The sequence below is a fragment of the Grimontia indica genome (assembly GCF_000333895.2).
Taxonomy (GTDB): domain Bacteria; phylum Pseudomonadota; class Gammaproteobacteria; order Enterobacterales; family Vibrionaceae; genus Enterovibrio; species Enterovibrio indicus.
The window spans coordinates 1-57,671 of sequence record NZ_ANFM02000025.1; the positions used below are offsets into that span (position 1 = coordinate 1).

Genomic DNA, 57,671 nt, shown 5'->3' on the forward strand with positions numbered 1-57,671 from the left:
TTCGATAAGTAGTTATTCTACAATCAAATTTTTCAACGCAGTTATCGAGCATTTTAACAAGCTAGGATGAGCAGATATTTACTACGATTGGTATTGGGACACCACAAACAAAAATGCCGCTGGATTCAGCGGCATTTTTTATCGATTTTAGACTTATTTGCCTAGCGCTTCTTTATAGTGCACGCGACACACCGACACGTATCTGTCGTTACCACCAATCACGACTTGATCGCCATCAGCAATAGCATTGCCTTGTGCGTCGGTGCGGATCACCATATTCGCTTTGCGGCCACAGTGACAAATGGTCTTTAGCTCTACCAGTTTGTCTGCCCATGCCAGCAGGTATTTCGCTCCTTCAAACAGCTCACCACGGAAGTCGGTACGCAGACCATAACAAAGCACAGGAATGCACAGTTTATCGACCACTTCGGTGATTTGATAAACCTGCTTTTCTGTCAGGAACTGGCATTCATCAATCAGAAGACAATCGACCTTATTGTTGGCGTTGATATCGCAAACAGCTGCGTAGATATCGTCTTTCGGCGAGTAAAGTTGGGCTTCTGCCTGAAGACCAATTCGAGAGCTGACTTTACCCACACCGTAGCGGTCATCAATTGCAGCGGTAAAAATCAGCGGGTTCATGCCGCGTTCCTGATAGTTAAACGAAGACTGCAAAAGCGTGGTGGATTTACCTGCATTCATCGCAGAGTAATAGAAGTACAGCTGGGCCATGGAATTCTCCCGAAATTAAGACTGACGAATGCTACCGAAAAATGGAGAACGGTAAAAGCGGCGCAAAGCGCGTTACAAGAAAAAAGCCCCCGAAATCGGAGGCTCAGAGAGTAGTTTATGCCAGCTTGCCCGGTCGACGTGACATCCAGCCAAACACCGCACATACCACGACGAATACACACATACCTGCCAGCAGGGAAATGCCCAGTGAATCCGTGAAACCCAGCACCAAATAAGACACAGCTGCAATCAGTGCTCCAGCCAAAGCGTAGGGTAACTGAGTCGCTACGTGGTCGATGTGGCCACAGCGCGCGCCGGTAGAAGACAGAATAGTAGTATCTGAAATCGGTGAACAGTGATCACCAAATACCGCACCCGCCAGAACGGCTGACAGCATCGGCAGCATCAGCGCGATATCTGTTGCGCCTGCAAGGTCACCCGCGATTGGCAGCATGATACCGAAGGTACCCCAAGATGTGCCGGTGGAGAAAGCCATCGCCGCTGACAACAGGAACAACAGCACTGGGAGCAATTGAACTGGCAGGTTGCCCTGAATGAGGGTCGACAGGAATTTGCCGGTCGCCATGTCACCGATGACACTACCGATTGACCATGCAAAGAACAGGATCAGGATGGCACCAAACATAGATTTCGCACCAATCCAAGTGGTACGGGCGATATCAGAAACCGCCAAGCCTTGTTTCGCCACAGTGATCAGCGCTGATAGCAAGCCCATCGCGCCACCATATAGCAGCGACATGCCTACATCTGTGTTCTCAAATGCACCCAGCACAGAGAACGCTTTACCGTCGGCTTCCAGCGCCTGTGCACCTGAATAAACCATCCAAGACATGGTCGCCACGATAAGGACGATAATTGGCACAACCAAATCAGACACTCGGCCTTTTTCGCTTTCTTCAATGCCAAGTTCGTCATCGATTGGCTCATGACCACTTTCTTCATCACCCAGACGACTGCCGGTTGATGCTTGGTATTCAAAGCGACGCATCGGACCCACATCCATCTGGAACCAAGCCACAGCAAAGACCAATAGCAGTGCGAAAACGGCATAGAAGTTCATTGGGATCATGTGTGCGAATGCGCTTAGCGGGCTGTAATCAGTGACCCCTTGACTGACCAAAATGCCGCCAATCACAGTAATGATGTAAGCACCCCAGCTTGAAGCAGGCATAATCACGCACATTGGCGCTGCAGTTGAGTCGAGGATATAAGCCAGTTTCGCACGGGAGACGTGGAAACGGTCCGTTACTGGACGACTGATGGCACCGACAGCCAGGCTGTTGAAGTAATCATCAACAAAGATAAATACGCCCAGAAATGCTGCCAGCAGTTTCGCGCCGCGTTTACTTTTCACGCGGCTCTGTGCCCATTCTGCAAATGCACGTGTACCACCAGAAAGCGTCAACAATGCCGTGATTGCACCCAACAACAGAAGAAAGGCAACAATGCTCATGTTCCATGAGTTAATGCTGCCATCTGAAATAAACAGTCCCTTAATCAGGTTGCCAAGATAAGAGGCTGTGCCGGAAACGGAAAAATCGTTGAGCAAAAATGCACCGGACAGAATACCCAGACCCAAAGAGAGCAAAACGCGGCGTGTGACAATAGCCAGTCCCAACGCCAAAATGGCGGGGAGCAAAGAAAGAGAAGAAGAAGAAAAATCGACTAAATTCATGATCTCTGTATCAACCTATTCGGTTGGAGATCTACTGCAGAAATGGAAAACCAGACTGAACGAAGACAACGGTTATACACATCGTTAAATCCTACAGTAGCGCTCCATAGTTAAATCCCAATACTATGGCAGTGTTGTGCCTGTTCGGTCACAACCCCAGCAGAGTCCCCAGATAAGCGACATTCTGCTTCGGCGCTATCTCCTTTCATTTGTCCTCACAGGCATCACCCTAAGACAAACTACTGATAAACCGCGCACCTCTACGTGTATCAACTCAAACCTTTTTATACGATTGACGGTTTTTGCACCGGTAAACATATACAAAGTAAGCCCGTTTGAGCATAAAGCTAGCGTATTTTATGTGACATTGGTCTATTTGCAATACAAAGATAAAAAGTTTTACACACCAAGCTCAACATGGTTACAAACTGGATACATTTTACGATTTGGTTATTCTTTCCGCACATAAACTCACACAAGTATGACGGATTTATTGTACAGCCTACCGATTAAGGAGGGGTTTTCTATGAAATCAAAGGGCAGATTAATATTAAATTTGCACTTTAATTAAAATAGATATCTAATAAGCGGGAAACTTATTTATTAAATATTGCAAAGAATTATTTATTCTTGCTACTCTTAGTGAAGCAATAAATATTACATAACGAGAGAATAGGATTGGCATAATGTCTGATGCACTGAAAGTATTGTTAAACCTGCGCAGCCTGCGTGCCGTTGCGCGTGAACTTACTCTGGAACAACTACAAGAAGCGCTGGAAAAACTACAAGCAGTAGTTAGCGAGCGTGAAGAAGCCGAAGCAGAAGCACGTGAAGCGGAAAAAGAGCGCGTTGAGAAGCTTGAGAAATATCGTGAAATGCTGATCAAAGACGGTATTGATCCAGAAGAACTTCTGGCAACGCTTGGCGGTACTAAGCCAAAATCTAAGCGTGCAGCACGCCCAGCGAAATACAAATACACTGACGTAGACGGTTCAGAAAAAACTTGGACTGGTCAGGGTCGTACACCAAAAGTTATCAAAGACGCTATTGAAGCTGGTGGTAAAGTAGAAGACTTCCTGATCTAATTGGATCACATCTAATACTACGATAGAAAACTATCATTACGAAAAGGAGCAGTTTGCTCCTTTTTTTGTGCCTGAGGTAAAACGACGCCTCTCAAGACACCAAGACCAGATACAAAAAAGCGCGCATAGCGCGCGCGTTCCTATTTACTACTTATCTCAGCCAAATTTAATACGATCAGCTAAGTGGCTCACCGCTAACGCAAAGTAGTGAGAACGGTTCCACTTCATCAAGCTTTGATAATTGCCATAAACCAAATAGCTTCGGCCATATTCATCATCAGGTTGAATTAGCCACGCTTTAATGTCGACATTGGGCAGCGAAGCATTATTCATACGTCGTACGCCAAGTGCTTGCCATTCAGCCAAAGTTTTTGCTTTATCCTGACTCAAACCTGACAAATCGTTGTCGAGGTTTTTTGGAATGATAACTTGGCGTCCCCAGGTATATTCATCATTCCATCCCGCATTCTTTAAATAGTTAGCGGAAGAAGCGAACACGTCAGGCTTAGAATTCCAGATATCTTTTTTGCCGTCATTATTGCCATCAGCTGCAAAGGCATTAAAAGAGCTTGGCATAAACTGACACTGTCCCATAGCGCCAGCCCAAGAGCCTTTAAATTCATCGATGCCTATATGACCTTGCTGTAAAATAGAGAGGGCTTCAAAAACCTCATTGCGGAAAAAGGCTTCACGGCGACCGTCATAGGCCATGGTTGATAGCGCTTCAATCACGTTGAAGTTACCAGTGAACTTACCGAAGTTACTTTCTACACCCCATAAGGCGACAAGAAACCTCGGTTGAACACCGTATATTTCACCGATACGCTTTAAATCATCGTAGTGCTTGTTATATAGATCACGCGCTTGCGCTACTTTCCAATCTGGCACTGCGCGCGGAATATACTCGTCCAGTGTTAAACGTTTTTCTGGCTGATTACGATCAGCTTTTACCGCTCGCTCACGGTAATTCAGATTACTGAATGCCTGTTCAATCAGTGTGGCGTCATAACCTCTTTCCACACTTTCTTTCTTCAAACCCTCAACGTAGCTGTCAAAACTCTGCTTCTCAGCCATCGCTGGTGCAGACAAAGATAACGCAGCCCCAATGAGGATCGAGATTAATCCCTTACGCATAGCGCTCCTTTATAATTTGGTGTTTTTTTGTCGAATGTGCTGCAGCGCCGCATCTGGTGCAGGTGGAAGCTGCAGATAAAATCCATCATTTTTAAGGTTTTCACGTACTTTATTGATATCGGCAATTGCCAACTTTTCGCGCTTGTCTAAGTTGACCATCATAACGAACTGCGGGTTCCCGAAAGTTTGTAACAATTGTTCAGGCACGTCTGAAAAATCATCCTTACGGCTTACGTAAAGATAGGTCGATTCCTTTTTCGTGCTCTTATAAATTGCGCAATACACCTTGTACCTCTCACTATTCATGTCAGTTTGCAGCAAACGTTTTTTGCGCTGTTCCCAATTTAGAGAAATGGCTTAGAAAATCGCAATGAAATCGGCGATTAAAGCAGCACAGTCAGCGTTGATGCTTGCCGCAAAGATGCCATGAATATACCATGCAGAACACTGTCTGATAATGCACGAAACCCGCTTTCTTCCTCCTGAAAATGGCACACAAATAAAATTTGTCCGCCACCGGAAAAATTGGGTGACGAAAATCCACGTTAGTGTTGTCAAATCCAACAATACCGTGCCAGCTGGATAACTACCCGAATGACAAAAAATGCTGAACTCAAAGGCAGTTCGTTTACTCTTTCTGTGCTCCATTTAATGGACGATGATTTGGATGGCGCAATGCAAGTGCTGTCTGACAAAGTGAGCCAGGCACCCGCTTTTTTCGACGGTGCTCCTGTTGTTGTCGACATCTCCCGACTTCACTCCCAGCCTGACTTCTTCCAGCTGAAAGCCACCATCGAAAAGACTGGCATGCTGGTTGTTGGAGTCACAGGTTGCAAGCAAAATCAGGTACGTGAAGCCGCAAAACTCGCTGGATTGGCGGTCATGAACCCCGCCAAACAAGCCGTACGCGTTAACGACCCTATTCAAATCCCAACAAAAGTCATCACCACGCCGATTCGCTCCGGCCAGCAGGTTTATGCCAAGAATGCTGATTTGGTCGTGCTGAACCATGTCAGCGCTGGTGCGGAAATTATTGCTGATGGCAGTATTCATATTTACGGCGTGCTCCGCGGACGTGCCATTGCTGGCGCAAGCGGACAAAAAGAAGCCCACATTTTTTGCCAGAACCTGCAATCCGAGCTGCTTTCCATTGCAGGCACATACTGGCTCAGCGAAACCATCCCGGAGCAGTACGCTGCCCGTCCGGTGAAAGTCTCGCTGCAAGACGACTCATTGAACATTGAACACCTCACACTCTAACTTTCCAAAGGACTGAGGAATGACTCGAATTATCGTAATCACTTCTGGCAAAGGCGGCGTGGGTAAAACCACCTCAAGCGCTGCCATTGCTACCGGCCTTGCGCTGTCGGGGAAGAAAACCGCTGTTATCGACTTTGATATTGGTCTGCGTAACCTTGATCTCATCATGGGCTGTGAACGTCGCGTGGTTTATGACTTTGTTAACGTCATCAACGGCGAGGCCAACCTCCATCAGGCACTGATCAAAGACAAACGCGTTGAAAACCTGTTTGTCCTGCCTGCTTCCCAAACCCGCGATAAAGATGCCCTAACCAAAGAAGGCGTGGCCCGCGTGTTGGAAGATATGAAGGCGATGGATTTCGACTTCATCATCTGTGACTCTCCAGCAGGTATCGAAGCTGGCGCACTGATGGCGCTTTACTTTGCCGATGAAGCCATCGTCACGACTAATCCTGAAGTCTCGTCTGTTCGTGACTCAGACCGTATTCTGGGCATCCTGGATTCTAAATCTCGCCGCGCTGAGAACGGCGAAGAGCCAGTGAAAACTCACCTGCTGCTGACCCGCTACAACCCAGCGCGTGTTGCACGTGGTGAGATGCTGAGCGTCGCAGACGTCGAAGAAATCCTGCGCATACCGCTACTGAGTGTTATCCCAGAAAGCCCTTCGGTGTTGCACGCGTCGAATAAAGGTGAGCCAGTGATTCTGGATCAGGAGTCTGATGCAGGTCTGGCATACAGCGACGCCATCACCCGTCTGCTGGGTAACGAGTGTCCTTTCCGCTTCCTGGAGGAAGAGAAGAAAGGCTTTTTGAAGCGACTGTTCGGAGGGTAATTCATGGCACTGCTGGAGTTTTTCCGTCCAAAGAAGAAGACGTCCGCATCGCTTGCTAAAGAGCGTCTGCAGATCATCGTTGCAGAACGCCGCAGCGCAGGGAGTGCTGAGCCAACGTACTTACCCCAGCTGAAGCAAGACATCCTTGAGGTTATCCGCAAGTACGTGGATATCTCCCCTGAGCAGGTATCTGTAGCTCTTGAACAACGCGATGACGATTTGTCTGTTCTCGAGCTCAACGTTACTCTGCCGGAAGACAAGTAACCGACATAGTTACTGATCGTTATAAGTGAAAAAACCGGCGAAATCGCCGGTTTTTCTTATTTTAGCACTCGGACTATTTATCCAAAACTGCCAACACTTTTTCTTCCAGAAATGGCTTACGCCAACCCGAGAGAATATCCGGTGCTTTTTCGGGGTTCCGGTCATTCATCCACGCCCATTTAAGCACTTGGTGAATTTGTTTTTTCGACCCGATGAATTCTGGCACCATGCCCAGCTGCTCGGCGACTGCGTTGGTTTGTTCTTTGATGTTTTTCACTGCCTGTTTGTAGCCCGGCATGTCGACAAGACGCTGAATCTCTTCAGGATAATGAGCAACAGGCGTTTTGTCCGCCTCCTGCGCCATGCGAATCAGGCGGCTGCCATGGCGTTCAATCTCAAATCGGTCAAAGCCTTCATCCGCCATTTTGTCTAAAGAGCGGATGTTAAAACGCGCCATTTTCCAAAGGTGCAGTTCTTTCACCACGAAGTTCAACGCCAAATCCCGGCGCTGCGCTTCTCTTAATCGCCAGCTCGCAAGCTTTTGCAGCACAGCCAGTTGTTTCGGGCGCAGTTGCCAGGCATTTTTAATATCAAGGTAGGCTTTTTCAGGATCCGGGGTTTTGCCACGTTTGCTTACCATCAGCGCACATTCTTGCTTCACCGCCTCTTCCCAGCCTTCTTCGGTGATGCGTTTCGCCAGCAGATTATAGAGTGGTAACAGGTAGTAAACGTCGGCAGCAGCGTACTCGAGTTGCTTTTCACTTAGCGGGCGAGCACACCAATCCGTTCTGGCCTCACCTTTATCCAAGGTCACCTCAAGATACTCTTCCACTAGCGCTGCAAAGCCCGTCGACAAACCGTGACCCAAGAATGCTGCCATGATTTGGGTATCGACCATTGGCGTTGGCATCACGCCCGCATAATGATGGAACACTTCAAGATCTTCACTACACGCATGCAGTACTTTCACCACCGACTCATCCGTCAGTAGCGCCCAAAGCGGCGACATGTCTTCAAGTTCAATCGGGTCAATCAGGGACAGCGTGTCGCCATCATAAAGCTGAATAAGACCTAGGCGCGGATAGAGTGTGCGGGTACGAACGAATTCGGTATCCAGCATCACTGCTGGTACTTGGCGTGCTCTCTCACACACACGTTCGAGTTGGGATAGCTCAGTTACAATGTCAAAATTCACGCTGTCATCCACATTTAGGTTCCGGGTTCAATCTTTGAGCCCAGAAAACAAACATGCCGGCCTGAGCCAGCATGTTTTCAAAGGCATAGGTAGTATTATACCCAAGCTACCTGAAGATACAGGATTCAGCGAGATTGACTGGCGTTGTGATCGCGGCGTCCCTTTGCCGGTGTAGACACCTCCATCAAAAAGGGACAACAAAGAGCACGACGTCAGTCAACTCGCCCGGAGGGAGGACCTCAATGCGCCCACTTCTTCGTTAAATCCCACGAAAATAGAATGACTATTACACGCGAGATTTGCCTCGAATTGAGCGCATTGATGACCTCTGAATTCATGCATCTTCAGGTTGCTTGGGTATTCATTGTACGCGCTTAAGCGAGTCGACGCATGTCTGATTATGCTTCTGCGCTTTTGGCATCCTGCTCTTCACGAAGAGCACGGCGCAAAATCTTACCGACGTTGGTTTTCGGCAGATCTTCGCGGAATTCGATCACCTTAGGCACTTTGTAACCCGTAAGGTGTTCACGACAATGCGCAAGTAACTCGTCTTTCGTCAGGCTTGGATCACGTTTCACCACACAGATCTTCACGATCTCACCAGAGGTTTCGTGTGGCTGTCCGATTGCCGCAACTTCCAACACTTTACCGTGCAGTGCGACAACATCTTCGATTTCGTTTGGATAAACGTTGAAGCCAGACACCAGAATCATGTCTTTCTTACGGTCAACAATGTGCAGGAAACCGTCGTCGTCGAATTTGACGATGTCGCCCGTTGAAAGCCAACCATCTTCGGTGATCACTTCTTTTGTCGCTTCAGGACGCTGCCAGTAACCCTGCATAACCTGAGGGCCTTTCACCTGCAGCTCACCAATCTGATCGTTTGGCAGCACGTTGCCTTCTTCATCAACGATGCGGACATCAGTTGATGGCACTGGCAGGCCGATAGAACCGTTGTACTCTTTCAAATCATACGGGTACGCCGCCACCAGCGGAGAACACTCGGTCAGGCCGTAACCTTCCAGCAGGTGTTTACCCGTCAGCTTCATCCAGCTTTCAGCCACGGCGCGTTGGACCGCCATGCCGCCCCCAACCGTCAGGCTGAGATTACTGAAATCCAACTCATGGAAGTCTTCATTGTTCAGCAGGGCATTGAACAGGGTATTTACGCCAGTGATTGCCGTAAACGGATGCTGTTTCAGCTCTTTCACAAACGCAGGAATATCGCGCGGGTTGGTGATCAGCAGGTTTTGTCCGCCCATTTCGATAAACAGCAAACCATTCACCGTCAAGGCAAACACGTGGTAAAGCGGCAACGCAGTGACCACTAACTCACGGCCTTCTTTCAAGACAGGCGCATACATAGCTTTCGCCTGGTTCAGGTTCGCCAGCATGTTGTTGTGGGTCAGAACCGCCCCTTTCGCCACGCCTGTGGTGCCGCCGGTGTACTGCAGGAAGGCAATATCATCGCCCGTCATAAACGGCTTCACATACTGCATACGACGGCCGCGCTTCAATGCAAGGCGCATAGAAGTCGCATGTGGCAGGTTGTATTTCGGCACCATCTTCTTAATGTACTTCACCACGAAGTTAACGATGGTTCCTTTGGCGCGTGGCAGTTGGTCGCCAAGGCTGGTCAGAATAACGTGACGCACACTGGTGTTATCGACGATTTTTTCCAGCGTATGCGCAAAGTTCGACACGATAACAATCGCGGTCGCACCGGAGTCATTCAACTGATGCTCAAGCTCACGAGGGGTGTACAGCGGGTTAACGTTTACCACTACGCAGCCAGCACGCAGAATACCGAACAGCGCAATCGGATATTGCAGCAGGTTTGGCATCATGACAGCCACGCGGTCGCCTTTTTTAAGGCCAAGATCGTTTTGCAGGTAAGCTGCAAAAGCACGGCTGCGTTCTTCCAGCTTACGGAAGGTCATCACCTGCCCCATATTAATGAAGGCAGTCTGATCAGCATATTTCTGCACCGACTTTTCGAACATCTCCACCAGTGATGGGTACATGTTCGGTGAGATTTCCGCTGGTACATCTGATGGGTAGCGGTTAAGCCAAACCTTATCCACTTGATCTCTCCTATTTTTTAACGCGGGCAGAAAAGGCCCGCGCCAGACGCAATAAATTCAAACGAGTGTTTTAACTCGCAATTAGACCAGAAGTAACATTCAATTAACATCGCTAAGCGCTGTGAGATGTAGCTTGGTCACAAAATCAATGATCAAAGACGCCGTTTTCGCCTGACTCTGAAGGTGGCAGTGATGTGTGCCTTCCACCATTTCCACGGTCAGGTTCTTGAACCACGCCTTTCGTTTTTCAGCCATGGGGCTACGAAGCTCCGGATAACCGTCTTCGCCAATAATCGCCATCACCGGACATTCAATACCACGGACCAAATGCTCAGCATGATGTGTCGACATCCGGTAAATCGATTCCGTCTTCAACTTGGCATCATGACGCCAGCGCCAGATATCGCCCACTTGCTCAATGCCACGGGTCACCAACGGTGTCAGATCTTCAATGCTGACTTTGTTGATACCCCGGCGAAGTTTCAGCGCCGCATCCAGCGAGGGTAAGTCACGAGGCAACTTCATATTCTCGCGGCTTTCAACGCCGTGTTTCAGCCTTTCGACGACTTTATCTTCGCGCTCAGACATTGGGCCAAGCGCTTCTATCATCACCAACCCTTTCGCCCTTTCAGCGAAAGCAGCACTCCAGCAAGACGCTACCAATGCGCCCAACGAATGCCCGACCAGATAGATCGGCCTGTCGCCCAACTGAAGGATCAGTTGGTGGAGATCGTCCACATAATCAAAGAAGGGATAGAAGCTGTCGGCACCTTTATGGTCGGAATAACCGTGCCCGGGCCAATCTGGCATGACCAAATCAAAGTGCTCGCTGAGCTGCGGGGCGAGTGGCGCAAAGCTTCCGCTATTATCTTGCCACCCATGCAACATCAGAAGAGTCGGCGTGTTTCGCTCGGTCAGATAAACCTGCGCGGCGAGATCGCCAAATCTCACTGCATATTTTTTTTCTTGTAATGTCATATTGGACCGTTTGAGATCGCGCGAAGCCTACCACAGAGAGTGCAGACCAAGTGGTACGAGGAGTTACTTAAACGAAGACATCTACGCCGAACATGGCGATAAGTTCTTCACGACGGGCCTGGTTTTTTACATCCATATAGGACGCCAGCGCATGGCGGCTACGCCCATCGGGTAAATCATAATGAATGTTTTGAAAGGCATCTTCCGCCATTTCAGGGTTTCGAATACCACGGGATACCGCTTTTGCCACCACGGAAGGCTCTGAGACATCACGGGCCTCCTCCTTCTTCTGCGCGGGTTTGCGTCCAGCTTTTCCTGGACGCTGTATCTGCTGTGGTAATCCCTGTATTGAAACCATGAAAGACCTTATCGGTTAGCTTTAGATAAAACTATTCGCGACCTGGTAATTTCTTCCATGCCACAGTATCACGAAGGTATACCGGGCTGGCATGTTCTGCATCCACTGCCTCTCCACGCGCAAACGCATGATGAGCAAGGATTAACATATCCTGCGATTCAGGATACAACACACCGCTGTCGCTTACCGATAAGTGTAGCTGGCCTTGCAAATCAGGGTAAGCTTGCCAGCCTGTTCCTGCTACAAACCACTCACCTTTTGCCAATTCTGGCTTGAGCATTTCAGGAGGCAGTACTGCTTCTTCAACGACCGTTTCCCAATCGCCGTTTTCAAGGCGTACATAGCCACCTGCATAGATTTCGTTCATGCGCGCATCGATGGTAGACAACACGTGTGTGGCCTGCTGTTTACGATGAGCCTGCTCCGCCATTGCAGCCAGCGTGGATACACCGACCATTGGCAGGTCTGCTCCAAATGCCAGACCCTGAGCGATACCAATACCAATACGCACACCGGTAAAACTGCCTGGACCACGACCAAACGCCAGCGCATCCAACTGGTTCAGCTTTAAGCCCGCTTCAGCCAGTACACTATCGACCATAGGCAGTATTTTCGTGGTGTGTTCACGCGGTGCCATTTCACAACGCGCGATAATTTCGTTCCCCACCTTCAGAGCGACGGAGCAGTTTTCTGTGGCCGTATCGACGGCAAGGATCTTAGAAGCCATTTATACCTCTGACGCTGCAGACGATTCTGCAGACTGGTTATTCGTATCTATTTCAGCGAGAAATCCGCTGACTTTTGCCAGATCACGCGTTCGCGGGATTGGCGGTAAGCTGCGCAGGAAGGTTTCACCATAATTTCTGCTCACCAAGCGGTTATCGCAGATAATAAGCGCACCATGATCGTTTCTGTCACGGATAAGTCGCCCAACGCCCTGCTTGAGGGTAATCACCGCATCGGGGATTTGAACTTGGGAAAACGGGTCGCCGCCCTGAAGGCGACAATCTTCAATCCGTGCTTTGAGCAGCGGATCATCCGGCGCAGTAAAAGGCAATTTGTCGATAATAACACAGCTCAGCGCCTGCCCTCTAACGTCTATCCCTTCCCAGAAGGCACCTGTGGCAACCAAAAGCGCATTACCCAGCTCTAAAAATTCAGCGAGCAGTTTCTGTTTCGACATTTCCCCTTGCACCAATACGGGCAAGTCTGACAATTCGCGGAAACGCTCAGATAAATCACGCACCATTTGATGTGACGTACAAAGGAAGAAACAGCGTCCGTTGTTTTGCTCAATGACTGGCTTAAGCATGTCCACCAGCTTATCTGCAAGGCCATAGCTGTTTGGCTCAGGCAAAAAGCGCGGCACGCAGAGAATCGCCTGAGATTCGTAATCGAATGGACTGGGCAGGGTAAACTGCTCCGTGGGCTCTAAACCCAAGCGGTTACTGAAGTGACTGAAGTCATCGTTCACCGCGAGCGTTGCAGAGGTAAATATCCACGCCCCTTCCTGCTGCTGAATTTGCTCGCGGAATTTTTCAGCCACGGACAATGGTGTGATGTTCAGGCTGAAATGATGGCGGCTGCATTCGTACCAATAGGAATAGCCAGGGATAGAGGTATCTTTTACCCGCTCAAGTCTGGCTTTAAATAAAGTAGCGCGATCGAAGGCGGCATCCAACAACTGGCTTCGACCCAATGACAGCTTCATCACGTCATGGGCAAGCTCTAGTGCGTCGGTCAAACGCACCAGCTCCCTTGCTACCGCCGGAGAAGTGCTTATTTCACGCCAGTTACCACGAAAGCCCGGCTCGCCCAGTACAATGCGCAAATCCGATGCCGATTGAGAAAGGCGATCAGCGACTTTCTCAAGCTGTTTGGTATCGCGAAGTTCAGTGCGATACGCAATGTTGATGTCTTTGGCGAGTTCCTGAAGCTGACGACTGGAAAGACTCTGGCCGAAATACTGGCTGGCGATATCGGGGATCTGGTGCGCTTCATCGAAGATAAACACTTCCGCTTCCGGAATCAGTTCACCAAACCCTGTTTCTTTGATCGCCAAATCGGCTAGGAAAAGGTGGTGATTCACGACCACCAAGTCTGCATCCATGGCGCGTTTGCGGGCCTTCACCACAAAACAGTCTTCGTAACTTGGGCATTCTTTACCCAGACAGTTGTCATTGGTCGAGGTAATTGTGGGGATGACTGGGCTGTCTTCTGCCAAATCATCGCATTCGCCCAAATCACCGGTTTTGGTTTCTGAAGACCAGCTGCGCACTTTTACTAACTGGCTGAGCAGCGTCGGATCGGCGTGACCGTCGTGACTCTCAATCATCTGGCGGCTTAAGCGTTCTGGGCAAAGGTAGTTTGTACGCCCTTTCAGCAAGGCAACACGACCTGAGAAGCCGAGGGTGTCGACCATTAATGGCAGATCACGGTGAAACAGCTGTTCCTGAAGATTTTTCGAACCTGTACTGACAATGGTTTTCTTTCCGCTGAGCAGCGCAGGCACCAGATAAGCATAAGTTTTACCGGTACCCGTCCCAGCCTCGACCACAAGTTGAGTTTGGTTTTTGATTGAACGCTCAACTGACAACGCCATGTCGGTCTGTGGCTGGCGTGGCTGGAAGCCTTTTATCGCTCTAGCCAACGCACCTGTGGTGGAGAAAACCTTCGAAATCATTGGTCATTTATACAGTATTTGAAAGGATTGCATTATGCCAACAATCCCCCCTTATCGCCAGACATGCAGAACGCCACCGTCAAGTCTTTGACCTTGAGGCCAATTCAGAGTAAAACGTGATGAATAGCAAATTAAAATTCATCACGAGTAATACATTTCTATGGAAAGAAAAATCCTGCTGACGGACTGCCCTGACGCTCAAGGTCTTATCGCCAAGATCACCAACATCTGTTACAAACACCAACTCAACATCATCCATAACAATGAGTATGTTGACCACAGTACCGGTCAGTTCTTCATGCGTACTGAGCTGGAAGGAATTTTCAATGATGAAACCTTCCTGATGGATATCGATCAGGCACTTCCCGCAGGCAGTCACCGTAATCTCATTGACACCAGTCGTCGTAAACGTGTGGTGATCATGGTGACCAAAGAGTCACACTGTCTGGGTGACATCCTGATGAAAGCCTATGACGGTTCTTTGGATGTGGATATTGCCGCCGTGATTGGTAACCACGATAAGCTGGCCGCATTAACGGAAAAATTCGATATTCCGTTCCACTTTGTGAGCCATGAAGGCCTGGAACGTGAAGCGCATGAAAACCAAATCATCGACATCATCGAAGGGTATGAACCGGACCATATTGTTCTGGCAAAATTTATGCGAGTGCTGACACCAAACTTCGTTGCACGTTTCCCTCGTAAAATCATCAACATTCACCACAGCTTCCTGCCAGCATTCATCGGCGCTCGCCCTTATCATCAGGCGTGGGAGCGTGGCGTGAAAATCATTGGTGCAACGGCACATTTCGTGACCAACGATTTAGATGAAGGTCCAATCATCGACCAGAACGTGAAACATGTTGACCACACCTTCAGTGCAGAAGACATGGTGAAAGCGGGTCGTGACGTAGAGAAAACCGTGCTGAGTAATGCACTGAGCCAAGTGATCGAAGACAAAGTCTTCGTTTATGGCAATAAGACCGTCATTCTGTAAGCCGGAAATCGACCAAAAAAAAGGAGCCTCAGGCTCCTTTTTCACTTTCTATCACTTGCTCCAGAGTCACCGGGTGGAGCTTGACGCAAACGCCCTTGAACTTGAATGCCACTGTCGGGTTGGCAATACGCTCGCCCTCGCCAGCAGGAGAACTCAGCTTCACCTTCACACCCAGTGATGCCAGTTGATCCCACTTTGCTGCAAGCGCTGGGAACAAACCAAACACATCCTCAAGCAACGCTTCTGGTGTTGTCGCCTTTGACGGTACCACCCATTCAGCGTGTTCCCACCCTTCTTCCGGATAAAGCTTATCGCCCGGATAAGGCAACTCGACACAATGCGTTTGCCATTGACCGAAAGACAGAGACTCGTTCGCTTTGATCACCACAATTGGACGACCATTGATGTTATTCACGGAAAGTTCTTCACCCGAAGAAAGCCAGGATTGGTGAAGTTCCTCAGCCGCTTTTCTGTCGTTAATGCGCAAAGCGATGTGGTCGGCCTGATAGGCGCTAAGATCCAACTCCAACACTTCTAACAGCGCATCCATACGAGCAGAAAATTCAGGGAGTGTGGCGAAGAGGGATTCGACGGTTAATGCTGACATGGTCATCTCGTTACCTTCAAAGATGACAGGAATTTACCACAGCGTTGATATCACTGGAACGCACACGCTTTTACTTGCTATGAAATCCACCTATTTCGCAGGATTCAGCTTTTAAACTGCGCCTGTTTGTGGGTATTATTACGCCTACATACGCGCATCACACTTTGATGCCCAAGTTTCAGTGCTAAAGCCGTCAACCATGCCCTGTTTGCCTCAAATTGCAGTGGGTATTGTTGACGGATTTTTTGCTTTAACCCGGCTGCATTTTGCCGGGTGTCAGAATTAAGGTAAGCAAGTGAATATTCAAGCCCTTCTTAACGACAAAGTCGCTGCAGCCATGGTTGCTGCAGGTGCACCTGAAGGCAGCCCAGCGGCTGTCCGTCAATCAGCGAAACCACAGTTTGGTGACTACCAGGCAAACGGCATCATGGGTGTTGCCAAAAAGCTGGGTTGTAACCCACGCGAATTCGCGCAGAAAGTGCTGGATGTTCTGGATCTGGATGGCATGGCGGAAAAAACCGAAATCGCTGGCCCAGGATTTATCAATATTTTCTTGAGCACTGAATGGCTCGCAGCCAAAGCAGACGAAGCGCTGGCGAGTGACCGTCTGGGTGTGGCAGAAGCTGAAAAACAAAACATTGTGGTTGACTACTCTGCTCCAAACGTAGCGAAAGAAATGCACGTTGGTCACTTGCGTTCAACCATCATTGGTGATGCGGTTGTACGCACTCTGGAGTTCATGGGTCACAACGTTATCCGCGCTAACCACCTTGGCGACTGGGGTACCCAGTTCGGCATGCTGATCGCAAACCTTGAGCGTCATGAAGCGCAAGGCGGCGACATTTCAATGGATCTTAGCGACATTGAAGGCTTCTACCGTGAATCGAAGAAGCTTTACGACGAAGACGAAGAGTTCGCAAAGACTGCGCGTAACTACGTAGTTCGCCTGCAAAGCGGTGACGAATACTGCAAAGAAAAATGGCAGCAACTGGTTAAGATCACCCTTGAGCAAAACCAGCGCAACTACGATCGTCTGAACGTATCCCTGACAGACAAAGACGTGATGGGCGAAAGCATGTACAACAGCATGCTGGCTGGTATTGTTGAAGACCTGAAAGCACAAGGTCTGGCAGTCGAAGATGACGGCGCCATGGTTGTGTTCCTAGAGGAATACAAGAACAAAGATGGCGAGCCTATGGGTGTGATCATCCAAAAGCGTGATGGCGGCTTCCTGTACACCACTACGGATATCGCATGTGCGAAATACCGTTACGAAACCTTCAACGCAGATCGCGTGCTGTACTTCATCGACTCACGTCAACACCAGCACCTCATGCAGGCATGGACTATCGTTCGTAAAGCTGGTTATGTACCTGAAAGCATGAGCCTTGAGCACCATGCATTCGGCATGATGCTGGGTAAAGATGGTAAGCCGTTCAAGACCCGTGCAGGCGGTACCGTTCGTCTGGCTGACCTGCTGGACGAAGCAGAAGTGCGCGCGAAGAAGCTGATTGAAGAGAAAAACCCTGAATTGTCAGCGGAAGAAAAAGACAACATTGCTAACACAGTAGCAATGGCAGCCGTAAAATACGCTGACTTGTCCAAGCACCGCACCACTGACTATGTGTTTGACTGGGACAACATGCTGGCGTTTGAAGGCAACACTGCGCCTTACATGCAATACGCATACACCCGCGTGGCCTCTATCTTCAACAAAGCTGGCATTGATGCGAACAGCATTGAAGGCCAAATCATTGTGTCTGAAGAGAAAGAGAAAGCACTGGTTTGTAAACTTCTGCAATTTGAAGAAGCTGTTGATGGTGTCGCACGCGAAGGTCAGCCACACATCATGTGTAGCTACCTGTTTGATCTGGCCGGTACATTCTCAAGCTTCTACGAAGCGTGCCCGATCCTGAATGCTGAAGGTGAAACTAAGCAAAGTAGAATGAAACTAGCTGCACTGACATCACGCACTATAAAACAAGGCCTTGATCTGCTTGGAATTAATACGTTAGAACGTATGTAACCAAATAAAATCAGATTAAGATCACAATTCTCAAAAACCCTGTACCAATGTACGGGGTTTTTTACACCTAGTGTTAATTTATCGCACATAATCCTGTATCAATAGCGGAGAAAGTGTTCGTTAAGGAGACACTAATGAGTGATTACGCCTTTTTTGAAGCCACCAGTATTTTCAAGCGTGCCGTACCTTTAATGGTAAAATACAAGGTACCGACAACGCCTCACTATTTCTCGCTTTGGTATACCTATTGTGCAGGTACAAACCCCCAGTTAAATCAAGCTGTTGATAACAAAGTCAGCCGTTTTGGAGCCTGCTCGATTAAACACTGCGACGAAATTATCGATACGTATCTGATTGATGATGCCAGGCGGGAAGTGAACAATTTCCGTCAAAAGCTTCAGAACCTGACTGCTGATCTTGGCGAATCCATGGAACACACGGTATCGGATACCGAAGAGTTTCGAGACATCCTAAGCAGTTCTGTAGATAAACTGAAAAACGTAAAAGGTGATATCGCCAAAAACGGAGAAAGCAAGCAAGTGCTGCATGAACTTCTCAAAGGTTCACAGCATCTGCTGAGTGCTACGTCCCAATACCAGTTACAAGTTACCTCACAAAAAACTGAAATTGACGCACTAAAAAAACAACTTCAGGAATATCAGAAACAAGCCTCACATGATGCTTTGACAGGCTGCTTAAACCGTCGTGAATTTGAAAAGCAGCTCGATGAAAACGTTAGCCAAAACAACGTATTCAGTGTCATGATGGTAGATATCGATCACTTCAAATCTTTCAACGATGAGTTTGGTCATCAAATGGGCGACAAGGTACTTCAGATTGTTGCAGCCAAACTGCAGCAGGTGGTTGATGAATCAGGGGCAGTATTTAGATACGGCGGAGAAGAGTTCGTGACTATTTTGCCAAGTCTGCCTCTAAAGTCGACGTTTATGCTCGCCGAGAAAATGCGTTCGACACTCGAAAGGTTGTCGGTCACAGACAAGCGTTCTGGACAGAAAATCAACTCGATTACGGCATCATTTGGTATCGCGGAGAGAGAAGGTGATGAGTGTGGATTGGCGTTAGTAGCCAGAGCAGACGAAGCCTTGTACAACGCAAAACACAAAGGCCGCAACTGCGTCATGCCGCAGGTTAGCTAAGCGAACCTGCTATTGAGTAAGCTTCGCTCCGCCACCAGCGAGCCATTGCAACTCAGCTTCTGTAGAAAGTCGGCCCAGCGAAGCATTTCGGCTCGGAAAGCGTCCAAATCGCTTAATAACGTCAAAGTTGTTTCTCGCGTGGCGAAAAATATTTTCAAACAACCCTGCCTCATCCAGTCCAGCAGAACTACACAGCTGACTGAAACGAAAAAGGGCTTCTTCTTGGTCTTCCATGTGTTCCGAGTGTTGCAAAGGCATATAGAAAAACGCTCGCTGAATGGTCGGCAAGGTTAAATCCTGTGCTTCTGCTAGGCCACGCTTGCAGACCGCCAAAGCAAACTCGTCATACCGGAATGCCGCGCTCAATCCGCGATAAACCCTGCGGCTAAACTGATCAAGAAGAACGATAGTCGCTAATGTTCCTTGTGGTGAAGAAAGCCACTGATTCAATTTCCCCTCGCCCGCCATGCTGACATAGGGAAGAAACTGCTCTCGGATTTGCTTGTCCAACGCCTCATCGCTTTCAAACCACATGGCGTTAAGCATATCGTCTGTTTTGGGAGCATCAGGATCGCCAAACCAAAACTCTAGTACTTCTATGTAGTCCATTCGCGCCTCCCTCTGACGCAATATAAGTACCTTTAAAGCCTAACTGCATATTTGATTTAACGCGGTGCAATGACACGATTGGCGTTGGTTTTGTGATTTTACTATGACATTTACGCAAGACGTGCACGACAGGACAAGTAAGAGTTTAATCTTGGTCAAGCCGCTCAAAGGGTTGAGCTATCGTTTCAATCATGAGAATGCGCACTCCGACGATCATTTACATTGGCGCAGAATCCCAGTAGTTTTGACCTGATTTCCTGACATCAAGAGAAGATGAAATGCCATTCGAACTCCACCCACGTTTGGACGCAGACACCACATGGCTCGGCGACTTGCCACTTTGCCGTGTTCTTTTAAGTAAAGAAGACTTTGGTCCTTGGTTGATTTTGGTTCCCAGAGTCGAAGGAATTCGCGAAATTCACCATCTGTCCGAAACTGATCAACTCCAGTTTATTCGTGAATCTTCTTGGGTCGCGACAAAGCTGGAAGCGCACACGAATGCAGACAAGCTCAACATCGCTGCTCTGGGTAACATGGTGCCTCAGCTTCACGTTCATCATATTGCCCGCTTCCAAACCGATACTGCGTGGCCTGGTCCTGTATGGGGCAACACAAACGGGGTGCTGCGCCATGACTTAGCCCAAGTCGAAATTACGGAAAAATGGCGCGCCCTCCTCGGCGAGATCACCGACTTCACGCCGGCGGGATAAAAGAAAAGCGCGGATTATATCCGCGCTTTTTGTTTTTACTGGTAGACAGTCAGCCCCAGCTCAGAGTCTTCCAACCAAGTATATTGCCGGACTTCGAAAGATGATCGCTTAGATACTGTCACCTTGAGTTTTCCCCGTTTCACCCACTCTTTCAGCATGGCTTCAACACCATCTTCAGACAGCGCGAACGCTTTTGCCAACTCCTTTAAAGAGCACTTTGGGTGAGATTGGATATAATCCCGCAAGGCAAACAAAATCATACTGTAACGACTTTGAGTGTGTTTGCGAATGAACCTTGGCGTTTGAGTAACGCTATCGTCGCCACCATCAACACAATGCTACCGGCAATCCATAGACCACTCGCCAAAGGTGTCACCATTAGCATCATCGACTGATAGGTAATGGTTGCAACCACCACACCTAGCAGCATGGTCCATCCAGCAATGAAGACAGCAAATGGTCGGCCAAATTCACGGACATACGCGCCCATCGCCGCGACACAAGGTGTGTATAGCAAGATGAAAACCAGATAAGCAAAGGCGCTCGCCACGGTGAAATTAGCACTCAGATTAGCAAAAATGCTCAGGTCAACTTCTTGCTCTTCAGCCACCGCTTCATTATCTACTAAATCACCCACTTGAATACCCAGTGGGTCTGCATAATTCAGTCCCATCAGGTTTTCCGGGATAGTCTGTACCGCTTCGGTCAGGCTACTTAGCAAGTCGTACTCTGAAGCTTCTTCATCACTTGGAGAGGCATACAGGTTGTTCAACGTGCCCACAACAGCTTCTTTAGCAAAAATGCCGGTAATGATGCCAACCGTCGCTTGCCAGTTGTCTTCCTGAATACCGATTGGTGAAAACACTGGTGTGACAAATTGAGCCGCCTTTGCCAACACGGAGTTATCTGAATCTTCGTTACCAAACGAGCCATCCGTACCAATTGAATTCGCAAAGCTCAGGATAGTCACCACCACCACAATGGTCTTACCGGCACCCAGTACAAAACGCTTGAGTTTCTGCCAGGTTTTCACGTAGATATCTTTCACCCGCGGCCATTCATAGCGAGGCATTTCCATTAACAAGGCTTCGCTATCACCGGGATATAAGGTCCGGCGCAGAACAATACCCGTAAAGATAGCGACCGCGATACCCAAAAGGTAGAGGAGGAAAACAACATTCTGACCATTTTCCGGGAAAAATGCCGCGGCAAAGAGTGCGTAAACGGGTAGCCTTGCGCCACAAGACATAAACGGTGCCATCGCCGCCGCCAACCGGCGTTCACGTTCCTGATCCAATGTACGGGTTGCCATAATCGCAGGTACATTACACCCAAAGCCCAGCACCAATGGAACGAAAGCTTTGCCCGGCAGCCCTATCTTCTGCATTGCCTTATCCAGTACAAAAGCGGCACGTGCCATATAGCCAGACGTTTCAAGAAGGGACATGAACAGATACAGACAGGCAATCACAGGAATAAATGTCGCGACAGTCTGGATACCGCCACCGACACCGTCAGCAATAATAGTGACCAGCCAAACTGGGAGGTGGTCATCCAGCAGATAATGACCACCATCGACCAACAATGCCCCAGTACCGATATCGAAAAAGTCGATGAATGCACCTCCAATATTGATGGAGAACATAAACATCATGTACATCACGGCAAAGAAGATTGGCATTCCAAAGTAGCGGCTCAATACCAGATTATCGATGGCATCTGTGACTCTCGCTTTGAGAGGAACGACTTGTGTTTTGGCTGCATGACAGATTTTCGCAACCCGTGAATAACGGACATCTGCAACCATGAGGTCGATATCTGTTGCTTCCATAGAGTTTGTGACCGTATGGAGGGTATACTCAATGCCATCAGACACCTGACGCTTAAGAGCGCTATCTCCGCATAGAAGACGGATAGCCGCTGCCCGACTGTACGCATGGCCTTCTTTTACGAGTTCTTGCGACAGCGTCGAGATGCCTTGCTCAAGGTTTTCACCATAGTGAAGCTCAAAACCACTGTTTGAAGACGGCGCAACTGATAACGCCTCAGAGAGCGAAACATTCAGCGCCTCAACCGACTTCATGTCGGTTGCTGTCACGGAATAGACAGGACACTGGAGTAAATTCGACAAAACGTTTTCATCGATTTCAAAACCTTGAGCCTTAACCACATCCATTTTGTTCAGTATCACAACCATTGGACGGCCAAGCTCACGCAATTGCAGCGTAAGATACAAACTGCGCTCAAGACTGCTCGCATCTAGAACGTTAACAATCAAATCGCAAGGGAGATTGAACAACGCTGAAATCGCGATTGATTCATCAAGACTATTCTCACCATCTGCATTGTCGAGCGTGTAGATGCCCGGCAAATCAGTGAGGGAAGCCTCTTCACCTTGCAGTGACAGCCGCCCCATCTTCTTGTCCACAGTAACACCCGCCCAGTTACCGATTTCCTGACGCGAGCCTGTCAGGCGATTAAACAAGGTCGTTTTACCAGAATTGGGGTTTCCCACCGTCAGTAATTGCTTACCCATCATGAGAGGCTACCTCGATGTTTTGCGCTAAAGATAGGCGAAGTGCAATGTCGCATCCTCTCACTCGGATTTGGACCGGATCGCCCATTGGTGCATAACGGATAACACTGAACTCAGTCTCGGGCAGTAAACCCATTGCCATCAGTTTTTTTCGAGGGATAGTAGGCACAGACGAGAGAGATAGCACCCGCCCAGCCTTACCGGGTTTAAGTTCCGTAAGCTTCATAAATACAACCAAAATGAGAATCATATACATTTGCAGTCAAAAGTATTGCAAATTGTTTCCGTAGGAAAGTTGTTTTTGATCAACAGACCCTAGGAAAGTTCGATACCTCACTCGTTCAGCACGTCGATCCGCTCGTCAATTTCGTCAATATTCTCGTTAACTTCGTCAGTTTTATCATAAAAACAGCCAGTTGACGCACACCTTGGTTGAGCTTCAATAGAAAAATCAAACCTTGTACTCTTCGTTAAAAACGTTAAAAGACAAAATTTTGAACCCTTCTACCCCTGGAAATTTTAGAGGCGGTGCAAAGAAATCGGGGCTTTTTAATGGAAATGAAATAATGGCGGGAAATTACTATCAGCGATCGCGGTTAAATCGTTTTAATGAACCCAAGTTATTTAAAACCTAATTCCAGATGGTGTGTGGTCTCCCACACACCTCCGGCAGCAAGCGAAGGTGTCTTTGACGCCCGTGGTATGGTCAGCAGGCTATACCACGCTCTTTTTTTTCTCGCCCTCCCTTTATTTGTAGTAGCCCCCACCCCGAGCCATAGACTTACACCAGCAGGTATTTAGCATTGAAGAGTGCGTTTATGGATGCTGTTCACTGCCGCAGGTTTCACGGAATTGTGAGGGAGTAACACCATATTTTTGCTTAAACGACTTGGCGAAATAGGAAGGTTCATTGAATCCGCAGGCAACGGCGACGTCAGTGATCTTGTCACCCTGACAAAGCATACGTTTCGCATTCTCCAGTCGCGTTGTAATCAGCATCTCTTTGAATGTATTGCCTAGTTCTTGCTTTAAGCGGCGTTGCAAGCTTCGCTCCGAGATAAACAATGCCCTTGCTAACAGTGCAGTAGAGTATTCAGGGTCATGGAAATGACTGTTAATCTCGGTAATCACCCGCTCACGCCACGCTTCGGACTCTTTAGACTCCGAAGATAAGTCTCCGCTTCGCACTGGCGCGAGCGCCTCTGGTAGGTCACTATCTTCAGGCAGCGAAGTACCACAAAAGCGTTTGACGGATTCTTCGCGTTTATCAATTTCAATGACTTTGCGGTGAACGGTTTCCCTAAGCTGCTTGTTCTGAACCCTTACAGCATCGTGTTTTCTTCGATAATAGACGGCCACAAAGATGATGCCGATGATCAAGACCAGCAGGAAATAACCCAATCGTTGGTACCAAGGTGACGCAACCACAAACCTAATCAATCGTACCTGCTGACTGGTTCCATCACCTTTTTCCAGCTTGATCGTCAAGGTGTAATCACCGGGTTTTAACGCACTGAAAACGAGTTTTTGATCACTTGTAGAATACCAGTTCCCATCACCATGGCCTTCAAGGCGATACTTGAGTGTTTCGCTGGTTCCAAACGGCATCCGCCCCACTTCGACGGCAACAGTACCATTGGGGTTTATACCAAGTGGTTTGTCCGATGAAAGTCCCAACCGCCAGGGGATCCCGTTGATATAAACAGCGCTTGGCGATACCGGAGTAGATGGGGTATTGAAGAGTGATGTGAGTGTCGCCTCAGGAACCGAGAACACACCAAAGTCCCCTGCAATCAACATTCTCTCTGCGTTCTTTTGACAGAAATGGCGCAAAGAGGCGACTGGATTTGGGGAGCCTTGCACAAATTGCAGAGCGTTGGGGGAAAATTGGTGTCGGTACACCCCTTTTTTAGTCACATACAGCGCTGAGGTGCCATTCACAACCAAACACTTGGCCACATCGTCGCTGGCATTAATAAACTGCTCTTTGGGCTGAGATTGCTGGATAGCGTCATAGGTATAAATCCCACGCTGTGTCAGCATCCATAATTCGCCATTCGGCCCGACTTTCAGGGACTTTATCGCTCCCACTTGTTCCCGGCTGAGTTTCGGAATAAACCTGCCATCAAAATAGAAATAGAGACCATTCGCTGTTCCGAGCCAGGTGCCACTTTCTTCAAGATCGATCACTGAGGTAAGTCGGTTATTGAATGCACCTGACCAATCGCTGCCGAAGTCCACCACTGTCTGACTTTGAGGCCAAAAACGCATGATCTTGGAGCCAGTTGCCAGCCAAAGTGAGTGGCTGTCGCTAATAATGCGATCAACGGGTACGCCCTCGAGCACTGGTGGGATCTGCCCCTCCAACCATGAAAAAGTGTCCGGGTTATAGGCCTTAAGGCCTAACGAAGTCGCCACCCATAAGGCACCGTCAAACTTGACCATGCTGTCGATTGCGGTGTCCAGCTTAGTGGATTTAACCGGCATCATTTCAGCATTAAGCATGACGAGTTTATATCTGGTACTCAAAAGGTAACCGTCATCGTGCTCTACCAGTGAGGATAATTGTTCCTCCCCAGGTTCAGGGGACAGAACATACATGGGGAATCGGTTGATGTGGCTGATAATTTTGCTGCGATAATTGAGCCCGACATCGCTCGCGACCCATAAATCTTCCGCTTCACCCACTTCAATATCCATAATGGCGTGTCCGGAAAAACTGAAGGTGTCATCACTCTGTCCGGAGAGCGCATCAAAGTCGCGTTCATTCTCTTGCTTGAAAAACAGTCCTGCTGGTGACCCCGCCCAAACCCCTTCATGGGTCACTGCTACATGATCAATGCGCAGCTCAGGTAGGTAACGAGTCAGCACCCTACCAGACTTAATGACTAACACGCCCCTGTCGGTCCCCATCCAATATTGGTCGCCCCGCTTCGAGACGCTATTAATCCTCTCATCAAATTCAAAAAGGAGTTGTTTCGAAGGCAATGCGTAAGCTTTGTTTTCGTGCAGAGCTACAGCCTTGTCATCCATTGCTATCAAGGCATCATATGGCTTATCAGATACGGTGGCTGGTTGATGGCTATCAGTGTCTATTGTGAATGTCTTGCGCGACGTGGTGACCCAGAGCTGTTTTTTCGTTCCAACCAGCGCAGTCACCTCTCCTTCCAAAGCAACAGGGGTTAACTGGTTTTCGTCGATATCGTATTGTATTAGCTGGCCTTTTAATACCAGCCACAAATCTCCGTCGAACAGCTCAATTTTAGAAACCCCCTTACCGATGGGCGTAAAGGCGTCCAATTTGTGGTAGTGCAATCCGTCATAGAAACTGACACGACCGCCGGTATCGAGCAGCCAGACACCTTTTCCTCCGGCATACTCTATTTCTTTAATTTTGGCGGTATCACTCGCGGAGGCAAATGGGAAGGAATAGAAAATAGGCGATGCCTGTACCGTTACCGTCAGTCCGGTAAAGATCAACATCGCCATAAGAAATGGTTTGTGCAGAGCAAGCAAAATGCGAAACAGTGACAACATTGTTTTATATGATTTTTTACTGTCACTGCAGTTTCGCAGCTTTTCGGATTTGGTCTTCTTCGAAGTTGGAAATTATGCGAACAAGTTCACACCACACCAACTCAAATCTCTCCAAAGCAAGATAGATACTGACTTCCCAGTTGATTCAAGAAATCAACATATTGATTGCTTCCTACTTTTAAGTCCGTTGCCATTGGATCAAGCACCAACACTTTCGTGTCAGTTCCTTTCACCAAGGTTGATACCATGGCTGGGTTAAACTGAGGCTCACTGAATACACACTGCGCTTTACCCTCTTTGATGGCACCACGGATAGCAACAAGCGTTTTAGCACCAGGCTTACGATCTGGGTTGATGGTCAAATGACCAAGTGGACTGAGTTTAAATGCATCTTCAAAATAGCCGTATGCATCATGAAACAGGAAGTAGCCTTTGTTGTTGAAAGCGGAGAGACGAGTTTGAAGCTCAAGCTTTACCTGTTCCAACTCAGCTTTAAACGCCGTGTAGTTATCCTCATAAGCCTTCGCATTCTCTGGGTCTATTTTTGATAACTTGTCTTTTACCGCCTGCGCAATAACGATGCTTTGATCTGGGCCTAACCAGATGTGTCCATCAATACCATCATGAGAGTGATCGTGGTGGTCGTGGTCATCGTGCCCATGCGAACCTTCTTCGAAGTAGCGAACTGGCATGCCTGGGTAGCTTGTTAAACGAACAGCATTGTCCGCATCGCTCAGTAGCTTCTCCAAAAACAACTCTAGTTCTGGCCCTACCCAGAATACTGCATCTGCAGAGGAGATTTTTTTGAGGTCTGACGGTTTCAGCGCATAATCATGCGGAGATGCACTATCCGGCAGTAACACTTCCACGTTGGCATGACTACCCGCGATGTCATTGGCTATCAGACCGAGCGGTTTGATAGTCGTCACCAAGTTCGGCTGGGCACTCGCAACTGCTGGAAAGAATAACATTAAGGCTATGAAAAACTTCTTTGTACTACTGATCATCGTGTCATCCATCATGCGAATTTAAAAACAGCGAGAAATGTTATATTATAACATTTCATTTTTAAACCACTTGTTCAAGATATGTCCTCAGCTCTCGTTAAACTCGACCAAGTTTCCGTCATCTTTGATGGAAAAAGCGTTTTAGATCGTGTCTCTCTGTCCCTTTACAGAAATAAAATCACAACGCTTATCGGCCCAAATGGTGCTGGAAAATCCACACTAGTTAAGACAGTTATTGGCTTGACAGAACCCAGCATTGGGAAAGTAGAAAAGAGCAAGGGATTGAAGGTTGGCTACGTACCACAGAAGCTCAAGCTCAATGAAAGCCTCCCTCTTAACGTAGAGCGCTTTTTAAAGTTATCTCCCGGTGCCAACCGTAAAAGTATTGGTGAAGCACTGACGCTTGTCGGGGCAACAAAATTACTTCACGCCAATATGCACACACTGTCCGGCGGTGAGTGCCAACGCGTCCTATTGGCAAGCGCGGTTCTAAAGAAGCCCGACTTGTTGGTTTTAGACGAGCCAGTACAAGGCGTAGATGTGTCAGGCCAGTTAGAACTCTACAGCCTGATAGGTGAGCTGAAAGATAAGTTGCAATGTTCTGTACTCATGGTTTCCCACGACCTTCATATCGTCATGGCAAAAACAGATGAGGTTATTTGTCTTCAACACCATGTGTGTTGTTCTGGCGAACCTGAAGCGATTTCATCTCACCCAGAATACATTGCGTTGTTCGGTCGTCGAGAATGCGAACAACTGGCGCTCTACCAGCATCACCATAACCACGAACACGATCTGTCAGGAAGCCCTATAGGTCCCTGCCAACACGGAGACCATCATAATGCTTGAGTTCCTTGCGATACCGTTTTTTGCAGGTGTCCTCATTGCTGCCACTGTAGGTCCTCTCGGCTCGTTTGTTGTGTGGCGCAAGATGGCTTACTTCGGCGACACACTTGCTCACGGCTCACTGCTGGGGTTAGCCCTCGGGTTTATGCTTCAGATAAACCTGAACATCGCACTCATCTTCAGCTGTATTGTCATTGGTATTTTGTTGGTTGGACTGCAACGTAAAAGCAGCGTTTCGACAGACACCCTACTTGGCATCATCGCTCATACGTCTTTGTCACTCGGCCTTGTGACAATCAGTTTTGTTGACGACTTACGTGTAGACCTAATGGCGTATTTGTTTGGCGACCTTCTATCTGTCACAACGGCAGACATTAGTTGGATTACAGCTGGCTGCGCGCTGGTATTGGCGCTTCTGTATAAACTATGGACGCCATTTCTTGCAATTACGGTTAACGAAGAGATGGCAAGGGTCGACGGATACAATGTCGATAGGCTCAAACTGGTACTCATGTTATTGGTCGGCCTTGTAATTGCCGTTGCAATGAAGTTTGTCGGCGCATTGATCATTACTTCACTAATGGTTATTCCTGCCGCGACAGCACGGCGTTTCTCAAAAAGTCCTGAACAAATGGCCATTCTTGCCAGTGTCATTGGTGTGATTTCAGTGTTTGGTGGAATTGCATTGTCTTGGTTTAAAGACACCCCGGCAGGCCCTTCTGTCGTAGTCGCAGCTGCCAGCCTGTTCTTTCTAAGTCAATTCTACCGACAAGCAGAATAGTATTTGCAGGCATAAAAAAACCGCTCCAAGGAGCGGTTTTTTCTATTCTGATTTGCTTACCAACCAGTACGTGAACGTAGTGCTTTACCGATATCAGCAAGGCTTTTCACTGTGGTTACGCCAGCCGCTTCCAGTGCTGCGAACTTGTCTTCCGCAGTACCTTTACCGCCAGAGATGATCGCACCTGCGTGACCCATACGCTTACCCGGAGGAGCAGTCACACCCGCGATGTAAGAAACAACTGGCTTGGTCACATTCTCTTTGATGAATGCCGCTGCTTCTTCTTCTGCAGTACCACCGATTTCACCGATCATTACAATCGCTTCAGTCTGTGGATCTTCTTCGAACATTTTCAGAACGTCGATGAAGTTAGAGCCTGGGATTGGGTCACCACCGATACCTACACAAGTAGATTGGCCGAAACCTTCGTCAGTCGTCTGCTTAACCGCTTCATAAGTCAGGGTACCTGAACGAGATACGATACCCACTTTACCTGGCTTGTGAATGTGGCCAGGCATAATACCAATCTTACACTCGCCCGGAGTAATAACACCTGGGCAGTTTGGACCAATCATGCGAACGCCAGCTTCATCCAGCTTCACTTTCACTTCCAGCATGTCCAGTGTAGGAATACCTTCGGTGATAGTCACAATCAGTTCGATACCTGCATCAATTGCTTCCAAGATCGCATCTTTACAGAACGGTGCTGGTACGTAGATAACGGTCGCTGTTGCGCCTGTTGCTTCTACTGCTTCTGCAACAGTGTTAAACACAGGAAGACCTAGGTGAGTCGTGCCGCCTTTGCCTGGTGATACACCACCAACCATTTGCGTTCCGTATTCGATCGCTTGTTCTGAGTGGAAAGTACCCTGACCACCGGTGAAACCTTGACAGATTACTTTGGTATCTTTGTTAATCAAAACAGACATTATTTGCCCTCCGCTGCAGCAACAACTTTCTCTGCTGCTTCAGTCAGTGAGGTCGCAGCAATAATGTTCAGGCCTGACTCAGCCAGTTTCTTCGCGCCAAGCTCAGCGTTGTTACCTTCAAGGCGAACAACAACCGGTACTTTAACGCCAACTTCTTCTACCGCACCGATGATGCCGTCTGCGATCAGGTCACAGCGTACGATACCGCCGAAGATGTTCACCAGAACAGCTTTTACGTTGTCGTCAGAGAGGATGATTTTGAAAGCTTCAGTAACGCGCTCTTTGGTTGCGCCGCCACCAACATCCAGGAAGTTTGCAGGGCTGCCGCCATGCAGGTTTACGATGTCCATGGTACCCATGGCTAGGCCCGCACCGTTAACCATACAACCAATGCTGCCGTCCAGAGCAACATAGTTCAGTTCCCACTGTGCAGCGTGTGCTTCACGTGGATCGTCCTGAGATGGATCGTGCATTTCACGGATTTTTGGCTGACGGTAAACAGCGTTGCTATCAACAGCCAGTTTTGCATCCAGACAGTGCAGGTTACCCTGGTCAGTGATAACCAGTGGGTTCACTTCCACCAGCGCAACATCGCGCTCAATGAACAGCTTCGCAATACCCATGAAAATTTTGGTGAATTGCTTGATTTGCTCGCCTTGTAGACCCAGCTTGAACGCCAGTTGGCGGCCTTGGTATGGCTGAGGACCTACCAAAGGATCAATCGCAGCTTTGTGGATCAGCTCTGGGGTCTCTTCAGCGACTTTCTCGATTTCCACACCACCTTCAGTCGATGCCATGAAAACAACGCGACGTGTACCACGGTCTACTACTGCGCCCAGGTAGAGTTCTTGAGCAATGTCAGTACACTCTTCAACCAGGATTTTGCTAACAGGCTGGCCATTTGCATCTGTCTGGTAAGTCACCAGATTTTTGCCCAACCAGTTTTGTGCGAATTCTTTGATTTCTTCTTTGTTGCTAACCAGTTTCACACCGCCCGCTTTACCGCGACCACCAGCGTGTACCTGACATTTAACAACCCACTTGTTTCCACCAAGCTTGTCAGCAGCTTCAGCAGCTTCTTGAGGAGTGTCACAGGCATACCCTTCGGATACTGGCAGCCCATATTCAGCAAACAGCTGTTTTGACTGATATTCGTGCAGATTCATGATGTTCTATCCGTGTCTATTTCCGTTTTATAGGTTTAATTTGCTTTCCACACAGGGGGCTCCAGCCCCCTGTTATCCGGTAAAACCGGGCTGCTTATACGTCAAGCAGCAGACGCGTTGGGTCTTCTAAAAGCTCTTTTACAGTCACTAGGAAACCAACAGACTCGCGTCCATCGATTAAACGGTGATCGTAAGAAAGAGCAAGGTACATCATTGGCAGAATTTCAACCTTGCCATCGACTGCCATTGGACGCTCTTGGATCTTGTGCATACCAAGAATAGCAGCTTGTGGTGGGTTGATAATCGGCGTCGACATCAGAGAACCAAATACACCACCGTTGGTGATGGTGAAATTACCGCCGGTCAGTTCGTCAACCGTCAGCTTACCGTCACGGCCCTTGATAGCCAGCTCTTTGATCCCTTTTTCGATCTCAGCCAAGCCCAGGCGGTCACAGTCACGTAATACTGGCGTTACCAGACCACGAGGAGTCGAAACGGCCATGCTTACGTCAAAGAAGTTGTGATAAACAATGTCATCACCATCAATTGACGCATTCACTTCTGGGTAGCGCTTCAGCGCTTCAACAACCGCTTTCACGTAGAAAGACATGAAGCCCAAACGAATACCGTGGCGCTCTTCGAAAACATCTTTGTATTGTTTACGAATGTCCATGATTGGCTTCATGTTCACTTCGTTAAACGTAGTCAACATCGCAGTGCTGTTTTTCGCTTCCAACAGACGCTCCGCAACACGCTTACGAAGACGTGTCATAGGAACACGTTTCTCGCTACGGTGACCAAGTGCAGGCGCTTCATCTTTCGCTGCAGCTGGCGCAGCGGCAGCCGCTTTCGCACCGCCACTTTTCAGGAATGCATCTACATCTTCGCGTGTGATTCGACCGCCAACACCAGTGCCTTTAATCTGCTCAGGCGTCAGATCATTCTCTGCCAGAAGGCGGCGAACAGCTGGGCTCAGGGCATCGTTAGACTCTTCAGAAAGAGAAGCAGTGTGACGCTTGTCAGGCGATGCTTCAGAAGACGCTGGCGCGTCTTGCGTAGGTTCGCCAGCAACAGCACCAGGCTTGAGCTTAGCAAGCAGTTGCTTAGAAAGAACAGTCGCACCTTCTTCTTCAACAATGGCTTCTAGCACGCCATCGTCTGGTGCTGGAACTTCCAGAACCACTTTATCTGTTTCAATATCAACCAGTACTTCGTCACGGCTTACCGCATCGCCTGGTTTCTTGTGCCATGTCGCCACTGTTGCATCAGCAACAGATTCAGGTAGGTCGGGAACCAGAATTTCGATTGTCATTTCGTTTAATTCCTTAGCTTTCTAGTTCTTAATTCAGGGTAAGAGCGTCTTCAATCAACGCCTTTTGTTGTTTTAAGTGTACCGACATGTAACCTACCGCTGGCGATGCAGAAGCCGCACGGCCTGCATAGCTTAGGGTGGCATCAGCCGGGATGGCCAAGCGGAAATTGTGCTGGCTGCTGTACCAAGCGCCTTGGTTTTGAGGCTCTTCCTGGCACCAGACAAAATCTTTGGCGTTGACATATTCGCTGATCGCAGCCTGTACGTCCTCTTTCGGGAACGGGTAGATCTGCTCAATACGAATGATGGCGACATCTTTAATTTCTTCTTTGCGACGCGCTTCCAGCAAGTCAAAGTAGACCTTACCAGAACACATCACGACACGTTTGACCGCTTTTGGATCCAGATCGTCAATCTCGCCGATTGCTGGTTGGAAGTTGCCATCAGCCAGTTCATCCAGTGTTGAAGTACACAGTGGATGACGGAGCAGTGATTTAGGCGACATCACAATCAGAGGGCGACGCATTGGGCGGAACACCTGGCGACGCAGCATGTGGTAAACCTGTGCTGGCGTTGAAGGAACGATAACCTGCATGTTTTGCTCTGCGCAAAGTTGCAAGTAACGCTCAAGGCGTGCAGAGGAGTGCTCTGGGCCCTGACCTTCATAGCCATGTGGCAGTAGCATGGTCAAGCCACACATACGGCCCCACTTCTGCTCACCCGAACTGATGAACTGGTCGATAACAACCTGTGCGCCGTTTGCGAAGTCACCGAACTGTGCTTCCCAAACTGTCAGACCGCCTGGTTCTGCAGTCGCATAGCCATATTCAAACGCCAGTACCGCTTCTTCTGACAACACAGAATCAAAGACCTGGAAAGGGCCTTGTTTGTCATGAATGTTAGTCAGCGGAATATAGGTGCTCGCATCGTTTTGGTTGTGCAACACAGCGTGACGGTGGAAGAAGGTACCACGGCCGGAGTCCTGACCCGTGATACGGATGCGACGGCTCTCATCAACAATCGTTGCATAAGCCAGTGTTTCAGCCATACCCCAATCCAACGCTTTCTCACCGTTGGTCATCGCAAGGCGATCGTTGTATAGCTTGTTAACACGGCTGTGAAGCTTGTGACTCTCTGGATAAGTACAAATACGTTTAGCGAGCTCAACCAAGCGCTGCTTATCAAATGTATTTGGCCATTCCACTGTCCAGTCGTGCCCCAAATATGGAGACCAGTCAACAGAGTGAAGCGCCATTGGGCGGTACTCTTTCACCACGATTTCACCGTGATCCAGCGCGTCACGATAACCGTTCACCAACTCAGTGGCTTTTTCAACGTCGGCAACACCTTTGTCTGACAGGACATCGGCATAGAGCTTACGTGGCGTTGGGTGTTTTTTGATCTTTTGGTACATCAGAGGCTGAGTCGCATTCGGCTCATCCGCTTCGTTGTGACCATGACGGCGGTAACACACCAGATCAATTACCACATCACGCTTAAATTCGTTTCGGTAATCAATTGCCAGACGTGCTACAAATGCCACCGCTTCAGGGTCATCTGCATTCACGTGGAAGATTGGCGCCTGAACCATCTTCGCGATGTCAGTACAGTACTGTGTGGAACGGGTATCGTTCGGGTTCGAAGTGGTAAAGCCCACTTGGTTGTTAACTACGATACGGATCGTACCGCCAACCTTGTAGCCACGCGCCTGAGACATGTTAAACGTCTCCTGCACGACACCCTGACCAGCAATCGCTGAGTCACCATGGATGGTGATCGGCAGAACCATTGAGCCGTCTTTGTCACCAAGACGATCTTGACGCGCACGTACTGAGCCCATGACAACTGGATTAACGATTTCCAGGTGAGACGGGTTAAATGCCAGTACTAGGTGAACGTCACCGCCCGGCGTTGCAAAGTCACTGGAGAAACCTTGGTGATATTTCACGTCACCCGTTCCCCAAGAGTCGCTATGTTTACCCGCAAACTCGTCAAACAGCTCAGAAGGCTTCTTACCCAGAACGTTGACCAGCATGTTCAAACGACCACGGTGCGCCATGCCAACGACTACTTCACGCACACCTTGCGTACCTGAATGGCGAATCACTTCTTTCACCATTGGGATCAGCGCATCACCGCCTTCCAATGAGAAACGCTTCGCGCCTGGGAATTTTGCGCCCAAGTAACGTTCGAGACCTTCCGCTGCCGTCAGCTCTTCCAGCAAAGTAATTTTCTCGTCGCTGGAAAATTCTGGCTGGCCAATCACAGACTCAAGACGCTGCTGAATCCAGCGTTTCTCTTCTGTGTTGGTGATGTGCATATATTCGGCACCGATAGAACCACAGTAGGTCTTGGTCAGTGCGTCATAGAGATCGGCTAGTTTCATGCTCTCTTGCCCAATGGCAAAAGAACCAACGTTAAACGTCTCTTGGAAATCGTCTTCGTTCAGACTATGAAAAGATGGGTCTAAGTCAGGCACGCGATCGCGCTGCCAAAGACCGAGAGGGTCCAGATTTGCTTGTTGGTGTCCACGGAAACGGTAGGCGTTGATAAGTTGGAGAACTTTTACCTGTTTCGCGTCGACGTCCGGATCACTGACTGATGCACTGAAATGCGCTGTCTCGGTAGCAAGTCTGCGGAAATATTCACGAACTCTTGAGTGGGGTTGCTCGGTTGCGTTGCCATTCACGACAGGCAGTTCATCAAAAACTGCTCGCCATTCGCTATCTACAGACTCGGGGTCACTGAGGTACAGTTCGTAGAGATCTTCTACGTAAGTTGCATTGGCGCCAGCCAAATGAGAAGACTCAAACCAAGCCTTCATCACGCCATTTTGCATTGTTATCCCTTAACCACTTAGTTTTTATGTTGCTACGACCGGGGGTTAGCCGGCGTTCCTTTTAAGCTCCCCCGAAAGGGAGCCTAAATCTTGATATATGTAGGTGTACAGAGGCCGATATTACACTGCGCGTTTAAGCAGCATTGAACGAATATGGCCGATTGCCTTCGTAGGATTTAGCCCTTTAGGACAAACATTTACACAGTTCATGATGCTATGGCAACGGAAAACGCTAAAAGCGTCGTCCAGATCTGATAAACGCTCATCTGTGGCAGTGTCGCGGCTGTCAATCAGCCAACGATATGCAGCCAGAAGTCCCGCAGGACCTACGAACTTATCTGGGTTCCACCAGAATGATGGGCACGAGGTGGTACAACATGCACACATGATGCACTCATACAGACCATCAAGGTGAGCACGGTCGTCAGGCGATTGAAGATTCTCACGCGATGGCGGTGTGCTGTCATTAATCAGGTAAGGCTTAACACGCTCATAGTTCTGGTAAAACTGAGTCATATCGACAATCAGGTCACGAACCACAGGCAAGCCAGGCAGTGGACGAATCACAATGCTCGACTTGTCAGTCAGCGCTGACAAGGGTGTGATACATGCCAAACCATTCTTACCGTTCATGTTAATACCATCAGAACCACATACACCTTCACGGCATGAACGACGGAATGACAGCGTTGGATCTTGCTCTTTCAGCAGGATCAGAGCGTCTAGTACCATCATGTCAGAACCGTCAGGCACTTCCAGGGTGTACCCTTTCATGTGTGGCGCGTCATCAACGTCCGGGTTGTAACGGTATACAGAAAAATTCAGTTTCATAATCTTCTACCTCCCTTAGTAAGTACGCGCTTTCGGTGGGAAAGCTTCACGATGTACTGGCGTCATGTTCACATCACGCTTTGACATCGCTTCTGTTTCCGGGTTGTAGATGGTGTGGCACAGCCAGTTCTCATCATCACGCTCTTGGAAGTCAAAGCGTGCGTGTGCACCACGGCTCTCAGTACGGTAATTTGCGGCAACTGCTGTAGAGAATGCTGTCTCCATCAGGTTGTCCAGCTCCAGACACTCAACACGCTGAGTGTTAAATTCTGAGGAAGTATCATCCAGGCGCGCTTCTTTCAGACGTTCGCGGATAACTTTGAGCTCTTCCAGACCTTTTGCCATCGCATCGCCTTCGCGGAATACCGAGAAGTTGTTCTGCATACAAGATTGCAGGTCCTTACGGATTTGAACTGGATCTTCACCTTTCTGGGTTGTATTCCAGCGGTTAACACGTGCCAGAGACGCTTCGATGTCTGACTCTGACGCATCACGTGCTTCAACTTGCGCAGCCAGAGTTTCACCCAAGTGAAGACCCGTTGCGCGACCAAATACCACGAGATCAAGCAGCGAGTTACCGCCCAGACGGTTTGCACCGTGAACAGATACGCTAGCGATTTCACCACATGCAAACAGACCTTGTACTTCAACATCATTGCCGTTTGCGTCTTGCTTGATCGCTTGACCAGAAACCTGCGTGGGTACACCGCCCATCATGTAGTGACAGGTAGGGATAACTGGGATTGGCTCTTTGATTGGATCAACGTGAGCGAATGTGCGGGACAGTTCTAGGATACCTGGCAGACGCGCTTCAAGGACATCTTTACCCAAGTGATCCAGCTTAAGTTTAATGTGTGGACCCCATGGACCTTCACAGCCACGGCCTTCACGAATTTCAACCATCATTGAACGTGCAACAACGTCTCGACCCGCAAGGTCTTTCGCGTTTGGTGCATAACGCTCCATGAAGCGCTCGCCATCTTTATTGAGAAGGTAACCACCTTCACCACGACAACCTTCCGTCACAAGTACACCTGCACCTGCAATACCGGTTGGGTGGAACTGCCACATTTCCATGTCTTGCATTGGTACGCCTGCACGCAGTGCCATACCTACGCCGTCACCGGTGTTAATGTGTGCATTCGTCGTTGATTGGTAAATACGGCCCGCACCGCCTGTTGCCAGCACGGTCGCTTTCGCTTTGAAATAGCAAATTTCGCCGCTTTCCATGTCCATCGCAGTTGCACCAACAACTGCGCCGTCCTGGTTTTTCACCAGATCCAACGCGTACCACTCAGAGAAGATGGTGGTCTTGTTCTTGATGTTTTGCTGGTACAAGGTGTGAAGCAGTGCATGGCCAGTACGGTCAGCTGCTGCTGCAGTGCGCGCAGCCTGCTCGCCGCCAAACGCTTTAGACTGTCCACCGAATGGGCGCTGATAAATGCGACCGTTATCGAAACGGGAAAATGGAAGACCCATTTTTTCCAGTTCGATGATTGATTGAGGACCGGTTTTACACATGTACTCGATAGCGTCCTGGTCACCGATGTAATCAGAGCCTTTGACCGTGTCATACATGTGCCATTCCCAATTATCTTCATGGGAATTGCCCAGCGCTACTGTAATACCGCCTTGAGCTGAAACGGTATGAGAACGGGTTGGGAATACTTTTGAAAGCAGTGCACAAGAAAGACCCTGCTCAGAAATTTGCAGTGCCGCGCGCATACCTGCGCCACCCGCACCGATAACAATTGCGTCAAATTCTCTTACTGGAATACTCACTTACACACCCCACAATACAAAAAAGCCAGTCAACAGGTAGACAAACAGCAGCGCGACAACACCAAACTGCATAAACATACGCAGCACAGTCGGCTTAATATAGTCAGTCAATACCTGCCACATACCTATCCAAGCGTGGATAAGTACGCACACCAGCGCCAACATGGTGAAAACTTTGTTGCTTGTTTGTCCCCAGAACTCGATCCAGCTCTGATATGTCAATTCGGGACCAAACGCAAAGAAACCCACCATATATAGGGTGTAAAGCGTCATGATGATGGCAGTCGCACGGAGCAAGATCCAGTCATGAACCCCGTTTCTGCCGAAAGAAGATACGTGTCCTACCATACTAAAATCCCCGCTAAAACAGACAGCACTGCAGTGATGATGAAACCGATTTTCGCGCTCCGCGAACCACCTTCCATCTCTTCAAAATGGCCCATGTCCATCAACAAGTGACGGATACCGCCAACAATGTGATAGGCAAGCGCTGTCAGAATGCCCCACAGGACAAACTTGGCGAAGAAACTGTTTACGATGTCAGAGGCGGCTTCAAAACCACTAGGGGATGATAGGGAGAGGCTTAACAGCCAGAGAAGGATGGCGACCGAGATGAAGGTGATAACACCCGACACACGGTGCGTAATAGACGCGATCGCTGTGATAGGGAAGCGAATGGTCTGGAGGTCGAGGTTTACCGGTCTTGGCTTTCTTACTTTCACGATATGGCCCACTCAGCTCCATTGAGCAAATTATTGTTATTACACTCTCTGGAATCACATCTCGCTATAGCGCCAGACCTACAACATCATTTATTACGTTTTCACGTGCCACTGCTATTAACTGCAGTTCAAGCACTGAAATCCGCATTGAAAATATCGAATTGAGCCCCGAAACGCCCCGGCTTTATGTAATATCCAGAGACCTGCCGCAGAGTATATGCCCCGTAACATTTAAACACAAACCAATAAAATTGACGGAAATCCCGAAACAGAGCATTAACTTAAAGCGTACAGATTTTTGATACTTGCGCACACCCGACAAAGTTCACTTCTGCAAATTGACATCCAATGAGACGATCGGTACAACAACGGGGTCCGTATCCGGGATAGGATTATAAAAAAACAAAGGAGAATGTTATGGCAGATAAGAAAGCTACCCTACAAATTGAAGGGAAAGCACCTATCGAACTGCCGATCAAAGGGGGCACAGTCGGTCCAGAAGTGATCGATGTACGTGCATTGGGTGCGAACGGCTTTTTTACGTTTGACCCAGGTTTCGTTGCAACAGCGTCGTGTGAGTCACAAATTACATATATTGATGGCGCAGCTGGCGTTCTATTGCACCGTGGCTACCCAATTGATCAATTAGCCAATAACGCTGACTATTTGGAAGTTTGTTACATCCTACTATATGGTGAAGCCCCAAGCCCTAAACAATACGAAGAGTTCCGTCGTATCGTAACTCGCCACACCATGGTTCACGAGCAAATTGCGAGTTTCTTCCATGGTTTCCGTCGTGACGCCCACCCAATGGCCGTTATGGTAGGTGTGGTTGGCGCACTGGCTGCGTTCTACCACGACTCTTTGGACATCAACAACGACACGCACCGCGAAATCACTGCGTTCCGTCTTCTGTCGAAGATGCCTACGTTGGCGGCGATGTGTTACAAGTACTCGATCGGACAACCGTTCATCTATCCACGTAACGATCTGGATTACGCTGAAAACTTCCTGCATATGATGTTTGCAACACCAGCAGAAGAGTATGAAGTGAACCCTGTTGTTGCGCGTGCAATGGACAAAATCTTTACCCTTCACGCAGACCACGAGCAAAATGCTTCTACGTCTACTGTTCGTTTGGCTGGTTCTTCCGGTGCAAACCCATTTGCATGTATTGCAGCGGGTATTGCTTCACTGTGGGGCCCTGCTCACGGCGGTGCTAACGAAGCGTGTCTGCGCATGCTGGAAGAAATCGGTTCTGTAGAGAACATTCCAGAGTACATTGAACGTGCTAAGGACAAAGATGATCCATTCCGTCTGATGGGCTTCGGTCACCGCGTTTACAAGAACTACGACCCACGTGCTACCGTAATGAACGAAGCATGCCACGAAGTTCTTGATGAGCTGAAGATCAATGACCCTCTGCTGGATGTAGCAATGGAGCTGGAAAGAATTGCACTTTCTGACCCTTACTTCATCGAGAAGAAACTCTACCCGAACGTAGACTTCTACTCAGGCATCATTCTGAAAGCAATCGGTATCCCAGTGTCGATGTTCACCGTGATTTTCGCGATGTCTCGTACCATCGGCTGGATCGCTCACTGGAATGAAATGCACAGTGACCCGCAAAACCGAATCGGTCGTCCACGTCAGCTTTACACTGGTTACGACAAGCGCGATTTCAAACCTCTGAAAGACCGCGAGTAACAGGCAAAAGCCAAAGAAAAAAACGCCGCTACTAGCGGCGTTTTTTTGTTTTGTAAGCGACCTTATACTGGATTGTCGATATCGATAAAGCTCACGTCGAAACCATGCTCGCTCGCCAGCCACTCGCCGAGAGCCTTAACACCATAACGCTCTGTCGCGTGGTGTCCCGCACTGAAATAATGGATACCCAACTCTCTGGCTGAATACGTCGTACGCTCAGAAATTTCACCCGAAACAAAAGCATCCATACCTTTACTTGCTGCCAGGTCAATAAAGTCCTGACCACCACCTGTGCACCAACCTACTGTCTTGATCGACTTGGCAACACCGCTTTCAATATGCAGTGGTTCGCGATTTAATTTCATTGCCAGTAATTCGCTAAACTCCTTCGCAGACATTGCATTCGGTAACTCCCCCCAAACAGCAACCGAATTTGGATTGCCATCTTCTAAACCACTGCGTTGTTCGATACCCAGCAGATTTGCAAGTTGTGCGTTGTTACCCACCTCAGGATGCACATCCAGTGGTAAATGGTAGGCATAGAGGTTAATTCCATTCTCAATCAACGCTTTGATACGCTTAAACTTCATGCCTTTGAGTGGCTCAGACTCTCCCCGCCAAAAGTAACCATGGTGAACCAGCAGTGCGTCTGCCTCCTGCTCAATCGCGGCATCTATTAGCGCCTGTGAAGCAGTGACGCCGGTGACGATTTTCTTCACCTCAGCCTTCCCTTCTACCTGCATACCATTTGGGCAGTAATCTTTGATCGCGAAAGGCTTTAGAAAGTCGTTGAGGAGCGATTCGAGTTGGTAATTGTTCATGTTCTTCCTGAATCTCAGTGTCTGTTACACATATTCTAACCACCATGACGATGCAGGTGAACCTCGTTTGCTATATGCTCTCGGTACAGTTATCAAGGAAGGTCATTCATGTTCGCAGACAGTGTTCAAGTTCAAAGGGATATTGCTTGGATTCAGCAGTCAACAGACATTATCGTTCAAGACGCCGCAAGCGTCGTCCCTCCCACATTCTGGTCTTCTATTTCATTCCAGCAATTCCCAGCCTATGAGGGAGGTCAACGGATTGGCTTCTACTACCAGTGGCTGATCAAACAATGTTTGCATCACAATGATACTTACCGACTGGTTGCCGAAGAATTACAGGTAGAGAGAGAGAAACGCACACTTGGTGCTGTGGATTTTGTCGTTGCTAGTCCTAATGGAGAGTTGGAGCACTGGGAAGTTGCCATTAAGTTTTATCTGGCGTTTGACGGAGAATGGCGAGGCCCGAATGCCAAAGATACGTTGGCGAAGAAGCACAAAAAGATGGTCAAACAACAGTTGATGCTTACCGATACTGAAGAATACAAAACGCAGTTTTCCCAATACCCGATAGCCAAACGCAGACTGCTCGTTCAAGGCAGACTTTACACCAATCCTTTCTTACCTCTCAGTGATTTGCCTTCGCCTCCAGATGTGCAAGAGCAGAGCGTCAATGGATTTTGGTGTTGGCCCTCCCAATTGCCTATAGATGTAAAGTTTTTCGAGCTAACCAGAGCACAGTGGATGGAAGCCCCTTCTTTGGAAAATCTGCCTGTATATTCGCTGCCAGAAACTGTCACAAGGGCAACACATCTTATTGACGAAAACCGTCATCGCTGGTTTGTTGTTCCAGAGAATTGGCCTTCTCTTTGAACCGCCCCTTATTTAGATATAAAAAACCACCGCCATGCGGTGGTTTTTCAATTTTTACTTCGCTGAGGAGTATTAAAGCCCGGCAGCCTTAAATACATCGCTCACGATGCTTTGTGCTTCTTTCTGGATCAGCGCAAGGTGCTCTTCGCCTTTAAAGCTTTCACAGTAAATTTTGTAAATATCTTCTGTGCCGGATGGACGCGCGGCAAACCAACCAAACTCAGTTGTCACCTTAAGACCACCAATCGCCTGACCATTGCCCGGCGCATGAGTCAGTTTCGCTGTGATCGTGTCACCGGCCAAGGTTTCAGCGGTAACCATTTCCGCAGAAAGTTTGCTTAACACCGCTTTTTGCTCACCGTTTGCAGGAGCTTGCAAACGCGCATAGCTGGAAGCACCAAACTTCGCCGCGAGTTCGTCATAGTACTGCTGTGGGTTCTTACCTGTCACCGCGGTAATCTCCGCCGCCAGAAGGCAAAGCAGAATACCGTCTTTATCCGTCGCCCAAGCTGTGCCGTCCATACGCAGGAAAGATGCTCCTGCACTTTCTTCGCCACCAAAGCCGATGTCACCTGAATACAAGCCATCAACAAACCACTTGAAGCCTACCGGTACTTCACACAATTTTCGGCCAAGGTTAGCCACCACTTTATCGATGATTGCACTGGATACCAGCGTCTTACCTACACCGACTTCTGCGCCCCACTGTGGACGATGCTGATATAGGTAATCGATACAAACAGCAAGATAGTGGTTCGGATTCATCAGACCGGCTGGCGTGACAATGCCATGACGGTCAAAATCAGGGTCATTACCGAACGCCAGGTCATACTGGTCTTTGTAGGCGAGAAGACCCGCCATCGCTGATGGTGATGAACAATCCATACGGATCACTCCATCTTTATCAAGCGACATAAAACGGAACGACGGATCCACATCGTCGTTAACCAGTGTGATGTCCAAACCAAAGTGCTCGGCGATCGCTTTCCAGTAATCAATACCCGAACCACCTAATGGATCGACACCGATACGAAGACCCGCTTTTTTGATGGCATCCATATCAACCACAGAGGCTAAATCCTGCACATATGGCATGACCAGATCCGCTTCAACAAACAGATCGCTCGCCACCGCTTCAGCAAAAGTCATACGGCGAACACCCGCCAAGCCTTCAGCAATCAGCGCATTGGCTCGCTGTTCAATAGCTTTGGTCAAATCTCCTTCCGCGGGACCACCGTGTGTCGGATTGTATTTGATGCCACCATCTTGAGGTGGGTTGTGCGAAGGCGTAATCACAATGCCATCCGCTTTATGGTCGTTTTGCAGATTGTGCGTCAGGATCGCGTGAGAGATGCCTGGTGTCGGTGTGTAGCCGCCCTCTTTCTGTGCAATCACACTCACGCCATTTGCCACCAGCACTTCTACAACGGAACAGAACGCTGGCTCTGACAGCGCATGGGTGTCTTTACCCACAAATAGTGGACCGGTTACACCTTTCTCTGCTCGTACTTCTGCTACTGCCTGAGCAATAGCTAAAATGTGGTGCTGGTTAAAAGTCACTTTGTCCGCGCAACCGCGGTGACCAGAGGTACCGAACTCTACTTTGTGGGCGGGATTCGCTGCATCTGGTGTCAATTGGAAATAGTTCGACACCAGCATCGGAATATTATGGAGGTCTTGTTGCTGGGCTCGCTGTCCAGCGCGTTCATGGCTAGCCATTACTCGCATCCTTACAAAAAATTCTGACGTTACCTGTTGAGAGGCAGCATAACCACCGCACTAAACGCCCAACAGGTCTAGATATAGTGAGAGGCCCGTCAGTGACAAGGCCTCTTCATCGTTATGTTCTTCTTACACCAAACGTTGCGCGATTAGATCTCGCCTACCACTTTTTCAGTGATGTCGTTGGAGAAATTCATTTTGGTCATCAACTGCTCAACCATCTGGCGCTTGCGGCCTGTGTTGGTATTGGTGATAACCCAAAATGGCGTTTCCGGAATGTGTTTCGGCTTGGTCGTTTTACCGCTCTCGAGCAAAGTCTGCTCGTTATCCGCGAAGTAAACACGCGTGCGTCCTTTCAGCGCCGTTGCTTCGGCAAACGCTTGGTTATCAATACGGTACAAAGTGGAAAGCACCAGCATAAAACGACCGATGGCTTTCTCTTGCGCCGCGAATTCATCTGAGATCAACAGGGAGCGCATTTCTTTTACACGATCAACGGTGTCACTTTTGCCCGCATCTTTACTGACCACAATACCCTTTTTCTCTGGGGTCGCTGTCAACGTTGCAACGGGTTGTTGCTCCACCTGCGGTGCCATCAGCAGTCTGCGCAGAATGTCCGATGCACTTTCACCAATGTGCTGGGTCTGGCTGGCAATGTACCGGTATAGCTCTTCATCAACCTCAATTGTCTTCATCGTTTGATCATCGTGTCCTGTTTACAATTCAACGCTGCGATTATACAGAGTTAGGGGTACCCGAGCCACCTCAAGATGCTGGTTTCAGTGAGAATAACTCTCTTCGTGATCGAGGTAAGGTTTTGAGTCATCATCAGGATCGTTATACTAGGCTCAACAACGAACTTTACGGGAAACACGCAGTGCAACTGAACTTTAAGATCCAGGGCGAAGGCAAGCCTCTACTGTTGATCCATGGTCTGTTTGGCAGTTTGGACAACCTCGGCGGATTAGCAAAAGTATTGGCTAAACATTATCAGGTCTATCAAATTGATTTACCCAATCATGGCCAGTCTCCGCGCTCTGAAAGCGTTGACTATGTATCCCAAGCCACCGCAGTGAAAGAATTTCTTGATCAGCAGAAGCTAGAGAAAGTCACTGTTGTCGGTCACTCCATGGGTGGCAAAGTCGCCATGATGCTTGCGCAGCTACACCCGGATTATCTGGAAGATTTGGTCGTGATGGACATTGCGCCCGTTGAGTACAAAGTCCGTCGCCATGATTCAGTGTTGGCTGGCTTGAATGCGAGTATGGCGCAGCCCATTCTGAGCCGAAAAGAAGCAGAAGCAACACTTGCTGAACATATTGTTGAGCCCGGCGTTCGTCAGTTTCTCTTGAAATCTCTTGCTAAAACGGAAGACGGCACTTTTGATTGGCGTTTTAACGTTTCCACACTTGAAGCTCGTTATGCCGACATTACTGGCTGGCAAGAACACGCGATCTTCGAGGGTGATACCTTGTTTTTGAAAGGTGCGAACTCGGACTATATTTCCGCCGAACATCGCGAAGATATTGAGCGTCAGTTCCCCCGAGCCAAGGCACACGTCATTGCCAACACCGGGCATTGGTTGCACGCAGAAAAACCGGACACAGTAGCGCGTGTGATCACTCGCTTTTTAACAAACTCAGAGCGTTAACAGACCAGTCTTACTTGTGCTATAGTGCGCGGCGAAAATGGGTTCCGAACGGAGGCGGGAATGCTATACGAGCACTTCGAATTGCTCGAGAAGATAGGTCTTGATCTGCTGTTTGCAGGTATCTTCTTTTTCATTGGCATGGCAATCAAGGATGTGCTCAATGAAGGAAAAGTCCCACCTTTTGGCCGCAGAATTGTGTGGCTGGTACTTTTCCTTGGGTGCGCAGGCTTTATCACCAAAGGCGTGATCCAGCTTTTCTGGGAAGGCGTAGGCATTTAAGCCTGCCATTATGGCACCTTACAAAGATTACAACGGCAAGAAGGCGAAGCCTTCTTCTACACTTTAGATTCTGGGCTGTGTATATTACGGCTCGATTAACAATAAATAGGTATTCTCTATTATGGCGAGCGTAGGTCTCTTCTTTGGTAGCGATACAGGTAACACTGAAGCTATCGCCAAGATGATTCAAAAACAACTGGGCAAGCACATGGTCCACGTTCAGGACATTGCAAAGAGCAGCAAAGAAGACATCAATAACTTCGATCTGCTTCTGCTTGGCATCCCAACCTGGTACTACGGCGAAGCGCAATGCGACTGGGACGATTTCTTCCCAGAGCTTGAGCAGATCGATTTCTCTACCAAACTAGTTGCTATCTTTGGCTGTGGTGATCAGGAAGACTACGCAGAATACTTCTGTGACGCGATGGGTACCATCCGTGACATCGTAGAAACCAAAGGCGGCACCATTATTGGTCACTGGCCGACGGAAGGTTACGAGTTCGAGGCATCTAAAGCGCTGGTTGATGACAACAACTTTGTTGGCCTGTGTGTTGATGAAGATCGCCAACCGGAACTGACTTCTTCCCGCGTAGAAAAATGGGTTAACCAAGTCTACGAGGAAATGTGTCTGGCTGAGCTGGAAGGCTAAGCAAGCACAAAAAACGCGCCAAGAGCGCGTTTTTTTATATCTATTGGAACCACCTATGTTGGGCTTTTCTCGCGGTACTTTGGCTTTTTCCGCACATACAGCACGCGGCGCACCCGACTCACTACTTCCCCATTGGCATCTTGCACATTCACGATAAATTCTGGAAAGACTTTGTCTCCGTTAGCCGTTGCCTGCTGAATAGACGTTATTGTCTCTTCAGAAATCAAAAATTCCGCGAACAAATCTGTGGTACCTGGTTTGATAAAATTGATATCGGCTTCTTTGTCCCAGACGAAGTATTTTTCTCCCAGAATCCCCATCAACATGAGGGCATAAGTAGGATCAGTCATTGAAAAAATGCTGCCGCCATACTGGGTTCGATTGGCGTTTTTGTTCCACCAGCGAAGTTTCAAACGAATCTTAACGTGGCGGAAATCTTCGCTAATATTCAGGATCTTAATACCCGCACCCCAGAATGGAGGCCAACAGTTCAAGGCGAATTTCACAATGCCGGGTTTATAGTATTTGTACACAGGAATTCCTTTTCTGGTCATACCAGTCAATACTGCCAGTTTTGCAATGCGACAACAAGCCGCAAAACCAACCAATTAGGTCAGATATTTGCCCCTTTGCACTGGCGACGTCTTATCACATTTGTTACGCTAACCATCAATTTTCCCGTTCTCTCACACAGGGAAAAAAGCAATTACGTAGGAAAGAACCGGATGTCAGATAATAACAAGGCACTAAAAGACGCAGGACTGAAAGTAACGCTGCCTCGATTGAAGATCTTAGAAGTACTGCAAGAGCCGGACTGCCAGCACATCAGCGCTGAAGATCTCTACAAAAAGCTTATCGATATCGGCGAAGAAATTGGACTTGCTACCGTGTATCGCGTGCTTAACCAGTTTGACGATGCCGGAATTGTTACCCGTCACCACTTTGAAGGTGGCAAATCGGTTTTTGAACTGGCGACACAACACCATCACGATCATTTAGTCTGTCTGGACTGTGGCCGCGTTATCGAATTTACTGATGATGTCATCGAGCAGCGCCAGAAAGATATCGCCAATCAGTTCAACATCAGACTCACAAACCATAGTCTGTATCTTTATGGCCATTGCACGAAAGATGGCTGCAAAGACGACCCAAGCATTCACGACGTTTAACATCGTCGATAAACGGGCAAAAAAAAAACCGGAGCTAAGCTCCGGTTTTTTGTTTTTAAGCTCGTTAGTCGCCAATTTTCGCCCAGGTATCACGAAGACCGACCGTGCGGTTGAATACCAACGCACCTTCTTTGCTGTCTTTGCGATCTGCGCAGAAGTAACCCATACGCTCGAACTGGTAGCCCTGCTCAGCTTCTGCAGCTTTCAGGCTTGGCTCCACGTAGCCACGAACCACAGTCAGTGACTCAGGGTTAATGGTCGCTGCAAAGTCATCAGCTGCGCCAGGGTTTGGCACAGTGAACAGGCGGTCATACAAGCGGATTTCCGCTTCAACACCCGCATCTGCAGATACCCAGTGGATAACACCTTTTACTTTACGGCCATCTGCCGGGTCTTTACCCAGTGTCTCTGGATCATAGGTGCAGTACACCGTAGTGATCTTGCCATCAGCATCTTTGTCACAGCGTTCAGCTTTCACGACGTATGCGTTACGAAGACGCACTTCTTTACCCAGCACCAGACGCTTGTACTTCTTGTTCGCTTCTTCGCGGAAGTCTTCAGCTTCAATCCAGATTTCGCGGCTGAATGGGATTTCACGCTCGCCCATTTCTGGTTTGTTCGGGTGGTTAGCTGCATTCAGCGTTTCGATTTCACCCTCTGCGTAGTTCTCGATAACCAGTTTGATTGGGTCAAGCACTGCCATCGCACGAGGTGCGTTTTCGTTCAGGTCATCACGCACGCAAGACTCCAGTGAGCTCATCTCAATGGTGTTGTCTTGCTTAGTGACACCAATACGCTTACAGAACTCACGAATTGATGCAGGCGTGTAACCGCGACGACGCAGGCCAGAAATGGTCGGCATACGTGGATCATCCCAACCATTAACCAGGTTTTCACTGACCAGTTGGCTAAGCTTACGCTTTGACATCACAGTGTATTCCAAGTTCAGACGGCTGAACTCATACTGACGTGGCTGACACTCAATAGTGATGTTCTCCAGAACCCAGTCGTACAGACGGCGGTTGTCCTGGAATTCCAGCGTACACAGTGAGTGAGTAATGCCTTCAATCGCATCTGAAATACAGTGTGTGAAGTCGTACATTGGGTAAATGCACCACTTATCATCGGTCTGGTGATGGTGTGCAAAACGTACGCGATAGAGCACTGGATCACGCATCACCATAAATGGTGAAGCCATATCAATTTTTGCACGCAGACAGGCTTTGCCTTCAGCAAATTCGCCGTTCTTCATTTTTTCGAACAGCGCCAGATTTTCTTCCACAGTGCGATCGCGGTATGGACTGTGTTTGCCTGCTTCCTTCAGGGTGCCACGGTATTCGCGGATCTCATCAGGGCTCAGTTCTTCAACATAAGCCAAACCTTTTTCGATCAGTTCTACCGCATACCCGTGGAGACGGTCGAAGTAGTCAGACGAATAACAAACTTCACCATCCCATTGGAAGCCCAGCCAGTTTACATCGTTCTTGATAGACTCAACGAACTCGATGTCTTCTTTCTCTGGGTTGGTATCGTCAAAACGCAGGTTGCACTGACCCTGGTAATCTTGGGCGATACCAAAGTTCAGACAGATCGACTTTGCGTGACCGATGTGCAGATAGCCATTTGGCTCTGGCGGGAAACGCGTGTGAACAGTGTTGTGAACACCACCTGACAAATCTTTATCAATGATTTGACGGATAAAGTTAGTTGGACGAGCCTCAGACTCACTCATCAAAAAATACCTCGTTGGAAGATCCAGATCTTATACCCAGGCGAACTTGAGATGCTGTCGTTCAGCGCCTTGGTTGAATAGACTTTAAATAACGCCCAATAATCCCCGATCGTGGCTATTTACTCAACCACTACTGAACGCTCTCACGCCATTTGAACAAAAAAAAGCCCGCGAAGTGCGGGCTTTGATGCTTTAAGGGGGAAATTACAGAGAAACAGCGCGACCTTCGCGTTGTTTATCTGCACTCAATGCACGCACTTCTACGTTAGCATTGTTGTCAAGAGCTACCGGAGCGACGTAGTCCATCCAAGATTGACCACCATCTACAGAGTATTGCATTGGCAGACCCGGCATGCTGATGTTCATGTGCAGTTTGCCGTCTTGCATGATGGCGCCTGGAACAGGAATACGGTAGTTGATACCTGACGCATCCAGTTTCGCCATTTCGCGCTGACCCATCACATTGGCGAAGCGTGTCCAGTCTTCCAGTTGCGCATCTTTATTAACGTGAGAAGTCTCTTGGTTGAATTGCTTACCCACTTGGTAATCCAATTCCCAGTCTGCTTTGTGCCATGCACGCTCAGCGGCGGCAATCACACGAGGGAATACCATGTATTCGTATTGCTCATCAGTACGAACGGTTTCACTCCAAAGTTGTGCAGATAGACCGTGGAAGCCTTCGTTGTGTTCAACGGTACCTTTACCATTGAATCCATTGCCATCGCGATCCACAGACGTTTCTGCGTTCTGAGGCAGGTTCTCTGGCGCAAACCCAAACATCTTGCGAGTGTCAGTTGCACGGGTTGCCCAGTAGTAACCACGTTCTTTCGGGTCTACTTCGTATGGCATATCCATGTACACGTAGTCCGGGTTAGAGACGATCAGGTCGTAACCTTTCGCAGCCCAGTCGTATGCAGATGCATCACCGCCCCAGTAAAGCACATCCCAGAAGTTCACACGGGTGTTTTCGGTTTTGAACGCTGAAGCATCTTTTGAATACTTCAGGCCGTCTTGCCATGCCTGGAAGTTCTCAATGCCTTGCTCAGCAACTGCGCCACTTACTTTCTCCGCAAAGAAGCTTGGTAGGTGACCAAAATCAGACACTACACCTTCTTCGATCAACTTCTGGCACATTGGAGACTTAGCGAATGGCTTGTCTTGCTGGCTCAGGTCAATATTGCCTTTCCACGCCACCTGATCAGTTGCGTTGTTATCTTGGAAGCCTGCGTTCAGTTTGATGTTCTTCGCTTCGTCACCACCGAAATGCCAAGTATTCAGCGGCATACCAACAGCGTCATGCATCGCTTTTACTTCAGTGATCACTTTGTTCACGAAGTTCATGGACGAGTCCATACATGGGTTGATGAAGCTGCGCTTATCGTAGAACTGAACCGTGGTTACGTTAGACGTATCTAGCGGATCCATCAGACGGAATTCTTCTGCTTTCGCCAGATCACCCTGCTCTGCATATTTCTGGTAACGCGCTTCCATAGAAACCACGGCCGCACGTGAGTGCGCAGGCATGTCGATTTCTGGGATCACTTCAATACCGCGTGCTTTCGCATGACGCAGAATTTCCATGTAATCCGCTTTCGAGAAGTAGCCAGAACCAAAGTTGTCAGTGCTTGGGCCTGAACCCAACTGTGGCAGAAGACATGAGGTTTCGCTCAGGTCGTGGCAGCGGTTTGCGCCTACGTCAGTCAGCTCAGGGAGGCCCGGAATTTCCAAACGCCAGCCTTCATCATCCGTCAGGTGAAGATGTAGCTTGTTCAGCTTGTATGCCGCCATTTGATCGATAGTGCGCAACATCGCTTCCTTCGAGTGGAAGTTACGCGCAACATCTACCATCACACCGCGGTATTCAAAGCGAGGTGCATCTTCAATCGCTACCCAAGGCAGCATCTCGTCGTCACCGTTGTCCATCAGCGCCAGCATAGATTGCAGACCGTAGAATGCACCCACACTGTCGAAGCCCAGCACTTCAACACCACCCGCATTCACTGCCAGTTTGTATGCGCCTGATACTGCTTCTTTGCCTTCAAACGCTTTCGCATCAACATTGATGTTCAGCGCGATGTCACCCTCAAGATTCACACCCAGAAGCTCAGCACGCGCTTCGAATGCTGCCAGTTGGTCAGCGTCCAATGCGTTGTTGGTTACTGCGAAGCCTGAGGCAATGTGCAGCGCGCCACGCATTTGCTTGGTTTTCAGAGGTGTTGGAATGATAGAGGCTTCAATTGCACCTTCTGCCAGTGCAGCGACATCGCTGTTTTTCGCATAACGCGAAGCTGCAGTCGCCAGCACGTTGTTATCTTCCGGCGTGCGCTTCCAGTTCTTGCCTTCGATCTCTGCCACGTAAGCATCGACGTTTTCTGTGTTCAGCGAAGCAATCGCTTTAGGAATAGCATTACCTGCTGTCACGTATGCACGAGGCATAAAGTCAGTTTCAAACAGCGTCCAGTACTCTTGAATTAGAGGGATCTCAATGGTTTCGCCAGCAGCAAAGCCATCAAAAGACGCCGTTGGAGTCATCACATAAAGGTCACCGGTGATGTGTTCAATCGCGAAATCTTTGTTCTCAACATCCAGAATGACACGAATGCTGTGCAAGTATATTTTCCAGTCGTTGCCGGAAATCGCTTCACCGTCGTTAACCACAGTCATCAGGATCTTGTTACAAGACGCCCACTCAGCGCCCATATCCTGACATGCCATGCCTTCCTGTGCACCGTGGTTTGTCTCCACGTCATAGCTGATATTCAGCTGAGAAGCCAGTGCATCAACCTTTCCTTGTTGCGCTGCGTCTGACTGCAGAGAACTGCAACCAGCCAGACCTGAAGCAATCGCAACAGACAAGATACCCATCTTAAATGTTTTGTTCATTGTTCATTTTCCCTACGAATAGCCTTAAAAAAGGCCCAAAAAAAGCCGACCCCGTTAGAGGCCGGCTATGTTGACTGTTTAGTCAGTATTTTTTATTAAGGCAGTTTTACGTCAGACAGGTCTTCAGTAGTGCCGACTTTTTTCATTTCGCCAGCAACGATTTCTGCCAGTGGGCCCAGAATAACCTGAAGGTTGTTGGTACCCAGTTTAACAACACCCATCGCACCCAGTGCTTTCAGTGTTTTCTCGTCGATTTGGCTGCCGTCTTTAACAGTCAGGCGCAGACGAGTAATACATGCATCGATGTTAGTCAGGTTGTCGTGACCACCCAGTGCTTTCAGGTATTGACGAGCCAGAACACCAGTTTCTGCTGAACCTTGAACGTCTGAAGAAGTTTCGTCGTCTTCCTCACGACCTGGAGTTGCCAGGTTGAACTTCAGGATAGCTGCACGGAATACGGTGTAGTAAATAACCGAGAACACCAGACCTTGAGCAATCAGCATGTACCAGTTAACCGCCAGTGGGTTACGGGTAGACAGAACCATATCCACCAGACCTGCAGAGAAGCCGAAGCCCGCAATCCACTGCATAGATGCTGCGATGTATACAGAGATACCAGTCAGCAGTGCGTGCAGTACGTACAGACCAGGTGCCAGGAACATGAATGAGAATTCCAGAGGCTCAGTTACACCGGTGAAGAAAGATGCGAAAGCAGCAGCCAGCATGATAGATGCAACTTTCTCTTTGTTTTCTGGCTTCGCACAGTGGTAGATAGCCAGTGCCGCACCTGGCAGACCGAACATCATGATTGGGAAGAAGCCCGCCTGGTACATACCAGTCACACCTACAACACCAGTACCTTCAGCGATAGACTTAGCACCGCCCAGGAAGTTAGGGATGTCGTTAATACCGGCAACGTCGAACCAGAATACTGAGTTCAGAGCGTGGTGCAGACCAACAGGGATCAGAAGACGGTTGAAGAACGCGTATACACCCGCACCCAGCTCGCCCATACCTTGAATACCTTCACCGAAGCTTACCAGACCGCCGTATACGGTTGGCCATACGTACATCAGGATGAACGCGATGAAGATACCAGCAAAAGAGGTCAGGATAGGTACAAGACGCTTACCAGAGAAGAATGCCAGTGCTTTGTGCAGTTCAACGTGTGAGAAACGGTTGTACAGCTCAGCAGATACGATACCAACCAAGATACCTACAAACTGGTTGTTGATCTTACCGAATGCTGCAGGCACTGCGCTTGGGTCGATGCCCTGAATTTGCGCAACCGCACCTGGAGACAGCAGCGTGGTCACAACGAGGAAACCAACGAAGCCTGACAGTGCAGCTGCACCATCTTTATCTTTAGACATACCGTACGCAACACCAACCGCGAACAGTACAGACATGTTATCGATGATTGCGGCGCCCGCTTTGATCAAGAATGCTGCCAGTGCGCTGTTCGCACCCCAGCCATTCGGGTCAATCCAGTAACCAACACCCATCAGAATTGCAGCAGCAGGAAGCGTGGCGACTGGCACCATCAGCGCTTTACCTACTTTTTGGAAATAACCGAGAATATTCACCTTTGTTCCCCCTATAGTGGTTCTTTCTCAGATGTGTAATGACAACATGGGACTTTTTTTACTATCCAATGTGAGTCAGGAGGAGTTTATTCCATTAATTTCGCCCCGCAAATTAAAACGGATGCAATTGTGATTATCGTCACTCAAAACACTACAAGATCGGGTTTTTTGCTAGCACGCTCATAAAACTTATTTTATGATGAAAACTAAGATACAAATCCACTATCATGTATAGTCAGAATTTGAATTAACTGAGAGGTGTCCCGTGAGACTTATCCCGCTACAAACAGCACATGAAGTAGGCCTTTGGTCAGCACGTCATATCGTTGATACAATTAACAAATTTGCCCCAACCGAGGATCGTCCGTTTGTTCTTGGCCTGCCAACCGGTGGCACCCCTCTGAACACTTATAAGCAACTGATTAATCTTCATAAGCAGGGCGAAGTAAGCTTCAAACACGTTGTGACTTTCAACATGGACGAGTACTGTGGCATCCCAGCTGACCATCCAGAGTCATACCGCAGCTTCATGTACAACAACTTCTTCAACCACATTGATATTCAAGAAGAAAACATCAACTTGCTGAACGGTAACGCTGAAGATCACTACGCTGAGTGCAAGCGCTACGAAGATAAGATCAAATCTTACGGCAAAATTAATCTGTTTATGGGTGGCGTTGGTAACGACGGTCACATCGCATTTAACGAGCCTGCGTCTTCTTTGTCTTCACGCACCCGTATCAAGACACTGACTGAAGACACGCGCATTGCAAACTCGCGCTTCTTCGATAACGATATCAACCAGGTACCTAAGCACGCGCTGACGATCGGTGTTGGTACGCTGCTAGACGCTGAAGAAGTAATGATTCTGATCACCGGTCACAATAAGTCACTGGCACTGCAAGCAGCTGTTGAAGGTTCAGTAAACCACCTGTGGACTGTATCTGCGCTGCAACTGCATCCTAAAGCGCTGATGGTATGTGATGAGCCATCAACTGCTGAGCTGAAAGTGAAGACGGTTAAGTACTTCCAAGAGCTGGAAGCAGAAAACATCAAAAACCTGTAAGGGAAGGAAGTATTCATGTACGCACTGACAAACTGCCGAATTTTCACCGGTAGCGAAGTGCTGGATAGTCATGCCGTTGTCGTTTATGGCGGCTTGATCCAGAACATCTGCCCAGAAAACGACTTGCCAGAGGGCATTGAGACCCGTTCATTGGACGGCGCATTCCTGACTCCTGGTTTCATCGACCTGCAACTGAACGGTTGTGGCGGTGTAATGTTCAACGACGAAGTGACTGCGGACACCATCCGCACGATGCACTTGGCAAACCTCAAGTCTGGCTGCACCAGCTTCCTGCCTACCCTGATCACATCTTCTGACGAAGATATGAAGGCATCTGTCAGTGCGATTCGTGATTACCAAGAGCAGTACGCTAACCAAGCGCTTGGCCTGCACCTGGAAGGTCCTTACCTGAACGTTGCTAAAAAAGGCATTCACAGCGTGGATTACATCCGCCGTTCTGATGATGCCATGATTGACTTCATCGCGGCTAACGCCGACGTGGTAACGAAAGTCACGCTGGCACCTGAGCTAACTCCTTCTGAACACATCGAAAAGCTGGCAAAAGCTGGCATCGTGGTATCAGCAGGTCATACCAACGCTAGCTACGTTGAAGCACGCGAAGGTTTCAAAGCAGGTATTACGTTCGCGACTCACCTTTTCAACGCAATGACCCCAATCGCAGGTCGTGAGCCAGGAATGGTTGGTGCAATCTACGATACACCAGAGGTTTACACCGGTGTTATCGCAGACGGTTTCCACGTTGACTATGCAAACATCCGCATTGCACACAAACTCAAGGGTGAAAAACTTGTTCTTGTTACCGACGCAGCAGCGCCTGCAGGAGCAGACATGGATCACTTTATTTTTGTTGGCAAGAAAGTATATTACCGAGATGGTAAGTGTGTTGATGAAAATGGCACGCTTGGCGGTTCGGCATTGACCATGATTGAAGCAGTACAGAACTCTGTCGAACATGTAGGCATCGCTTTGGATGAAGCGGTACGCATGGCAACCTTGTATCCTGCACGTGCAATCGGCATGGATGACAAGCTTGGCGCTATCAAACAAGGATATGTGGCCAACCTGACCGTGTTCGACCGTGAATTCAATGTCAAAGCGACTGTGGTTAACGGCGAATACACATTGAATTAGGAAACTTATGACAGGCGGACAAATTGGTAACGTAGATCTGGTTAAACAGCTAAACGGTGCCGCCGTTTATCGACTCATCGACCAACAAGGGCCGATTTCTCGAATCCAAATTGCTGATGTAAGCAGCCTTGCACCAGCCAGTGTTACCAAAATCACCCGCCAGTTACTGGAGCGCGGCTTAATCAAAGAAGTCGCGCAACAGGCTTCCACCGGTGGCCGACGAGCCATATCGCTGACCACCGAGTGTGCACCTTTTCACTCGTTGGCCGTCCGCCTTGGACGTGATCGCATCGAACTGACCTTGTTCGACCTCGCTGGTAATCCGCTGGCAGAGCATGACGAACCATTCCACTACCCTAATCAGGACACACTGATTGAAGGGCTGATCTACAAACTTCATACCTTCCTTGCTTCAAACCAAGATGTCGTCAGAGAGCTGATTGCGGTGGCCATTTCCTTGCCAGGCCTCGTCGATGCTGAAGCGGGTATCGTTGAATACATGCCACATATTACGATTGATAAACTACCGCTGAGTGACTTAATTCGTGATGAGTTTGGCGTGCAGTGTTTCATTGGAAATGACACCCGTGGTCAAGCATTGGCAGAACATTATTTCGGGGTGAGTAAAAATTACTATGACACCTTGCTGGTGAGTGTTCATAACGGTGCAGGTGCAGGTATTATCGTTAACGGTCAGGTGTTTCTAGGCTATAACCGTAACGTAGGCGAGATTGGCCACATCCAAATTGATCCGCTCGGCAAGAAATGTCAGTGCGGCAACTTTGGCTGTTTGGAAACCGTTGCCTCCAACCCTGCGATCATAGAACATGCTCAACAATTATTGGCCCAAGGCCACGACAGCATGTTACAAGGCAAGAAAGATTTGAACGTATCAGACATCTGCCGTGCTGCTGTGGCGGGCGATGAGCTGGCACGTCAGGTTCTGGTGAAAGTGGGTAACCATCTTGGCAAAGCGATCGCCATGACCATCAACCTGTTTAACCCTCAACAAGTGGTTATCTCAGGCGAAATCACGGAAGCGAAGAGCGTTGTTTTCCCAGCGATTCAACGTTGTATTGAAAACCAATCTCTGCGTACCTTCCATCAGAATCTCCCTATCGTCGCGGCAGGGCTCTCTTCAACGCCAACACTCGGCGCATTCGCTCTGGTTAAGCGTGCTATGTTGAACGGAGCGTTGCTTCAAAAACTGCTGGAAGACTAAAAACAAAACTGATGCTGAATTAAGCGCATAGTTTGCAAAATGTTACAAAGGCAATGCTGGTGACCAGCGTTGCCTTTGTTTTATCATTGCTACCAACTTTTCAGAGTTGATACTCAACATTTCCGTTTTCAGCTCTCACCTTCTTTCTAGGACGTTTACAGGTTTATGGATTTAGTCATTATTGCGGTCGCATTCATCAGCGGCTTTCTTATGCTCCGCTGTCAAATGCCACCTCTTGTTGGCTTTCTAATCGCTGGCTTTGCCCTGCATGCAGCGGGTTACACAAGTACGCCTTTGATTCAAACTCTGGCAGATCTCGGTGTCACCCTATTGCTGTTTACGATCGGCTTGAAGCTCGATGTCAAATCCCTACTGAACAAAGAAATCTGGCTCGGAGCAACGCTCCATAACATGGCAACCACTGCCCTCTTTACTCTGTGCTTGGTGGCCTTGAAAGCTATTGG

52 protein-coding genes and 1 riboswitch (1 of these 53 running past the window's edge) are annotated in these 57,671 nt (G+C 48.7%); of the genes, 20 read left to right on the forward strand and 32 right to left on the reverse strand.

Annotated features, from left to right (window positions below; genetic code table 11):
• Window positions 1-153 precede the first annotated feature (153 nt).
• Both D515_RS14260 and D515_RS14265 read right to left on the reverse strand, forming a co-directional pair.
• Complete coding sequence (locus tag D515_RS14260; protein WP_002539526.1) at window positions 154-732, reverse strand: thymidine kinase; 579 nt, start codon at window positions 730-732, stop codon at window positions 154-156.
• Window positions 733-847: 115 nt separating this feature from the next.
• Window positions 848-2,428, reverse strand: coding sequence for a Na+/H+ antiporter NhaC family protein (locus tag D515_RS14265; protein WP_002539528.1), 1,581 nt, complete (start codon window positions 2,426-2,428; stop codon window positions 848-850).
• Window positions 2,429-2,517: 89 nt separating this feature from the next.
• Window positions 2,518-2,699, reverse strand: a riboswitch (Lysine riboswitch).
• Window positions 2,700-3,114: 415 nt separating this feature from the next.
• Here D515_RS14265 and D515_RS14270 point away from each other — a divergent pair.
• Window positions 3,115-3,513 (forward strand): H-NS family histone-like protein, encoded by a 399-nt coding sequence (locus D515_RS14270; RefSeq protein WP_002539529.1) that lies wholly within the window; start codon window positions 3,115-3,117, stop codon window positions 3,511-3,513.
• A gap of 156 nt (window positions 3,514-3,669) precedes the next feature.
• Here the strand turns inward: D515_RS14270 and D515_RS14275 are convergent, their stop codons facing one another.
• Complete coding sequence (locus D515_RS14275) at window positions 3,670-4,647, reverse strand: lytic murein transglycosylase (protein ID WP_002539532.1); 978 nt, start codon at window positions 4,645-4,647, stop codon at window positions 3,670-3,672.
• Between the two features lie 9 nt (window positions 4,648-4,656).
• A complete protein-coding gene (locus tag D515_RS14280; RefSeq protein WP_039850128.1) occupies window positions 4,657-4,932 on the reverse strand; it encodes a YcgL domain-containing protein in 276 nt (91 codons plus the stop codon).
• Between the two features lie 309 nt (window positions 4,933-5,241).
• Between D515_RS14280 and minC the strand changes: the two genes are divergently transcribed.
• The 3 genes from minC to minE are packed head-to-tail and all read left to right on the forward strand — an operon-like array spanning window position 5,242 to window position 7,003.
• On the forward strand, window positions 5,242-5,907 hold the full coding sequence (minC, locus tag D515_RS14285) for a septum site-determining protein MinC (protein WP_002539535.1): 666 nt from the start codon (window positions 5,242-5,244) through the stop codon (window positions 5,905-5,907).
• Window positions 5,908-5,926: 19 nt separating this feature from the next.
• On the forward strand, window positions 5,927-6,739 hold the full coding sequence (minD, locus tag D515_RS14290; protein WP_002539537.1) for a septum site-determining protein MinD: 813 nt from the start codon (window positions 5,927-5,929) through the stop codon (window positions 6,737-6,739).
• 3 nt (window positions 6,740-6,742) lie between these two features.
• Complete coding sequence (gene minE / locus D515_RS14295; protein WP_002539539.1) at window positions 6,743-7,003, forward strand: cell division topological specificity factor MinE; 261 nt, start codon at window positions 6,743-6,745, stop codon at window positions 7,001-7,003.
• Between the two features lie 73 nt (window positions 7,004-7,076).
• Here the strand turns inward: minE and rnd are convergent, their stop codons facing one another.
• The 6 genes from rnd to D515_RS14325 all read right to left on the reverse strand — a co-directional run bounded on the left by rnd (window position 7,077) and on the right by D515_RS14325 (window position 14,301).
• Entirely contained in the window at window positions 7,077-8,198 is a 1,122-nt protein-coding gene (rnd, locus tag D515_RS14300) for a ribonuclease D (RefSeq protein WP_039850144.1), read from the reverse strand.
• A gap of 398 nt (window positions 8,199-8,596) precedes the next feature.
• A complete protein-coding gene (fadD, locus tag D515_RS14305) occupies window positions 8,597-10,282 on the reverse strand; it encodes a long-chain-fatty-acid--CoA ligase FadD (RefSeq protein ID WP_002539541.1) in 1,686 nt (561 codons plus the stop codon).
• 99 nt (window positions 10,283-10,381) lie between these two features.
• Window positions 10,382-11,260 carry an alpha/beta fold hydrolase gene (locus tag D515_RS14310; RefSeq protein ID WP_002539543.1) on the reverse strand — a complete coding sequence of 293 codons (879 nt, stop codon included), beginning with the start codon at window positions 11,258-11,260 and terminating at the stop codon, window positions 10,382-10,384.
• A 67-nt stretch (window positions 11,261-11,327) separates the two neighbouring features.
• Window positions 11,328-11,618, reverse strand: coding sequence for a hypothetical protein (locus D515_RS14315; protein WP_002539544.1), 291 nt, complete (start codon window positions 11,616-11,618; stop codon window positions 11,328-11,330).
• 31 nt (window positions 11,619-11,649) lie between these two features.
• The gene (gene tsaB, locus D515_RS14320) at window positions 11,650-12,345 is read right to left on the reverse strand and encodes a tRNA (adenosine(37)-N6)-threonylcarbamoyltransferase complex dimerization subunit type 1 TsaB (RefSeq protein WP_002539545.1); all 696 of its coding nucleotides are present in this window, start codon (window positions 12,343-12,345) and stop codon (window positions 11,650-11,652) included.
• Window positions 12,346-14,301 carry a DNA repair helicase YoaA gene (locus D515_RS14325; protein WP_002539546.1) on the reverse strand — a complete coding sequence of 652 codons (1,956 nt, stop codon included), beginning with the start codon at window positions 14,299-14,301 and terminating at the stop codon, window positions 12,346-12,348. It abuts the gene before it with no gap.
• 160 nt (window positions 14,302-14,461) lie between these two features.
• Between D515_RS14325 and purU the strand changes: the two genes are divergently transcribed.
• A complete protein-coding gene (purU, locus tag D515_RS14330) occupies window positions 14,462-15,298 on the forward strand; it encodes a formyltetrahydrofolate deformylase (protein WP_002539547.1) in 837 nt (278 codons plus the stop codon).
• 28 nt (window positions 15,299-15,326) lie between these two features.
• Here the strand turns inward: purU and D515_RS14335 are convergent, their stop codons facing one another.
• The gene (locus tag D515_RS14335) at window positions 15,327-15,905 is read right to left on the reverse strand and encodes a VOC family protein (RefSeq protein ID WP_039850145.1); all 579 of its coding nucleotides are present in this window, start codon (window positions 15,903-15,905) and stop codon (window positions 15,327-15,329) included.
• Window positions 15,906-16,200: 295 nt separating this feature from the next.
• On the opposite strand from D515_RS14335, the gene argS reads away from it, so the two are divergent.
• Entirely contained in the window at window positions 16,201-17,931 is a 1,731-nt protein-coding gene (gene argS / locus D515_RS14340; protein WP_002539549.1) for an arginine--tRNA ligase, read from the forward strand.
• Between the two features lie 134 nt (window positions 17,932-18,065).
• The gene (locus D515_RS14345) at window positions 18,066-19,088 is read left to right on the forward strand and encodes a GGDEF domain-containing protein (protein ID WP_002539551.1); all 1,023 of its coding nucleotides are present in this window, start codon (window positions 18,066-18,068) and stop codon (window positions 19,086-19,088) included.
• Between the two features lie 9 nt (window positions 19,089-19,097).
• On the opposite strand, the gene D515_RS14350 is transcribed toward D515_RS14345, so the two are convergent.
• Window positions 19,098-19,697: a DUF924 family protein gene (locus D515_RS14350; RefSeq protein WP_002539552.1), complete on the reverse strand. Its 600-nt coding sequence runs from the start codon at window positions 19,695-19,697 to the stop codon at window positions 19,098-19,100.
• 278 nt (window positions 19,698-19,975) lie between these two features.
• Here D515_RS14350 and D515_RS14355 point away from each other — a divergent pair, with 278 nt between their 5' ends.
• Window positions 19,976-20,407 (forward strand): HIT domain-containing protein, encoded by a 432-nt coding sequence (locus tag D515_RS14355; protein ID WP_002539553.1) that lies wholly within the window; start codon window positions 19,976-19,978, stop codon window positions 20,405-20,407.
• A gap of 35 nt (window positions 20,408-20,442) precedes the next feature.
• Here the strand turns inward: D515_RS14355 and D515_RS14360 are convergent, their stop codons facing one another.
• From D515_RS14360 to znuA, 5 genes are all read right to left on the reverse strand, one after another.
• Window positions 20,443-20,667: a FeoC-like transcriptional regulator gene (locus D515_RS14360; protein WP_002539554.1), complete on the reverse strand. Its 225-nt coding sequence runs from the start codon at window positions 20,665-20,667 to the stop codon at window positions 20,443-20,445.
• Window positions 20,664-22,946 carry a Fe(2+) transporter permease subunit FeoB gene (gene feoB / locus D515_RS14365; protein WP_002539555.1) on the reverse strand — a complete coding sequence of 761 codons (2,283 nt, stop codon included), beginning with the start codon at window positions 22,944-22,946 and terminating at the stop codon, window positions 20,664-20,666. The genes D515_RS14360 and feoB overlap by 4 nt, the downstream gene beginning before the upstream one ends.
• On the reverse strand, window positions 22,936-23,169 hold the full coding sequence (locus D515_RS14370; RefSeq protein ID WP_039850147.1) for a FeoA family protein: 234 nt from the start codon (window positions 23,167-23,169) through the stop codon (window positions 22,936-22,938). The genes feoB and D515_RS14370 overlap by 11 nt, the downstream gene beginning before the upstream one ends.
• A gap of 590 nt (window positions 23,170-23,759) precedes the next feature.
• Window positions 23,760-26,432, reverse strand: coding sequence for a helix-turn-helix domain-containing protein (locus tag D515_RS14375; RefSeq protein WP_239643983.1), 2,673 nt, complete (start codon window positions 26,430-26,432; stop codon window positions 23,760-23,762).
• Between the two features lie 149 nt (window positions 26,433-26,581).
• Window positions 26,582-27,487, reverse strand: a complete 906-nt coding sequence (gene znuA / locus D515_RS14380) for a zinc ABC transporter substrate-binding protein ZnuA (protein WP_002539557.1) — start codon at window positions 27,485-27,487, stop codon at window positions 26,582-26,584.
• A gap of 81 nt (window positions 27,488-27,568) precedes the next feature.
• Between znuA and znuC the strand changes: the two genes are divergently transcribed.
• Both znuC and znuB read left to right on the forward strand, forming a co-directional pair.
• Window positions 27,569-28,336: a zinc ABC transporter ATP-binding protein ZnuC gene (gene znuC / locus D515_RS14385; RefSeq protein ID WP_002539558.1), complete on the forward strand. Its 768-nt coding sequence runs from the start codon at window positions 27,569-27,571 to the stop codon at window positions 28,334-28,336.
• Window positions 28,329-29,114, forward strand: a complete 786-nt coding sequence (znuB, locus tag D515_RS14390) for a zinc ABC transporter permease subunit ZnuB (RefSeq protein WP_002539559.1) — start codon at window positions 28,329-28,331, stop codon at window positions 29,112-29,114. The genes znuC and znuB overlap by 8 nt, the downstream gene beginning before the upstream one ends.
• Window positions 29,115-29,170: 56 nt before the next feature.
• Here the strand turns inward: znuB and sucD are convergent, their stop codons facing one another.
• The 8 genes from sucD to sdhC all read right to left on the reverse strand — a co-directional run bounded on the left by sucD (window position 29,171) and on the right by sdhC (window position 38,707).
• Complete coding sequence (gene sucD / locus D515_RS14395) at window positions 29,171-30,043, reverse strand: succinate--CoA ligase subunit alpha (RefSeq protein WP_002539560.1); 873 nt, start codon at window positions 30,041-30,043, stop codon at window positions 29,171-29,173.
• Window positions 30,043-31,209, reverse strand: a complete 1,167-nt coding sequence (sucC, locus tag D515_RS14400; protein ID WP_002539561.1) for an ADP-forming succinate--CoA ligase subunit beta — start codon at window positions 31,207-31,209, stop codon at window positions 30,043-30,045. The genes sucD and sucC overlap by 1 nt, the downstream gene beginning before the upstream one ends.
• A 94-nt stretch (window positions 31,210-31,303) precedes the next feature.
• The gene (odhB, locus tag D515_RS14405; protein WP_002539562.1) at window positions 31,304-32,521 is read right to left on the reverse strand and encodes a 2-oxoglutarate dehydrogenase complex dihydrolipoyllysine-residue succinyltransferase; all 1,218 of its coding nucleotides are present in this window, start codon (window positions 32,519-32,521) and stop codon (window positions 31,304-31,306) included.
• Window positions 32,522-32,549: 28 nt separating this feature from the next.
• Window positions 32,550-35,360 (reverse strand): 2-oxoglutarate dehydrogenase E1 component, encoded by a 2,811-nt coding sequence (sucA, locus tag D515_RS14410; protein ID WP_002539563.1) that lies wholly within the window; start codon window positions 35,358-35,360, stop codon window positions 32,550-32,552.
• A gap of 120 nt (window positions 35,361-35,480) precedes the next feature.
• Complete coding sequence (locus D515_RS14415; RefSeq protein ID WP_002539565.1) at window positions 35,481-36,191, reverse strand: succinate dehydrogenase iron-sulfur subunit; 711 nt, start codon at window positions 36,189-36,191, stop codon at window positions 35,481-35,483.
• A gap of 15 nt (window positions 36,192-36,206) precedes the next feature.
• Complete coding sequence (gene sdhA / locus D515_RS14420; protein WP_002539566.1) at window positions 36,207-37,973, reverse strand: succinate dehydrogenase flavoprotein subunit; 1,767 nt, start codon at window positions 37,971-37,973, stop codon at window positions 36,207-36,209.
• Window positions 37,974-38,321 (reverse strand): succinate dehydrogenase, hydrophobic membrane anchor protein, encoded by a 348-nt coding sequence (gene sdhD, locus D515_RS14425; protein ID WP_002539568.1) that lies wholly within the window; start codon window positions 38,319-38,321, stop codon window positions 37,974-37,976. It abuts the gene before it with no gap.
• A complete protein-coding gene (sdhC, locus tag D515_RS14430) occupies window positions 38,315-38,707 on the reverse strand; it encodes a succinate dehydrogenase cytochrome b556 subunit (RefSeq protein WP_002539569.1) in 393 nt (130 codons plus the stop codon). Before sdhC ends, sdhD begins: the two co-directional genes overlap by 7 nt.
• Window positions 38,708-39,112: 405 nt before the next feature.
• On the opposite strand from sdhC, the gene D515_RS14435 reads away from it, so the two are divergent.
• On the forward strand, window positions 39,113-40,402 hold the full coding sequence (locus D515_RS14435; protein WP_002539570.1) for a citrate synthase: 1,290 nt from the start codon (window positions 39,113-39,115) through the stop codon (window positions 40,400-40,402).
• A 62-nt stretch (window positions 40,403-40,464) separates the two neighbouring features.
• Here the strand turns inward: D515_RS14435 and D515_RS14440 are convergent, their stop codons facing one another.
• Window positions 40,465-41,223, reverse strand: coding sequence for a Nif3-like dinuclear metal center hexameric protein (locus D515_RS14440; RefSeq protein ID WP_002539571.1), 759 nt, complete (start codon window positions 41,221-41,223; stop codon window positions 40,465-40,467).
• Window positions 41,224-41,331: 108 nt separating this feature from the next.
• Here D515_RS14440 and D515_RS14445 point away from each other — a divergent pair, with 108 nt between their 5' ends.
• Entirely contained in the window at window positions 41,332-42,096 is a 765-nt protein-coding gene (locus D515_RS14445; RefSeq protein ID WP_002539572.1) for a DUF1853 family protein, read from the forward strand.
• 72 nt (window positions 42,097-42,168) lie between these two features.
• On the opposite strand, the gene pgm is transcribed toward D515_RS14445, so the two are convergent.
• A complete protein-coding gene (gene pgm, locus D515_RS14450; protein WP_002539573.1) occupies window positions 42,169-43,815 on the reverse strand; it encodes a phosphoglucomutase (alpha-D-glucose-1,6-bisphosphate-dependent) in 1,647 nt (548 codons plus the stop codon).
• Between the two features lie 152 nt (window positions 43,816-43,967).
• The gene (seqA, locus tag D515_RS14455; protein ID WP_002539574.1) at window positions 43,968-44,513 is read right to left on the reverse strand and encodes a replication initiation negative regulator SeqA; all 546 of its coding nucleotides are present in this window, start codon (window positions 44,511-44,513) and stop codon (window positions 43,968-43,970) included.
• Between the two features lie 182 nt (window positions 44,514-44,695).
• On the opposite strand from seqA, the gene D515_RS14460 reads away from it, so the two are divergent.
• From D515_RS14460 to fldA, 3 genes are all read left to right on the forward strand, one after another.
• On the forward strand, window positions 44,696-45,469 hold the full coding sequence (locus tag D515_RS14460) for an alpha/beta fold hydrolase (RefSeq protein WP_002539575.1): 774 nt from the start codon (window positions 44,696-44,698) through the stop codon (window positions 45,467-45,469).
• A 60-nt stretch (window positions 45,470-45,529) separates the two neighbouring features.
• Window positions 45,530-45,748: a DUF2788 domain-containing protein gene (locus D515_RS14465; RefSeq protein WP_002539576.1), complete on the forward strand. Its 219-nt coding sequence runs from the start codon at window positions 45,530-45,532 to the stop codon at window positions 45,746-45,748.
• Window positions 45,749-45,869: 121 nt separating this feature from the next.
• Window positions 45,870-46,397, forward strand: coding sequence for a flavodoxin FldA (gene fldA / locus D515_RS14470; RefSeq protein WP_002539577.1), 528 nt, complete (start codon window positions 45,870-45,872; stop codon window positions 46,395-46,397).
• Between the two features lie 53 nt (window positions 46,398-46,450).
• On the opposite strand, the gene D515_RS14475 is transcribed toward fldA, so the two are convergent.
• Window positions 46,451-46,930 (reverse strand): DUF4442 domain-containing protein, encoded by a 480-nt coding sequence (locus D515_RS14475; protein WP_002539578.1) that lies wholly within the window; start codon window positions 46,928-46,930, stop codon window positions 46,451-46,453.
• A gap of 192 nt (window positions 46,931-47,122) precedes the next feature.
• Here D515_RS14475 and fur point away from each other — a divergent pair, with 192 nt between their 5' ends.
• Window positions 47,123-47,566: a ferric iron uptake transcriptional regulator gene (gene fur, locus D515_RS14480; protein ID WP_002539579.1), complete on the forward strand. Its 444-nt coding sequence runs from the start codon at window positions 47,123-47,125 to the stop codon at window positions 47,564-47,566.
• 64 nt (window positions 47,567-47,630) lie between these two features.
• Here the strand turns inward: fur and glnS are convergent, their stop codons facing one another.
• The 3 genes from glnS to nagE all read right to left on the reverse strand — a co-directional run bounded on the left by glnS (window position 47,631) and on the right by nagE (window position 53,767).
• Window positions 47,631-49,298: a glutamine--tRNA ligase gene (glnS, locus tag D515_RS14485; protein ID WP_002539580.1), complete on the reverse strand. Its 1,668-nt coding sequence runs from the start codon at window positions 49,296-49,298 to the stop codon at window positions 47,631-47,633.
• Window positions 49,299-49,502: 204 nt separating this feature from the next.
• The gene (locus D515_RS14490) at window positions 49,503-52,181 is read right to left on the reverse strand and encodes a beta-N-acetylhexosaminidase (protein ID WP_002539581.1); all 2,679 of its coding nucleotides are present in this window, start codon (window positions 52,179-52,181) and stop codon (window positions 49,503-49,505) included.
• Between the two features lie 95 nt (window positions 52,182-52,276).
• On the reverse strand, window positions 52,277-53,767 hold the full coding sequence (nagE, locus tag D515_RS14495) for an N-acetylglucosamine-specific PTS transporter subunit IIBC (protein WP_002539582.1): 1,491 nt from the start codon (window positions 53,765-53,767) through the stop codon (window positions 52,277-52,279).
• Between the two features lie 265 nt (window positions 53,768-54,032).
• Between nagE and nagB the strand changes: the two genes are divergently transcribed.
• From nagB to D515_RS14515, 4 genes are all read left to right on the forward strand, one after another.
• Window positions 54,033-54,833, forward strand: a complete 801-nt coding sequence (gene nagB, locus D515_RS14500) for a glucosamine-6-phosphate deaminase (RefSeq protein WP_002539584.1) — start codon at window positions 54,033-54,035, stop codon at window positions 54,831-54,833.
• A gap of 15 nt (window positions 54,834-54,848) precedes the next feature.
• The gene (gene nagA / locus D515_RS14505; RefSeq protein WP_002539585.1) at window positions 54,849-55,985 is read left to right on the forward strand and encodes an N-acetylglucosamine-6-phosphate deacetylase; all 1,137 of its coding nucleotides are present in this window, start codon (window positions 54,849-54,851) and stop codon (window positions 55,983-55,985) included.
• A gap of 7 nt (window positions 55,986-55,992) precedes the next feature.
• Window positions 55,993-57,207: a DNA-binding transcriptional regulator NagC gene (nagC, locus tag D515_RS14510; protein ID WP_002539586.1), complete on the forward strand. Its 1,215-nt coding sequence runs from the start codon at window positions 55,993-55,995 to the stop codon at window positions 57,205-57,207.
• A 165-nt stretch (window positions 57,208-57,372) separates the two neighbouring features.
• Window positions 57,373-57,671: the 5' portion of a cation:proton antiporter family protein gene (locus D515_RS14515; RefSeq protein ID WP_002539587.1), read on the forward strand. 1,273 nt of this gene lie beyond the right edge of the window; 299 of the gene's 1,572 nt are visible here — the first part of the coding sequence; it begins with the start codon at window positions 57,373-57,375; its stop codon lies beyond the right edge, outside the window.

Coding starts and splice junctions, on each gene's coding strand:
- feoB (WP_002539555.1), bottom strand. CDS start 22,946: ATGATGGGTAAGCAATTACTGACGGTGGGAAACCCCAATTCTGGTAAA.
- D515_RS14360 (WP_002539554.1), bottom strand. CDS start 20,667: ATGATTTTGTTTGCCTTGCGGGATTATATCCAATCTCACCCAAAGTGC.
- odhB (WP_002539562.1), bottom strand. CDS start 32,521: ATGACAATCGAAATTCTGGTTCCCGACCTACCTGAATCTGTTGCTGAT.
- D515_RS14440 (WP_002539571.1), bottom strand. CDS start 41,223: ATGAACAATTACCAACTCGAATCGCTCCTCAACGACTTTCTAAAGCCT.
- D515_RS14490 (WP_002539581.1), bottom strand. CDS start 52,181: ATGAACAAAACATTTAAGATGGGTATCTTGTCTGTTGCGATTGCTTCA.
- sucC (WP_002539561.1), bottom strand. CDS start 31,209: ATGAATCTGCACGAATATCAGTCAAAACAGCTGTTTGCTGAATATGGG.
- D515_RS14355 (WP_002539553.1), top strand. CDS start 19,976: ATGCCATTCGAACTCCACCCACGTTTGGACGCAGACACCACATGGCTC.
- D515_RS14325 (WP_002539546.1), bottom strand. CDS start 14,301: ATGATTTCGAAGGTTTTCTCCACCACAGGTGCGTTGGCTAGAGCGATA.
- znuA (WP_002539557.1), bottom strand. CDS start 27,487: ATGATCAGTAGTACAAAGAAGTTTTTCATAGCCTTAATGTTATTCTTT.
- D515_RS14370 (WP_039850147.1), bottom strand. CDS start 23,169: ATGAAGCTTACGGAACTTAAACCCGGTAAGGCTGGGCGGGTGCTATCT.
- D515_RS14415 (WP_002539565.1), bottom strand. CDS start 36,191: ATGAAACTGAATTTTTCTGTATACCGTTACAACCCGGACGTTGATGAC.
- D515_RS14315 (WP_002539544.1), bottom strand. CDS start 11,618: ATGGTTTCAATACAGGGATTACCACAGCAGATACAGCGTCCAGGAAAA.
- D515_RS14435 (WP_002539570.1), top strand. CDS start 39,113: ATGGCAGATAAGAAAGCTACCCTACAAATTGAAGGGAAAGCACCTATC.
- pgm (WP_002539573.1), bottom strand. CDS start 43,815: ATGGCTAGCCATGAACGCGCTGGACAGCGAGCCCAGCAACAAGACCTC.
- purU (WP_002539547.1), top strand. CDS start 14,462: ATGGAAAGAAAAATCCTGCTGACGGACTGCCCTGACGCTCAAGGTCTT.
- D515_RS14310 (WP_002539543.1), bottom strand. CDS start 11,260: ATGACATTACAAGAAAAAAAATATGCAGTGAGATTTGGCGATCTCGCC.
- D515_RS14465 (WP_002539576.1), top strand. CDS start 45,530: ATGCTATACGAGCACTTCGAATTGCTCGAGAAGATAGGTCTTGATCTG.
- sucA (WP_002539563.1), bottom strand. CDS start 35,360: ATGCAAAATGGCGTGATGAAGGCTTGGTTTGAGTCTTCTCATTTGGCT.
- D515_RS14260 (WP_002539526.1), bottom strand. CDS start 732: ATGGCCCAGCTGTACTTCTATTACTCTGCGATGAATGCAGGTAAATCC.
- D515_RS14275 (WP_002539532.1), bottom strand. CDS start 4,647: ATGCGTAAGGGATTAATCTCGATCCTCATTGGGGCTGCGTTATCTTTG.
- D515_RS14335 (WP_039850145.1), bottom strand. CDS start 15,905: ATGTCAGCATTAACCGTCGAATCCCTCTTCGCCACACTCCCTGAATTT.
- seqA (WP_002539574.1), bottom strand. CDS start 44,513: ATGAAGACAATTGAGGTTGATGAAGAGCTATACCGGTACATTGCCAGC.
- sucD (WP_002539560.1), bottom strand. CDS start 30,043: ATGTCTGTTTTGATTAACAAAGATACCAAAGTAATCTGTCAAGGTTTC.
- nagC (WP_002539586.1), top strand. CDS start 55,993: ATGACAGGCGGACAAATTGGTAACGTAGATCTGGTTAAACAGCTAAAC.
- minE (WP_002539539.1), top strand. CDS start 6,743: ATGGCACTGCTGGAGTTTTTCCGTCCAAAGAAGAAGACGTCCGCATCG.
- tsaB (WP_002539545.1), bottom strand. CDS start 12,345: ATGGCTTCTAAGATCCTTGCCGTCGATACGGCCACAGAAAACTGCTCC.
- minD (WP_002539537.1), top strand. CDS start 5,927: ATGACTCGAATTATCGTAATCACTTCTGGCAAAGGCGGCGTGGGTAAA.
- fur (WP_002539579.1), top strand. CDS start 47,123: ATGTCAGATAATAACAAGGCACTAAAAGACGCAGGACTGAAAGTAACG.
- sdhD (WP_002539568.1), bottom strand. CDS start 38,321: ATGGTAGGACACGTATCTTCTTTCGGCAGAAACGGGGTTCATGACTGG.
- minC (WP_002539535.1), top strand. CDS start 5,242: ATGACAAAAAATGCTGAACTCAAAGGCAGTTCGTTTACTCTTTCTGTG.
- D515_RS14265 (WP_002539528.1), bottom strand. CDS start 2,428: ATGAATTTAGTCGATTTTTCTTCTTCTTCTCTTTCTTTGCTCCCCGCC.
- D515_RS14445 (WP_002539572.1), top strand. CDS start 41,332: ATGTTCGCAGACAGTGTTCAAGTTCAAAGGGATATTGCTTGGATTCAG.
- D515_RS14270 (WP_002539529.1), top strand. CDS start 3,115: ATGTCTGATGCACTGAAAGTATTGTTAAACCTGCGCAGCCTGCGTGCC.
- D515_RS14375 (WP_239643983.1), bottom strand. CDS start 26,432: ATGGCGATGTTGATCTTTACCGGACTGACGGTAACGGTACAGGCATCG.
- glnS (WP_002539580.1), bottom strand. CDS start 49,298: ATGAGTGAGTCTGAGGCTCGTCCAACTAACTTTATCCGTCAAATCATT.
- nagA (WP_002539585.1), top strand. CDS start 54,849: ATGTACGCACTGACAAACTGCCGAATTTTCACCGGTAGCGAAGTGCTG.
- D515_RS14350 (WP_002539552.1), bottom strand. CDS start 19,697: ATGGACTACATAGAAGTACTAGAGTTTTGGTTTGGCGATCCTGATGCT.
- D515_RS14345 (WP_002539551.1), top strand. CDS start 18,066: ATGAGTGATTACGCCTTTTTTGAAGCCACCAGTATTTTCAAGCGTGCC.
- fldA (WP_002539577.1), top strand. CDS start 45,870: ATGGCGAGCGTAGGTCTCTTCTTTGGTAGCGATACAGGTAACACTGAA.
- znuC (WP_002539558.1), top strand. CDS start 27,569: ATGTCCTCAGCTCTCGTTAAACTCGACCAAGTTTCCGTCATCTTTGAT.
- znuB (WP_002539559.1), top strand. CDS start 28,329: ATGCTTGAGTTCCTTGCGATACCGTTTTTTGCAGGTGTCCTCATTGCT.